Consider the following 54,918-nt stretch of genomic DNA (forward strand, 5'->3'; position numbering starts at 1 on the left):
TACGACCTCATCCCCAACATGCCACAGCCGCGCCTTGCGCCGCTGATGCAGGGCTTCGCCAAGGCCGTGGCAGATGCCAACCTCTTCGTGCGAGCCAACGCCGGTTCAAAATGAGGGGATGGGTGAGGCTCACTCCTCCTCGCCATAGAACATCCGTTCGACTTCCTCCTGACACAGGGTGTCGAAATCATCCGGGACGGTGAACTCGCCCTTCATGAAGCCGATGCGCTTCTTCGCCACTTCTTGGTGGCTCTCCAGCGGCACCAATTTCGCCACCGGCTTGCCGGCCTTGGCGATGACGATGGCCTCCCCCCGCGCGGCCTGATCGACCAGCCGGGAGAGATGCGTCTTGGCGTCGTGGATATTCACCTGGGCGGCCATAGCGGTTAGTCTGGCGGACTAAGTCCACCTGGTCCAGCTCTCGCGGCAATGCGAGACGCCGAACGTTCCGACTTCCGACAATCGCGCTAGGAGCATTTCCAATTCCGACGGAATCGCCGGACGCCTCGGAAAATGCGGCGGAACAAAAAGCTGGAGCGGGTTCGCCGCGCGCAGGCAAGGTAAAACCGCCCTACATCCGCTGATGCAGCGCGCAGACCAGGGTGAAAAGCCGCCGCGCCGTCTCGAAATCCAGCCCGATCCGGCCCTCCAGCCGGGCCATCAGCAGTTCCGCGCCTTCATTGTGCAGCCCGCGGCGCCCCATATCGATAGCCTGGATGCGCGCCTCCAGCCCGCCCTCGATCACCGCCCGCTCATGGCTCTCCACGATCATGTGGTAGTCCTTGATGAGCCGGCGGAAGGGCCCCAGCGCCAGCGCCACCGCCCGCACCGGCACGTCCCGGGTATCGCGGATATCGAAGACCAGGCGGCCATCCCGGATGCAGAGATGCAGCAGGAAGGGCCCGCCGGCGACGCCTTCGGGGTCGAAGCGGTTCTCCCGCAGCAGGTCGGCCACGGCCTGGCGGCGATCCGCCTCGGCATAGGCGGAAGGCAGCGGGGTGGCGTCGGGCAGGATGAGCTCCGCCAGCCGCCGCGCCTCCGGCGCCAGCGTGGCGGAGGCGGCGTGTCCCTTAGACATCGGGGCGAGGCGCAGCCGTCACGGTCTCCGGCTCGGCCTCGACGAAGCCCAGCGCGCTCATCCAACCCACCACCGCCCCCTTCACCGGCCGCAGCAGCGCCACGCAAAGCAGGGTGAAGAGCGGCAGCCAGACGGCCATGTGCACCCACATCGGCGGCTGCCAGTTGCGCTCCACCCAGAACACTCCGGGCACCAGCAGATGGCCGACCAGGAAGATGGTGAAATAGGGCGGCGCGTCATCCGCCCGCAGCCGGCCGAGCGGCGCACCGCAATTGGCGCAGGCCGGCACCACCTTCAGATAGCCGGCGAAGACCCGCCCCTTGCCGCAGAAGGGGCAATGATTGCCCAGGCCGCGGCCAACCGCCGTCGAGAACGGCGGCGGGGGGTAGGCGGGCGGCGTGGCAAGGCGGCTGGCATCCCAGCGCATCCGGCAATCCTCCAATGGCGCCGGTCCGGCGCGGTCCGTTTCGGCTTGGCGGCGGGGGAAAGCCGCAATGATGCAACGCAATATCGCCCCCCGCACAGGCATATCAAGCGTTGCGCTGCGCCCGATGTTCCCGCCGCGTCCCGGCTTGCGCCGGAAGGCCCGCCCGGGCGAGGCTGGCGCATGGCCCAGCGCATCCTCGTCATCAACCCCAATTCCTCGCTCTCCTGCACCGCCGGCATCGCCGCCGCCCTGGCGCCGCTCGCCACGCCCGGCGGCCCGCGCCTCGAAGTGGTGCGGCTGGAGCAGGGGCCGCCCGCCATCGCCACCTGGCGCGACTGGTTCCAGGTGGCGGAGCCGCTCTGCCGGATGGTGGAGCGGGAGGCGGCGGACGCCTATGTCATCGCCTGCGTCTCCGACCCCGGGCTGGAGGCGGTGCGGCTGGCCACGCCCCGGCCGGTGCTCGGCATGCTGCGCTGCGCGGTGGCGGCGGCGCTGACCCGGGCGGAGCGCTTCGGCATCATCGGCTTCATGGAAACCAGCCGGCCGCGGCAGCGCCGGGTGCTGCAGGCCATGGGGGTGGAGGCGCGGCTCGCGGCGTTCGAGCCGCTGAACCTGCCGATGGAGGTGCTGACCGACCCGCTCGCCCCCCGCGCCCGGGTGGAGGAGGCGGCACGCCGCCTGGCGGCGGAGGGGGCGGAGGCGATCGTGCTGGGCTGCACCGGCCTGGCCGGCCATGTCGCGGCGGCGGAGGATGCTGCCGGCCTGCCGGTGATCGAGCCCTGCCTCGCCGCCGGCAGCATGGCGCTGCTGGCGCTGCGGGGTGGGGCGGTGGCGGCCCGCGCCGCCGCCTGACGCCCCCGGCGCCAGGAAGAGGAGCCGGTTGGGCCGCCCGCACGGAGCTCACGGCGGGATGCGGGAGAGGAAGCTATCGCCGGCGGGCTGGTGGCCCTGCCGCCAACGGGCAACGCCCCGGGGGATCTGGAGGCGAGGCCCCATGCTCCCTTGGCGTCCGGCGCCCAGATGGCGGCAACACCGGGTTACCCTTCCTCACCCGGCGGCCATGGCGCGTGATGCTGGCGTCGCATGCCGCCGGCAGGCTCGGCCTCCGCCCTGGAGGGAGAGCAAGGATGGCCCAGCCCCTGTTCCGCGCCGGCCTGTTCAGCCTGGTCGTATCGCTCGGCCTGCTGCCCTATTTCGGCGCCGCGGCGCGGCTGGCCAGCCCCGGCCCCGCCCGCAGCCAGGCCCTGGCCACGCCGCGCCAGCCGGCCGCGCTGCCTACCCCCGCCGAAACGCCGCGGCGCGCCCCCGGCCAGCCCCGCCTGCCGGGCTGAGAGCCTGTTTCGGAAGGGGTCAGCGGCGTATCGGCCCCCCTGCAGGTCGCTGCACAACGGCATGGGAACCCGTGCCTGGCGGGTCCTTTCCGCCCCGGCGTCCTGCGTCAGCAGGCTTCTCGCATGAATTCCGTGGGTTCGCCGATGCCGCCGACATCGGCCGGCGGCGTCGCGGCCGTGCCGCGACCCTGGCCGGGACGCGGAATCCCTCGCCGATCCATGGCCCGGCTCCTGCCGAGCCGGGCTCCGGGACCGGATTGACCCCGGCTCGCCGCACCATGAAGCTGCGGCAAGGAGTTCCGGGACCAGAACATGAAGCCTTTCACCCGCCGCGGCCTCGCCGCGACGCTTGCCGCTGCCCTGCCCGCCGCCGCTCTGCCTGAAGCCGCCCAGGCCCAGCCCTGGCCGGCCCGCCCCATCCGCTTCGTCGTCCCCTGGCCGCCCGGCGGGCTGAACGACCTGATCGCCCGGCATTTCAACGACCGCGTCTCGGCCCGGCTCGGCCAGGTGATGGTGAACGACTTCCGGGCCGGCGCCGGCGGCCGGATCGGCGTGGCGGAAGTGGCGCGGGCGGCGCCGGACGGGCTGACCATCGGCATGGGCAATCTCGGTCCGCTGACCATCTTCCCCAACCTCTACCGCGACATCCCTTACGACGTCCGGCGCGACCTGATCCCGGTGATGATGTTCGCCGCCTCGCCCTTGGTGCTGGTGGTGAACAAGGACCTGCCGGCGCAGGACGTGGCCGGGCTGATCGCCCTGGCCAAGGCGCGGCCGGCGCAGCTCAACTACGCCTCCATCGGCATCGGCACGGCGCAGCACCTGATCTTCGAGATGTTCCGGGCGAAGGACGGCATCCGCATGGAGCACGTCCCCTATCGCGGCGCCGGCGACAGCCTGCTGGCCATCCTCGGCAACGATGTGCAGGCGGAATTCGAGACGCTGCCCTCCATCCTGCCCGCCATCCGCGACGGCCGCGTCCGCGCGCTGGCGGTGACGACGCCGGAGCGGGTGCCGCATCTGCCGAGCGTGCCGACGCTGCGGGAGGTGGGCTACGACATCGAGGTCGCCACCTGGTATGCGGTGATCGTCCCCGCCCGCACGCCGGAGCCGATCGTCGAGCGACTCTACGCGGAGTACACCGCCATCTCCCGCTCGCCCGAGACCCAGGCCTTCCTGGCCGAGCAGGGGCTGATCTACCTGCCCAACACGCGCGCCGAATTCGCCGCGCGGATCGAGGCGGAGACGGCCCGCTGGGGCCGCATCATCGCGGAGCGCGGCATCAAGGTGGAATGAGGCGGCGGCGGGGCTGGCGAGGCGGCTGCCAGGACAAAGCCCCGTCACCGGCCTCGATCATGGTCTGCCATGGCATGATCGGGGCCGTCGATGGAAGGCGCCCGACGCGCCGGGCGACATGAAGAGTTCCCGGATCGCAAGGCTTCGTGATCGCCGGCCTGGGAGCAAATTGCATTCAATATACCTCTCGCATCTGTCGGCGAGGGGAGAACACCATGTCACGCAAGCTGGTGGCCGAATGCATCGGCACCTTCTGGCTGGTGCTGGGCGGTTGCGGCAGCGCCGTGCTGGCCGCCGGATTTCCCGATCTCGGGATCGGCTTCGTCGGCGTCGCCCTGGCCTTCGGGCTGACCGTGCTGACCATGGCCTATGCCATCGGCCATGTCTCGGGCTGCCACCTCAACCCGGCCGTCACCTGCGGCCTGGTGGCGGCCGGCCGCTTCCGCGCGGCGGAGGCGGTGCCCTACATCCTGGCGCAGGTGATCGGCGCCACCATCGGCGCCCTGCTGATCTGGGCCATCGCCTCCGGCCAGCCGGGCTTCGACCTGGCGGCGAAGGGGCTGGCGACGAATGGCTATGGCGCCGCCTCGCCGGGGCAATTCAACCTGACCGCCGGCTTCCTGACGGAGGCGGTGCTGACCGCGCTCTTCCTGCTGGTGATCCTCGGCTCCACCGCCGTGGCGGCGCCGCCGGGCTTCGCGCCCATCGCCATCGGGCTCTGCCTGACGCTGATCCACCTCATCAGCATCCCGGTGACGAATACCAGCGTGAACCCGGCGCGCAGCACCGGGCCGGCCATCGTGATGGGCGGGATCGCGCTGCAGCAGCTTTGGCTGTTCTGGGTGGCGCCGATCATCGGGGCGGTCTGCGCCGGGCTGCTGCATCGCTGGCTCTCGGCCGAGGCCGAGGAGGATGATTTCGACCTGGTCAATGCGGTGGAGGCGGCGAAGCTCGCCTCGCCCGAGCCGCTGGCGCCGATGACGGCGCGGGAGCCAAGGTAGCTGCCCGGGGGCTTCACCCCCCGGCAGGAGGCCCGTCGCGGGCAGTGGCCGTGACCCTGCACCTCCGCCGGCGCCAGGACCTTGCCCCGGACCCGGTCTGAGTTTTGGATCCGACGGTTCAACCAGCAGACTCAGGGCGGGGTCCGGGGGGAGGCCTTCCCCCCGGCGGGGTCCAGGGGCGGAGCCCCTGGCGGGGGTTGGGGGCGGAGCCCCCTGGGCAGAGGTTGGGGGCGGAGCCCCCTGGCGCCGCCTGCCGGCCCGGGGCAGCCTGCGCCATCGCTGCGCGGAGGCCCCTGCATGTATGACGTGATCGTGGTCGGCGCCGGTTCCGCCGGCGCGCCCCTCGCTGCCCGCCTGTCGGAAGACCCCGGCCGCCGCGTGCTGCTGCTGGAAGCCGGCCGCGACTGGCGCGCCGCCGAGGCCCCGGCCGCGCTGCGCAGCCCCAATATCGTCCCCTTCATGCACCACCCCGCGCATCAGGCCGAATGGCAGTGGCCCGGGCTGCTGACCCGCCGCACCGTCGCCCAGGCGCCGAAATTCTACTGGCGCGGCAAGGCCATGGGCGGCTCCTCTGCGGTGAATGCGCAGATCGCCATCCGCGGCGTCCCCGCCGCCTTCGATGCCTGGGCGGAGCTCGGCTGCGAGGGCTGGTCGGCGCGCGATGTCCTCCCGCTTTACGACCTTATCGAGGACGACGCCGATTTCGCCGCCCCCGGCAGGCGCCAGGGCGGGCCCTTGCCGGTCTGGCGCGCGCCGCTCGCCGCCTGGGGTGCGGTGGATCTGGCGCTGCGGGAGGCGGCGCTGACGGATGGCCATGTGTGGAAGCCCGACCTCAACGCGCCCGAAGGCGAGGGCATTTCCTGCAACCCGATCAACCTCCGCGACGGTCTTCGCGTCACCACCAATGACGGCTATCTGGAGCCGGCGCGCGGCCGGCCCAACCTCGAGATCCGCGGCGCGGCGCTGGTCGATCGCGTGCTGTTCTCAGGCCACGAGGCGCGCGGCGTCCGCGTGTGCTGCGGCGACGGCCCGTGGGAGGAGGTGGCGGGGCGGGAGGTGGTGCTCTGCGCCGGCGCCATCCACAGCCCGGCCATCCTGCTGCGCTCCGGCATCGGCCCGGCGGCTTCGCTGGCGGCGCTCGGCATTCCGGTGGTGCGGGACGTGCCGGCGGTGGGGCAGGGCTTCATGGACCACCCGATCCTCCGCGCCACCATGGCGCTGAAGCCGCCATACCGGGCGCAGGGCAAGGATGCCCGCCACACCAATTGCTGCGTCACCTACAGCAGCGGCCTCGCCGGGGGCGGGGAGCGGGACATGATCCTGGTCGCCTACAACCATCGCGGCCTGACCGAGGACGGGATGCCCGCCGGCCAGGGCGGCATCGGCGTGGCGCTCTACGAGGCCTTCTCCCGCGGCGAGGTCCGCCTCGTCTCCGCCGATCCCGAGGCGAACCCGGTGGTGGAAGAAAACATGCTGGCCGATCCGCGCGACCGGGAGCGCATGCGCGACGGGGTGCGCCGCCTGGCGCGGCTGGCGGCACTGCCGCCCATTGCCGCCATTGCCGAGAGCATCACCTTCGGCGACAGCGGCCTGGATTTCGCCCGCGCCGCCGCCCTGCCCGCCCCCGAGCTGGACGCGCTGATGCTGCAGGAGGCGGCGGATACCCAGCACGCCGCCGGCACCTGCCGGATGTCGGCGCATGAGGATCCGCGCGGCGCGGTGGACCCCGATCTGCGGGTGCGCGGCGTTGTCGGGCTGCGGGTCGCGGATGCCTCCATCATGCCGGCCGATTGCCGCGCCAATCTGCACTTCACCTGCGTGATGATCGGCGAGATGGCGGCAAGGCGCATGCGCGCCGGCGGCTAGTGTCCTGCCCGCGAAGTTCGCTGGCTTTCCAGCGAACGCAGCGGACAAGCAGGCCACTGAAAACACAAGCTAGTGGCCGAAGAACGAAGTCCGCAGGATTTCGTAATCAGGCCGCTAGATTATTTTCAGGTCCGGCGGAATCGCCGGACGACTCGGAAAATGCGACAGGACAAAAAGCTAGAGCGGGTTCACCGAGCCCAGGCGAGGTGAAACCGCAGGACGAAACCTCCAGGGCCTAGGTGACCGGCCGCGATGACCGCGAACGCAACTGGGCCGGGCCCGGCAGCGGCCCCTCGCAACCGGACCGCCCGTTGCCCTGCCGCGGCTTCGCCGCGGCAGGCTGTGCGAGGCGCCCTCCGTCAGGCGCCTTCCGGACCCCCCCATGGCGTCGCGCAGCGGCGTCATGGGGAGCTGGCGTCACGGGAGCTAGCGCCAGGCCGGCCGGCCGAGATTGACGTCACGCCCGCTGGTCAGCGCGCCACCCGCCGCGCCGGCCGCACCGCCGATCAGCGCGCCGGTGCCGACATTGCCGCCGGTCAGGGCACTGACGCCCGCGCCCGCGCCGGCGCCCAGCAAGCCGCCGGACACCGCCCGGTCACCGGTGGAATAGCCGCAAGCGCCAAGGCCCAGCGCGGCGAGGCCGAGCAGGGCAAGACAGGTCTTGCGCATGATGTCTTCTCCTTATTCCCGGTTCCGGATAGGCAACGCCGCCCATCCCCCCGGGTTGCGGCGAGGCCGGCCCCCCCGGGGGCGCCGCTGGCGCGGGGCTTGAGCCGGGGCCAAGGGGCGGGTAAGCCAGCGCCTCGCCGGCCGCCCGCGGCTTTGTGAACGCCCCCCGGACGCTCCCCCTGGAAGCTCCTCCGGCGGCCTTCCGCACGCCTGCCCGGGCGGCAGAGTCCGAGCTGGAAGGTTGCCACCGCATGTTTTCTCGCCTGTTCGGCTTTCTCTCGGCCGACATGGCCATCGACCTCGGGACCGCGAACACGCTGGTCTATGTCAAGGGTCGGGGCATCGTGCTGAACGAGCCGAGCGTGGTGGCGATCGCCGACCACCGGGGGCGCAAGCAGGTTCTGGCGGTGGGGGAGGAGGCCAAGATGATGCTGGGCCGCACCCCCGGCAACATCGCCGCCATCCGGCCGCTGCGCGACGGCGTCATCGCCGATTTCGAGGTGGCGGAGGAAATGATTAAGCATTTCATCCGCAAGGTGCACAACCGCCGCAGCTTCGCCTCGCCGATGATCATCGTCTGCGTCCCCTCCGGCTCCACCGCGGTGGAGCGCCGCGCCATCCAGGAAAGCGCCGAGAGCGCCGGCGCCCGCCGCGTGCTGCTGATCGAGGAGCCGATGGCCGCCGCCATCGGGGCGGGCCTGCCGGTGACGGAACCCTCGGGCTCCATGGTCGTCGATATCGGCGGCGGCACCACGGAGGTGGCGGTGATCTCGCTCGGCGGCATCGTCTATGCCCGCAGCGTGCGCGTGGGCGGCGACAAGATGGATGAGGCGATCATTTCCTACATCCGCCGGCAGTTCAACCTGCTGATCGGCGAGAGCAGCGCCGAGCGGATCAAGATGGAGATCGGCGCCGCCACCATCCCGGATGAGGGCGATGAAGGCATGCTCACCGAGGTGAAGGGGCGCGACCTGATGAATGGCGTGCCGCGGGAGGTGGTGGTCAGCCAGCGACAGATCGCCGAGAGCCTCGCCGAGCCGGTCACCGCCATCGTCGAGGCGGTGAAGGTGGCGCTGGAGAACACCCCGCCCGAACTCGCCGCCGATATCGTGGACAAGGGCATCGTGCTGACCGGCGGCGGCGCCCTGCTGCACCGGCTGGATGAGGTGCTGCGCAACGCCACCGGCCTGCCGGTGGTGGTGGCGGAGGAGGCGCTCTCCTGCGTCGCCCTCGGCACCGGAAGGGCGCTGGAGGAAATGAAGCGGCTTCGCCAGGTCCTCACCTCGATGTATTAGGAGAAGGCATGGATCGTCCCATGGCGGTGGGCGCATGACGGTTCTGGCACATGGCGGTTCTGGGCGCATGACGGTTTTGGGCGCATGACGGTTCTGGGCGCATGACCGGGGCCGGCCGGGACCCTGAACGGAAGCGGGTGCCGATGGCCTCCGCCGGGCGGGGTGCGGCCGGATGATCCGCCTCAGCATCCCGCTGCGCCAGGCCCTGGCGCGGCTCAGCCTGCCGATGATGATCGCCGCCGCCTTCGGCGTGATGCTGCTGGGCAAGGCGGATGCGCTGCTGGCGGAGCGCGCCCGCATGGCGCTGGCCGATCTGCTGACCCCCATCTGGGCGGCGCTGCAGCAGCCCGTCTCCGCGGTGCAGGAGGTGGTGCGGGAGGGCCAGGCGCTGGTCCATCTGCGCCGGGAGAATGTCAGGCTGCTGGAGGAGAACGAGCGGCTGCGCCGCTGGCAGGCCGCCGCCCTGGCGCTGGAGGCGGAGAACAGCCTGCTGCGGCGGCAGCTCAACTACCTGCCGGAAGCGGCGCCGGCCTACACCACCGCCCGCGTGGTGGCGGATGGCGGCGGCACCTATGCCCGCGCCGTGCTGCTGGCCGCGGGACCGCTGCACAGCATCCGCAAGGGCCAGGTGGCGCTGGATGAGCGCGGCCTGGTCGGGCGGGTGACGGAGGTCGGCAGCCGCTCCGCCCGGGTGCTGCTGGCCACCGACATGAACAGCCGCATCCCGGTGACGCTGGAAGGCAGCCGGGCGCGGGCCATGATGGTCGGCACCAACGGCGCCCGGCCGCGGCTGCAGCACTGGCCGGAAGGCGCCATCCCGCAGGAGGGCGACCGGGTCGTCACCAGCGCCGAGGCCGGGGCCTTCCCCGCCGGCCTGCCGGTCGGCGTGGTGCGCTGGAGCGCGACGGGGGCGCCGGAGGTGGAATTGTTCGCCCGGCTGGACCGGCTGGATATGGTCCGGCTGTTCGATTACGGGCTCAGCGGCATCCTGCCGCCGGAAGCCGTCGCCCGGCCCGAGCCGCGGGCGCGGCGCTGATGCCCCGTCCCCGCAACCCGGCGGCGCCGGGGCCGCTGGTCTCGGCGTCCGGCAGCCGCCCGGCCCCAGCGCAGCGCCGGCCGGCGGCGGGGCGGTAGCGTCATGGCCTCCAAGGGGCGGCCCGCCCCCTCCCCCGGCCTGCTGCGGCAAGTGGATGCGCTGGCGCGGGCGGCCTTTCCCTCCGGCTTCACCGCCCTGGCGATGATGCTGGCGGCGCCGCCGGTGGGGCTGCCCGGGGTGGTGGCCGCCGCCGGCCTGCCCTGCATCTTCTTCTGGTGCGTCTTCCGCCCCGCCGCCCTGCCGCCGCCGGCCATCTTCGGCCTCGGCCTGCTGCTGGATTTGCTGAGCGCCGCGCCGCTCGGCAGCAACATCCTGATCCTGCTGGTGGTCTACGGCGTCGCCACGCGCTGGCGGCGGTTCCTCGCGCGGCAATCCTTCCTCGCCGTCTGGCTGGTTTTCTGCGGCTTCGCCGCCGCCGCCGCCCTGCTGGGCTGGGGGCTGCAGGCGCTGCTGGGCTGGGAGCTGCCGCCGGCCATGCCGGGGGTGGTGCAGGTGATGCTCTCCGCCGGGCTCTACCCGGTGCTGGCCGGGCTGCTCAGCCTGGCGCAGCGCGCCATGATCCGCGCCGAGAGCGCCGCATGAAAGGTATCAGGCGCGAGGAGGAGAAGCGGCGGAGCACCTTCACCCGCCGCGCTCTGGCCCTGGGGCTGGGCCAGATGGCGCTGTTCGGCGTGCTGGGCACGCGGCTCTACCGCCTGCAGGCGGAGGAAGGCGACCGCTACCGCACCCTGGCGGAGGAGAACCGGCTTTCCGCCCGGCTGATCCCGCCGCCGCGTGGCCGCATCCTCGACCGCAACGGCCAGGTCGTGGCGGGGAACAAGCTGAATTGGCGGGTGCTGCTGGTCGCCGAGCAGACGCAGGATGTCGGCGCCACGCTGGAGACCTTCTCCCGCATCGTCCCGCTGGCGGAGCATGAGCGGGCGCGGATCGAGCGCGAGCTGCGCCGGCGGCGCCGCTTCGTCCCGGTCATGGTGCGCGAATTCCTCTCCTGGGAGGAGATGGCGCGGATCGAGGTGAATGCGCCAGATTTGCCAGGCATCCTGATCGATGTCGGCACCACGCGGCTGTACCCGGAGGCCGAGCACCTGGCGCATCTGGTCGGCTATGTGGCGCCGCCGGCGGAGCGCGACATGGATGGCGACCCGCTGCTGGAACTGCCCGGCATCCGGGTTGGCCGGGCCGGGCTGGAACGCTTCCACGACCAGGTCCTGCGCGGCCGCGCCGGGGCCGTCCAGCTTGAGGTCAACGCCGTCGGCCGGGTGATCCGGGAGGTGGAGCGGCGGGAGGGGGTGCCGGGCCAGGATGTGCAGGTCTCGGTCGATGCCGAGCTGCAGAAGGCCATCCGCGGCAAGATCGAGGAAGGCACCAGCGTCGTCGTGCTGGACGCGAAGAACGGGGAGGTGCTGGCCATGGCCTCCCAGCCATCCTTCGATCCGAACCTGTTCAATGCCGGCGTCTCCGCCGCGCAATGGCGGCAATGGACGGCGAACCGCTCGACGCCGCTCATCAACAAGGCGACCAACGGGCTCTACGCCCCGGGCAGCACCTTCAAGATGGTGGTGGCGCTGGCGGCGCTGGAGGCGAAGGTGATCGCGCCCGGCGAAAGGGTGTCCTGCCCCGGCTATTTCGACCTCGGCGATACCCGCTTCCATTGCTGGAGCCGCTATGGCCATGGCGGCGTCGATATGCGGGCCGGGCTGAAATATTCCTGCGACTGCTATTTCTACGAGGCCGCCCGGCGCACCGGCATCGACCGCATCGCCGCCATGGCGAACCGCTTCGGCCTTGGCGTGGATCTGGACATCGAGCTGCCGGGGACGCGCAAGGGGCTGGTGCCGACGCGGGCCTGGCGCCAGGCCCAGGGCAAGCCCTGGAATCTCGGCGATACCATCGTGCATGGCATCGGCCAGGGCTTCTACCAGCTCACGCCGCTGTCGCTCGCCACCATGGCGGCGCGGCTGGCCACGGGCCGGGCGGTGCAGCCGCATCTGACGCGGAGCATCGGCGGCCGCCCGGCGCGCGGCGGTCGGCCGGAGGAGTGGCCTGCCCTCGGCATTCCGGAGCGCGATCTGCGCCTGGTGCGGGAGGGCATGTGGGCGGTGGTGAATGAGGCGGGCGGCACCGCCCGGGTCGCCCGGCTGCCGGAGCAGCTCGGGGTGTTGGCGGGCAAGACTGGCTCCGTCCAGGTGCGGCGGGTGAGCCGGGAGCAGCGCGAGCGCGGCTTCAAGGTGGAAAACCAGCCGCGGGAATGGCGGCCGCATGCCCTGTTCGTTGCCTATGCACCCTATGATAACCCGCTCTATGCCGTCTCCGTGGTGGTGGAGCATGGGATGAGCGGCGCCGGCGCCGCCGCGCCCCTGGCGAAGGAGGTGATGGTGGAGGTGTTCAACCGCTTCCGCGCCACGCCCGGCCAGCGCGTGGCGGAGGCGGGGCGATGAGCGGGGGACGCAACCTTGCCCTGCGGCCCGCAGGGCCGGGCGCCCGGGGGGACGCCACGGCCAGGGCCGCGCAGCCAGGGGCCGCGGCGGCGGCCCGCCCGGCACCCGAGGGACGCGAAGGCATGGCCTTCGCGCGCAGGGCATGAGCGGTACCTTCGAGCGCCGGCTGCTGACGCGGGACCGCGGCAATGGCTGGCTGCAGAAGCTGTGGCTGATCCCCTGGAGCTTCGTGCTGCTGCTCTGCGCCGTCGCCGCCGTGGGCTATGTCGCGCTCTATTCCGCCGGCGGCGGGCCGGAGGCCTATGCGGCGAAGCACGCCATCCGCTTCGGCTTCGGCCTGGTGCTGATGCTCGGCATCGCGCTGGTGGATATCCGCTTCATCGCCCGCTTCGCTTGGCTGGGCTATCTGGGCGGCCTGGCGCTGCTGGTGCTGGTGCTGCTGCACGGCAATGTCGGCAAGGGGGCGCAGCGCTGGATCGATATCGGGCCGCTGCAGCTCCAGCCCTCGGAGCTCATGAAGATCATGCTGGTGCTGGCGCTGGCCGCCTGGTTCCAGCGGGCGAGCTGGGAGCGGATCGGCAACCCTTTGTTCCTCGTCCCGCCGGCCATCATGGTGCTGGTGCCGGTGGGGCTGATCCTGAAGCAGCCCAATCTCGGCACCGGGCTGATCACCGCCATCATCGGCGGGGCGGTGTTCTTCGCCGCCGGGGTGCGGCTGTGGAAATTCGCCCTGATCCTGGCGGGCGCCGGCGTCGCGGCGCCGATCGCCTATGAGCACCTGCACGACTACCAGCGGGCGCGGATCACCACCTTCCTCGACCCTGAGAGCGACCCGCTGGGGGCCGGGTACAACATCATCCAGTCGAAGATCGCGCTGGGCTCCGGCGGGTTGTGGGGCAAGGGGTTCCTGCAGGGGACGCAGGGCCACCTGAACTTCCTGCCGGAGAAGCAGACCGATTTCATCTTCACCATGCTGGCGGAGGAATTCGGCCTGGTGGGGGCGCTGACCACGCTGGGGCTGCTGGCGCTGGTGGTGCTGTTCTGCTTCGCCGTGGCGTTGCGCTGCCGGCATCAATTCGGCCGGCTGCTGGCGGTGGGCCTGGGGACGAATGTCTTCTGCTACGTCTTCGTCAATGTGGCGATGGTGACGGGCTCCATCCCGGTGGGCGGGGTACCGCTGCCGCTGATCTCCCATGGCGGCTCGGCCATGCTGACCACCATGCTGGGCTTCGGGCTGCTGCTCTCGGTCTATGTCCATCGCGACGCCGAATTCGGCCCGGCGCGCGATTAGGGGTAGACAAAGCGGCGCCGGACGCTATGAAGCGCGCCCGGTCGGGCGCATAGCTCAGTTGGTAGAGCAGCTGACTCTTAATCAGCGGGTCCAAGGTTCGAATCCTTGTGCGCCCACCAATCCCAATCACTTGCGGGATGGTGGTTCCGACGTTCCGGCGCTTGTCCGCCGCCCGTTCGGCCACCCCCGTTAGTCGCGCCGCTTTCCCCGCCGCTCAGCCCCTTCGCGTACACAGCCGGCCATGCCAACCGCCGCTCTCCCTCGGCCGCGGGCAGCCCGGCCCCTGCAGGAGCCCGGTCATGGCTTCGTCGAGGCCATGTCCTGCGCCAGGCCTTCCGCCCCGGCACACAGCCGTGCCTTCTCCGAACGATCCCAGGCGGCGGCGAATTCCTCGCCGGCCTCCACCTCATCCGGCACCGCCTCGCCGCGCCGGAACCCCTCGAACAGCGCGATCTGGCGGGCGAGCTCCCGCGCCAGCGCCGGATCCGTCGGGCGGCGGCCGTGCCGCGGCTGCATCTCGAACAGCCCGTTGGGGCAGTAGCGGTCATCGTCCCAGCCGGGATGAGAGACGATGGGGTAGAGGCACAGCCCGCCGATCGGCACACCGGCGCGCATCGCCGCCCGCACCTCGTTGCAGGTATAGCGCAGCCAGGGCGCCCGCGGGCTGCCCTCGATGCTCGTCTCGGTGATGATCATCGGCCGCCGGAACCGGGCGTAGGCGTCCTGCAGCAATTCGCGGAACGGGCGGTGGCGGGGATCGCCCAGGCGCACCGTCCTGCCGGCATCGCCCTCCCGCTCCCACTGATTGTTCCAGTAGTAATTCACCCCCATCACGTCGAAGCCATCCGGCCCGCCGCCGAGCTCCGGCCAGGCCTCGCCCAGCAACCCGTTCCAGGCATCCCACTGGGTCCGGCCATAGGCGGCGGCGGTCTCCGCATCCTCCGGCCGGTGCGGCAGGACATGGATCAGGGGGTCCACCGCGAGCAGCCGGGTGCCGGGCACCGCGGCGCGCGCGGCGCGGCCGGCCGCCAGGGAAGCGGCGACGAGCCGCGCCTTCAGCTCCCCTCCCCGATCCTGCGCGCCGGGATTCATCACGCCGACCTCGCCGCCGGCCCAGGACCAGAAGGAGATCTCGTTGACCGGGCAGAGGATGGGCGGTGCACCCTCCTCCTCCAGGCAGAGACGCGCGAAGGCAGCGGCGTAGCGGGCCAGGGCGGCGGCGAAGCCCTCCTCCAGCGGGTTCAGGTGGTCGGGGTAGCCGTAATGGCAGAGATCCCAGGCCACCCGCACCCCGGCCTGCCGCGCCGCCCGTAGCAGCGGCAGCACGGAGGACCAGTCGTAATGGCCCGGCACGCGCTCGATCAGGTGCCAGCGCGCCCCGTCCCGCGCGCCGCGCAGGCCATGGGCGGCGAGCGCCGCGTAATCCTCCGCCGCCAGCAGGTCGTGGCGGGTGGCGGCGATCAGGTCCAGCCGCCTGCCATCCTGGCGGCGATGGGTGGAACATTCGAAGCCGCCGAGGAAGAAGCTCGGGAAGGGGCTGAATGCCGCCGCATCCGGCACCGCTCACTCCCCTGCGGCGACGAGGAACCGGCCGTCATTCGCCGCGCGCGGCGGCACCTCGGCCTCGATCCGGCGGAAGGTCGCCAGCGCCTGCGCCACCACCTGGTCCATGTTGTAGTAGCGGTAGGTGGCCAGGCGGCCGACGAACCAGACATCCGGCGTCGCATCCGCCAGCGCCTCGTAGCGCTTGTAGAGGGCGGCATTCTCCGGGCGCGGCACCGGGTAGTAGGGGTCGCCCTCCGCCGCCGGGTATTCCGTGGTGATGGTGGTGGAGGGGTGCACCTGCCCGGTCAGGTGCTTGTATTCGGAGATGCGGGTGAAGGGCACCTCCTCCCCCGGATAATTCACCGTGCCGGCCGGCTGGAACCATTCGCGGTCCAGCGTCTCATGCCGGAAGCGGAGGGAGCGGTAGGGCAGCTTGCCGTGGCGGTAGCCGAAGAATTCATCCACCGGCCCGGTCCAGACCAGGCGGCGATGCGGCAGGCTGTCCCGCACCGCGCGGTAATCGGTGCCGGTGAGCACCGTGATGTTCGGGTGGTCCAGCATCCGCCGGAACAGCGCCGTATAGCCCTCCAGCGGCATGAATTGATGGCTGTCGGTGAAGTAGCGGTCGTCGTTGCAGTTGCGCGTCGGCACCCGGGCGGTGACGGACCTGTCCAGCTCGGAAGGGTCGAGGCCCCATTGCTTCCGCGTATAGCCGCGGAAGAAGGTCTCGTAGAGCTGGCGGCCGATGCGGGAGACGACGACATCCTCGGAGGAGCGGATCTCCGGCACATGCTCGGCGCGGGCGGCGAGGAAGGCCTCCACCTCCCCCTCCGTCGTCAGCGAGAGGTCGTGCAGCCGGTTCACCGTCGTGCGGTTGATCGGCATGGGCACCAGCCGGCCATCGGCCAGCCGCGCCAGCACGCGGTGTTCATAGGCGCGCCATTTGGTGAAGCGCGAGAGATGCGCGAAGACCTGCTCCGAGTTGGTGTGGAAGATGTGCGGGCCGTAGCGGTGCATCAGCAGGCCCGCCGCATCGGTCTCGTCGAAGGCATTGCCGCCGACATGGTCGCGCCGGTCGATGACGGCCACGCGCTCGCCGCGGACCGAGGCAAGGCGCTCGGCCAGGGTCGCGCCGGCGAAGCCGGCGCCCACGATGAGCCAGTCAAACATGGGTCTGGCCCGCGGCCGCGATGGCGGGCTTGCGGCTGCCGGCCTTCGCCGCCGCGGCGGCGCGGATGCGCTCCTGCATCGCCGCCCAGATGGAGTCCCAGGAGCAATTCGCCAGGTGGCGATCGGCCTCCGGCCACCAGGATTGACGCGGCCGCGCCATCGCCGCCTCGGCCGCCGCGATCACCCCGTCGGCATCGGCGGCGATGGCGACGAGGCCCTTCGCGCCCCAGTCCCGCGCCACATCCATCACCGGCGTGGAGACCACCGGCACGCCGGCCGCGAGGTATTCCGGCGTCTTGGTCGGGGAGATGTAGCGCGTCGACTCGTTCATCGCGAAGGGCATCAGCCCGCATTCCCAGCCGGCGAGGTAGGCGGGCAGCTCCGCCATCGGCTTGCCGCCGAGCCAATGGATGTTCGGCCGGCGCGGCAGGCTCGCCGGGTCGATCTTCACCACCGGGCCGATCATCACCAGCGACCAGTCCGGGCGGCGCGCCGCCACCGCCTCCACCAGGCCGAGATCCATCCGCTCATCGACGACGCCGAACCAGCCGAGGCGCGGGCGGGGGATGGCGGCCTGGTCGGCCGGCCCGGGCACCGCGGCCATCCAGGGGGCCCGCGCCTTGCCGAAATGCGCGACATCCACGCCGGAGGCGAATTGATGCACCGAAGGGTGCAGCCCACGCTTCGCCTCGTGCAGCGAGCGGCCGCCGGTGAAGACGACATCGACCCGCTGCAGCAGCCGGCGCCCCAGCAGAACGAGGCGCGGCGAGGCGCCGAGGAAGGCGGAAAGCTCGTCCATGCAGTCATAGACCGCGACCTCGGGGTGCAGATGCGCGGTGAAGGCCAGCGCCATCGGCGTGTAGTACCAGGCGATCGCCGGCTGCTCGCCGCCCAGCAGCCCGTCCAGCAGGGCGCGCTGCGCCGCGTCGGCGGCGGCCTCGTCCAGCGTGTCCGGCAGCACGGGGGTGGCGACCTCCACGCCCTCCGGCATGCGCCGCAGCTCCAGCCGCGGCAGGTCCGGCGCCGGCGCCTGGCGCACCGGCTCCTCGAAGAACAGGACGCGGTGCGTTCGGGCCGCGCGGGTCAGGAGATGTTGCGGGCGCTGAAAGACGAAATCCCAGCGGAGATGCGAGAGACAGAGCAGGAGCGGCTTACGGGCGACGGGCGCGGGGGGAGGAATGGCGGTTCTCCTGGCATATATGTTGGACGGCGATCGGGCGGCAGGCGCCCGTCCGATCCGCCTGAGCTGCTGACGACCATGGCGGGGAGGCGGCGGCGAGAGCGCGGTGGCCCCGCCCGTGGCGCAGACAACGCGGCAGACCGGATTCTGTTGGCCGCCGCCGCAGGGCCTCTCGAATTCTTTGGCCCGGCCCGGCCCGTCCCCGTCCGCCGTTGTGCCGCCGCGGCATGGCGGCGCGGACCGGAACGGTTATCGCCCCGGCCGGGCTTCCGCCGCGGAAAAGCCACGGAACCCGGCGCCCGGGGGAACGGCAGGCCGGGACACGCTTTCTGGCGTGGTCCCAGCGAGTGCGCGCCCTATGCCGCCCAGCCCGACCGGCACCCGCCGCAGCCTGCTCTCCGCCACGGCACTCATCGCGCTCGCGCACGGGCCCGCCGTGGGCCGCACCGTGCGCGGCGCCCTGCCCTGGTCGCCGAACGAGGCCTATCCGCCGCCCCGCGCCGTCCCCGGCGGCTGGCTGTTCCTCACCGCTGAGGAAGCCGCGGCCATCGAGGCCATGGCCAACCGCCTGATCCCCGCCGATGAACTCGGCCCGGGCGGCGGCGAGGCCGGCTGCGCCGTCTTCCTCGACCGCCAGCTCGCCGGCCCCTATGGCAGCTCCGAATGGCTCTACATGCGTGGCCCTTTCGCCCGCGGCACGCCGCAGCAGGGGCTGCAGGAGGAGCGGCCGCCGGCCGTGCTCTATCGCCAGTCCCTCGCCGCCATCGCCGCGCATTGCCGCGCGCGCTTCGGCGGCCGCGCCTTCGCCGGCCTCACCGCGGCGGAGCAGGATGCGCTGCTGCAGGCGATCGACGCGGGCCGCTCCGGCATTGCGGGGCTGGAGGACAAGCCCTTCTTCGAGATGCTGCTGCAGAACGTGATGGAGGGATTCTTCGCCGATCCGATCTATGGCGGCAACCAGGACATGGCCGGCTGGAAGCTGCTGGGCTTCCCCGGCACCCGCTACGATTACCGGGAGATGCTGGACCGGCCGCACCAGCCCTATCGCGACCCGCCCGTGCCGCTCTCCGGCCTGCGCGCCGCAAGCTGGCAGGTGGCGCGGTGAGCCGCCGGCTGCCGCCGACCGATGTGGTCGTGGTCGGGCTGGGCTGGACCGGCTCCATCCTGGCCTATGAGCTCTGCCGCGCCGGGCTGCGGGTGACCGCGATCGAGCGCGGCCCCTGGCGCGACACGCCGACCGATTTCCCGACGACGACGGCGCCGGACGAGCTGCGCTATTCCATCCGCCACGACCTTTTCGTCCGGCCGGCGCAGGAGACGCTGACTTTCCGCAACAACCGCGACCAGACGGCGCTGCCGATCCGCCGCTGGGGCAGCTTCCTGCCCGGCAATGGCGTGGGCGGCGCCGGCGTGCACTGGAACGGCCAGACCTGGCGCTGGCACCCGTGGGACTTCACCTTCCACAGTTCGAGCGTCGAGCGCTACGGCGCGGCATTCCTGCCCCACGACCACATGATGCAGGATTGGGGCGTCACCTATGAGGAGTTGGAGGAGAGCTTCGACCGCTTCGAATATCTCTGCGGCATCTCCGGCAAGGCGGGCAATCTGAAGGGGGAGATCCAGGCGGGCGGCAACCCCTTCGAGGGGCCGCGGCAGCGGGAATTCCCGACCCGCCCGATGCAGATGACGGCGGCGCCCGACCTCTTCGCCAGGGCGGCGCGGGAGCTGGGCTGGAAGCCCTTTCCGCAGCCCTCCGCCAACCTCTCCGAGGCCTATACCAACCCCTATGGCTGCAAGCTGGCGCCCTGCACCTATTGCGGCTTCTGCGAGCGCTTCGGCTGCGGCAATTTCTCCAAATCCAGCCCGCAGACCTGCGTGCTGCCGGTGCTGGTCCGCCATCCGGGCTTCGAGGCGCGGACCGAGTGCCAGGTGACGAAGGTCAACCTCTCGGCCGATGGCAGGCGGGCGACCGGCGTCACCTATGTGGACACGGCGGGGCAGGCATGGGAGCAGCCGGCGGCGCTGGTGCTGCTCTGCGCCTATCAGCTCTTCAATGTCCGGCTGCTGCTGCTCTCCGGCATCGGCAAGCCTTATGACCCGGCGACGGGAGAGGGCGTGGTGGGGCGCAACTACGCCTATCAGGTGACGGGCGGCGCCACCGGCTTCTTCGGCGAGGACAGGCTCTTCAACCCCTTCATCGGCGCCGGCTCGGTCGGGATGGTGGCGGATGAGTTCAACGCCGATAATTTCGACCACGGGCCGGCGGGTTTCGTCGGCGGCGCCAGCCTCGCCTGCATCCTCAGCAACGGCAGGCCCATCACCACGCGGCCGGTGCCGCCGGGCACGCCACGCTGGGGTGGCGCATGGAAGCGGGCGACGCGCGAGAACTACAATCGCTGGGCGGCGGTGGGGCTGCAGGGCAGCGTCATGCCCTATCGCGGCAACTACCTCGACCTCGACCCCACCTACAAGGATGCCTACGGGCTGCCGCTGCTGCGGATGACCTTCGACTTCCCGGAGAATGAGCGGAAGCTCAGCCGCTTCGCCGTGGACCGCTGCGTCGAGGCGGTGCAGGCGATGGGGGCGCACACGGTGCGGCGCAACGAGATCAGCGGCCCCTACGACATCGTGCCCTACCAGAGCACCCACAACACCGGCGGCGCCATCATGGGCAGCGCCCCGAAGACCAGCGTGACGAACAAATACTGCCAGGTCTGGGACGTGCCGAACGTATTCCTCGCCGGCGCCTGCCTCTTCCCGATGAATGCCGGCTTCAACCCGACAGGGCCGGTGGGGGCGCTGGCCTACTGGGCAGCGGATGCCATCCGCGACCGCTATCTGCCGAACCCTGGCCCGCTGGTGCCGGCATGAGGGCGCTGCTTCTGCTCTGCGTCCTGCTGCTCGGCGCCGATGGGGCGCAGGCCGACAGCCAGGACTGGACGCAGGTGGAGCGCGGCCGCTACCTCGCCACGGCCGGCGATTGCGTCGCCTGCCACAAGGCGCCGGAGGGCGTCGCCGCCAGCGACTATGCGGGCGGGCGGCCGATCGAGACGCCCTTCGGCCTGATCAAGGCCGCGAACATCACCCCGGATGTCGAGACCGGCATCGGCCGCTGGAGCGCCGAGGATTTCGCCCGCGCCATGCGCGAGGGCGTGCGGCCGGATGGCGCGCATCTGTATCCCGCCTTCCCCTATCCCTGGTACACGCGGATGAGTCGGGCGGATATGGATGCGGTCTACGCCTTCCTCCGCACCATCCCGCCGGCGCGCCACGGCGTGGACCGCTCGACGCTGCCCTTTCCCTTCAATATCCGCCTGGCGATGCTCGGCTGGAATTGGCTGTTCTTCGAACCGGGCGAGCTGCGCCCCGACCCGACGAAATCGGCCGAGTGGAATCGCGGCGCCTATCTGGTGGAGGGGCCGGGGCATTGCGGCGCCTGCCATACGCCGATGAACGCCCTCGGCGGCAGCCGCGCCAGCCAGGCCTTTGCCGGCCAGGCGCTGCAGGGTTGGATCGCGCCCAATATCGGCGGCAGCGAGGCGCTCGGCATCGGCGCCTGGGGGGTGGAGGATGTGGTGCAGTATCTCCGCACCGGCGCCACCGCCTGGACGCGGGCGAGCGGGCCGATGGCGGAGGTGGTGGAGTTCAGCACCAGCCGCATGACGGCGGCCGACCTCCGCGCCATCGCCATCTACCTGAAGGACCAGCCGCCGCGCGGCCCGGCCCCGCCGCAGCCGCTGGCCGCCGAGGCGCCGGGGACGCAGGCGGGGGAGGCGCTCTACATCGACAATTGCGCCGCCTGCCACCGGCGGGACGGGGCCGGGGTGGCGGGCATGATCCCCTCCCTGAAGGAGAACCAGATCACCGTGCAGCCGGGCGCGGAGACGCTGGTGCGGGTGGTGCTGACCGGGGTACGGAGCGCCGCGACCGATGCGGAGCCGACCGCGCCCGGCATGCCTGCCTTCGGCTGGCGGCTGGACGACCGGCAAGTGGCGGCGCTGCTGACCTATGTGCGCAACGCCTGGGGGAATGCGGCGCCGGAAGTGACGGCGGAGCTGGCGCAGCGCCAGCGGGCGAGGCTGACCGACCCGGTGCCTTGAGAGCCGGTCCGCCCGGCATTGGGGTCACCCGGTCGCCTTGATCCGACCGGATATTCGGCGTGGCGGCGGCTGACAGGCGCCGGGTCCCGGCTTGTCCCCGACTTTCCACGGGTCAGGCGGGCTGCGGGAGCCCCGCCCGCCCTGCTCGGTCGCTGACGGGAGGGCGAGTCCGTCGTTTCGGCGCCTGCCCCATCCTGCGTCCCCGCCACGGCAGGATCCGGCGCCGCCATGCCCGCCGCACCCGGCCGCCGCACAAGCTTGTGACCGCAAAGAAAGGCCGGCCGTTGCGTAGAAGGCCCGGGCGGTCGAAGCCACACCGCCGGTGAGCGTAGCGGAAAGCATCACGGTGTCGGCACATCATGCAAGCCGCCCTCGCCGGCTCGCCCGGCCGGCCTCCATGGCGATCCTGGCGCTGGCGCTGCTCGGCGCCTGCAAGCGGGAGGTGCGGGAGCTGCGGCCGGATCCGCCCGTCGCCGCGGCGCTGGGCGGCGTGGCGGCCTTGCCGGTCGGCATCGGCGGGCGGCCGCCGGAAGTCTATTTCGCCCTCGGGAAGCCCTACCGCACCAACGCCTACCAGCTTTCGGAGGGCAAGCGCCTCTACGCCTGGTTCGGCTGCGCGGAATGCCACGGCCAGGGAGAGGGCACGGCGCGCGGCCCGGCGCTGCTGGATGGCTGGTGGAATTACGGCCCGGCGATGGAGACCATCTATCTCTCGCTCCGCGACGGCAGGCCGGGCGGCATGCCGGCCTTCCACACCCGACTGACCGAGGACCAGCTCTGGCAGCTCGCCGGCTATGTCCAGCAGCTTGGCGCCTATAGCGGGGGGGCTGCCGCGCCCGGGCGCAGCGACGAACCGCCGGTAAGGCCGGCGGAGAACCGCGCCCCCGCCCGCTTCGCCCCGCTCGAGCCATGAATGGGGCGGCGCAATCGGCCCTGGCGCCGGGTGGGGCGGAGGCGGCGGCGATCCTCTCCCTCTTCTGGCCGGTGACGGCGCTGCTCGGGGCGATCTGGCTGGCGGTGCTGCTGGTGCTGGCCCTGGGGCTGTGGCGCCGGCCCGGCGCCGCCCCGCGCCGTGCCGGCCTCGCCGTGGGGGCGGCCACGGCCGGGACGGTGCTGGTCGTCATCGGCCTGACCCTCGCCAGCTACCTCGTCACCCGCCCGCTTTCCGCGGCGGCGGAGGCGCCGCTGGTGGTGCAGGTCCAGGGGCGGCAATGGTGGTGGCAGGTGACCTACCCGGCGGAGGGCGACGCCCCCGGCTTCACCACCGCCAATGAGCTGCGCCTGCCGCTCGGCCGCCCGGTGCGGCTGGAGCTGGCGGCGGCGGATGTGATCCACAGCTTCTGGGTGCCCAACCTGGCCGGCAAGCAGGACATGATCCCCGGCCGCGACAACGCCCTGCTGCTGACCCCCCGCCAGGCGGGCATCTTCCGCGCCCAATGCGCCGAATTCTGCGGCATGCAGCATGCCCGCATGGCGCTGCCGGTGGTGGTGCAGCCGGCGGCGGAATTCGCCCGCTGGCGGGCCGGCCAGGCTGCGCCCGCTGCCGCGGAGGCCCTGGCCGTGGCCGGCCGCCAGGTCTTCGAATCGCGGCAATGCAGCGCCTGCCACACGGTGCGTGGCAGCGAAGCCGCCGGCAGCACCGGCCCGGACCTGACGCATCTCGCCTCGCGCGAGACGCTCGGCGCCGGGCTGCTGCCGATGACCCGCGGCGCGCTGGCCGCCTGGACTGCCGACCCGCAGACCCTGAAGCCCGGCAACAACATGCCCCTGGTGCCGCTTACGGCCGATGAGCTGCAGGCGCTGACCGAGTTCCTGGCGCTGCTGCGGTGAGGGCGCAGCCGCGCGACACCGGGCGGGAGGAGGCGGCGCTGGAGGCATCGCTCGCCGCCGTCTGGTCCTCCCGTCCCGGCCTCCTCGGCTGGCTCACCACGGTGGACCACAAGGCGATCGGCCGGCGCTACATCGTCACTGCCTTTCTCTTCCTGGCCCTTGGCGGGGTGCTGGCACTGCTGATGCGCTGGCAGCTCGCCCAGCCGGAGGGGCGGCTGCTGGGGCCGGACCGCTACAACCAGGTCTTCACCATGCACGGCACGACGATGATGTTCCTCTTCGCCGTGCCGGTGATGGAGGCGATGGGCGTCTATCTGGTGCCGCTGATGGTCGGCACCCGCAACATCGCCTTCCCTCGGCTCAACGCCTTCTCCTACTGGGTCTACCTGTTCGGCGGCGCGCTGCTCTGGATCGCCTTCCTGCTGGACATGGCGCCGGATGTCGGCTGGTTCGCCTATGTCCCGCTCGCCGGCCCGCAATACGGCCCCGGCAAGCGGGCCGATATCTGGGCGCAGATGATCACCTTCACCGAGGTCTCGGCGCTGGCCGTCGCGGTCGGGCTGGTCGTCACCGTCTTCAAGCAGCGGGCGCCGGGGATGTCGCTGGACCGCATCCCGCTCTTCGTCTGGGCGATGCTCGTCACCTCCTTCGTCGTCATCCTCGCCATGCCATCCATCGTCCTGGCGAGCACGGCGCTGATCCTCGACCGGCTGGTGGGCACGCAATTCTTCAACCCGGCGGCGGGCGGCGACGTGCTGCTGTGGCAGCACCTCTTCTGGTTCTTCGGCCACCCGGAGGTCTACATCATCTTCATCCCGGCGGTCGGCATGGTCTCCACCATCCTCGCCACCTTCTGCCGCCGCCCGGTCTTCGGCTACCTGGCGATGGTGCTGGCCCTGGTCGGCACCGGGCTACTGGCCTTCGGCCTCTGGGTCCACCACATGTTCACCACCGGCCTGCCGCGGCTGGGGGAGAGCTTCTTCACCGCCTCCTCCATGGCCATCGCGGTGCCGAGCGGGCTGCAGATCTTCTGCTGGCTGGCGACGCTCTGGGGGGCGCGGCCGCGCCTGACGGTGCCGATGCTCTACGTCCTCGCCTTCCTCTTCACCTTTGTGCTGGGCGGCATGACCGGGGTGATGGTCGCCTCCGTGCCGCTCGACACGCAATTGCACGACAGCTTCTTCGTCGTCGCGCATTTCCACTACGTGCTGGTCGGCGGCGCGGTCTTCCCGCTGCTCGGCGCCATCCACTACTGGTACCCGAAGCTGACCGGGCGGCTGATGGAGGAGAGGCTGGGGCGCTGGGCCTGGGGCCTCGTCTTCGGCGGCTTCAACCTGGCCTTCTTCCCGATGCATCTCCTCGGCCTCTGGGGCATGCCGCGGCGGGTCTATACCTACCCGCCGGAGCTGCCCTGGGGCGGGCTGAACCTCTTTTCCTCCCTCAGCGCCGCGCTGCTGGCGGCAGGCTTCCTGCTGTTCTTCTGGAATGCCTGGCGCAGCGCCCGCCATGGCGAGGCGGCAGGGCCCGATCCCTGGGGCGCGGGGACGCTGGAATGGGCCACCTCCTCCCCGCCGCCGCCCTGGAATTTCACCCGCATCCCGGTGGTGGAGGGCGCCGATCCGCTTCGGGACTCGCCCGACGCATTGAAGGTTGCCGCCGGGCTGCGGCTGGACCGGCGGGAGTTGCTGCTGACCAGCGTGATGGCGGCGGAGCCGGAGGCGCGGGAGTCCTCGCCGCGGGATTCGGTCTGGCCGCTGCTGGCCGCCATCGCCACCACCGCCATGCTGATCTGGTCCATCTTCACCCCCTGGGCGGTGGTCTGGGGCGCCATCCCCGTCGCCGCCACGCTGATCTTCTGGTTCTGGCCGCGCGGCACGCCGGAGGACGAGTCATGAAGGCGCGCATCGTCGCCGACCTGTCGGAGCTGCCGACCAGCGGGCCGCGCGGCTCGGGCCCGACCTGGTGGGGCAACCTCGCCTTCATGCTGATCGAGGGCATGGGCTTCGCGCTCGGCATCGGCGTCTATCTCTACCTCGCCACGGTGGCGCCGGACTGGCCGCCGGCGCCGCCGCCGGAGCTCGCGGCGGGCACCGGGGTGGCGCTGGTGCTGCTGCTGAGCCTCATCCCCAACGCCCTGCTGGCGCGCTGGGCCAAGGCGCAGGATCTGCGGCGCATCCGGCTCGGCCTGCTGGTGATGCTCGGGATCAGCGTGCTGCCGCTGGCGCTGCGGGTGCTGGAATTCCAGGCCTTCCATGTGCGGTGGGATGAGAGCGCCTATGGCTCCATCGTCTGGGTGCTGCTTGGGCTGCACACCACGCATCTGCTGGCCGACCTGGTGGAGACCGCCGTGCTGGCGGCGCTGATGTTCACCCGCCATGCCGACAATCCGCGCCGCTACGGCGATGTGGAGGATGAGGTGGCCTACTGGGTCTTCATCGTCGCGACCTGGCTGCCGGTCTATGCCTGCCTCTACTGGGCGCCGCGGCTGTGAGCGGGCGGGCAGCCTGGCTGGCGCCGGCGGGCTGGGTGCTGGGCCCGCTCGCCCTGGCGGCCAGCACCCAGATCGGCGAGATGGCGCCCTGGCTGTTCTGCCGGGAGGGGACGCGGCCGGGCGTGCCGCTGGTGGCGCTGTGCCTGGCCATGGCGCTGGGCGGGGCGGCGCTCTCCTGGCGCGGCGCCGCCGGGCGCGGCCCGTGGCGCTTCGCCGCCCTGCTCGGCGCCTGGCTGGCGCTGCTGCTGGCCCTGCCGCTGGGGCTGCATCTGCTGGCGACGCTGGTGCTGCACGGATGCGAGGCCTGACCGCCCTTCTCCTGCTCTGGCCCGGCGCCGCCCTGGCGCATGGCGGAGACGCGCCCGGCTGGCAGTTCGACCCGCTGGTGGCGGGGCCGCTGCTCGGCTTTCTCACCCTTTATCTCGGCGGGCTGGCGCGGCTGGGACGGCGGGCGGCGCGGCTGGCGGCGCCGGCTGCCGCCTGGCTCACGGGCTGGCTGGTGCTGGCAGGCGCGCTGCTCTCGCCGCTGCACGGGCTGGGCGAGCTGATGTTCACCGCGCATATGGTGGAGCATGAGCTGGTGATGGCCGTCGCCGCGCCGCTGCTGGTGCTGGGCCGGCCGATGGCGGTGGCGCTCTGGGCCTTTCCGCCGGCGGCGCGGCGGCGGATCGGCCGCGGCGCGCGGGCGCTACGCCTGCCCTGGCGCTGGCTGACGCATCCGGCCGCCGCCACCTTCCTGCATGGCGCGGCGATCTGGCTGTGGCACGTGCCGGCGCTGTTCGATGCGGTGATCGGCCATGCCGGGCTGCACCGGGCGCAGCACCTTTCCTTCCTGCTCAGTGCGCTGCTGTTCTGGTGGGCGATGCTGCGGCGGGCGAAGCCGCTGGTGGCGGTGGCGGACCTCTTCGTCACCATGCTGCATACCGGGCTGCTGGGCACGCTGCTGGTGCTGGCGCCGCGCGTGCTCTACGGCGTGCAGACGGCAGAGGCGGCACGCTTCGGGCTGACGCCGCTGGAGGACCAGCAACTGGCCGGGCTGGTGATGTGGGTGCCGGGCGGCGTCGTCTATGCCGCGGCGGCGCTGCTGCTGCTGGGACGAGCCTTGCAGCGGGGAGGACGCCGCCATGCGCCGGCTTAGCCTCCTGGGGCTTGGCCTCCTGGGGTTTAGCCTCCTGGGGCTGGGCCTGGCGGCCGCGCTGGGCGCGGCTGCCTGGTGGTGGTGGCGGCCACCCGGCGAGGCCGAGCTCGTGGCCCGCGCCATCACCGGCGGCGACCCGTCCCGCGCCCCGCCGCTGCTGCGCCGCTATGGCTGCGCCGGCTGCCATAGCATCCCCGGCGTGCCCGGCGCCGATGGTCAGGTGGGGCCGCCGCTGGGCGGGCTGCGCAGCCGCGTCTACCTGGCCGGGGTGCTGCCCAACAGTGCGGAGAACCTGGTCGCCTGGCTGCGCGACCCGCGCGCCGTCTCCCCCCGCACCGCCATGCCGGCGGCCGGCCTGGGCGAGGCCGAGGCCCGGGACATCGCTGCTTACCTGTACCTGCGCTGAGGCGGGGCGAGCGGCGATTCCGCAGCGCGGCAGCACCACCTGCCCTTGGCGGCCTGCGCCGGGCGCCAGCTACCCTTGGCCGGGCAGCGCCCCCGATTCGCGGCGCTCCAGCAGGGCGAGCCCGCCCAGCAGCAGCAGCCCGGCGCCGCAGGCGCCCCAGAAGGCGAGCATGGGCGGCACCCGTCCGGGGGCCATGGCGTCGCTCAGCAGCAGGGCGACGAGGGCGGTGATGAGGCAGAGGGCCCCGAAGATGAGGCCGCAGGCGATGCGCTGGCGCATGGCGGCGAATTCCCTGAGATGCTGGCGGCCAAGCCGGCCGGTACGCTGGAAATAACTCCACCCCCCTGGCGATATCGGGCCGGCGAGGCGGCGATTTCATGGCAGCGCACAGCGGCAGCCGGGGCGCTGCGCGACGGCCATTGCCGGCTCCGGCCTTCCCCTCCCTGCCGATCGGCGCAACCATGCGCGGACCGCAGGAGATACGCGCATGATCGAGCACCTCACCCAGCACTGGCAGCTCCGCAAGCCGGAAGCGCGCGGCGCCGGCGGCATCGTCGTCTCCCAGGTGAAGGCGGCGGCCGAGGCGGGGGCGGAGATGCTGCGCGCCGGCGGCACCGCGGCGGATGCGGCGGTGGCCACGGCCTTCGCCCTGGCCAGCCTGGAGCCGTGGAATTGCGGCCTCGGCGGCATCGGTTTCGCGCTGGCGATGAAGCCCGGCATGCAGGCTGCCGAGACCTTCGATTTCGGCCCGGTCGCGCCCGCCGGCCTGGACGCCTCCGCCTTTCCGCTGACCGGGCGGCTGAAGCAGGACCTGTTCTCCTGGCCGGAGGTGGAGGGGGACCGCAACATTCACGGGCCGCTCTCCTTCGTCATCCCCTCCGCCGTCGCCGGCTGCGCGCTGCTGCACGAGAAGCACGGGCGGCTGCCGATCCGGGAGGTGCTGGCGCCGGCGGTGGCGCTGGCGAAGCGCGGCCTGCCGCAGGATTGGTACACCACGCTGAAGATCGCCGCCTCCGCCGCCGTGCTGCGGCTGTATGGCGAGAGCGCGCGGATCTACCTGCCGAACGGGTTGCCGCCGACCACGCCCTATCAGGGCAAGCCGGGCTATCTGGTGCAGGGCAAGCTGCCGGCGACGCTGGAACGGCTGCAGCAGGCGGGGCTGCGCGATTTCTACGAGGGCGAGATCGCGGCGCAGCTCGTCGCCGATATGAAGGCGGTGGGCGGCGTCATCACCGCGGCGGACCTCAAGGGCTGCGCCGCCCGCGTGCTGCCGGCCATCGAGGCGCCCTGGCGCGGCCGCACCCTGATGCTCGCCAATGGGCTGACCGCGGCGCCGACCTTGCGGCGCGTGCTGGAAGGCATGGCGGATGCGCCCTATGGCGAGGCGCCCTCCGCCGCCTGGTACGGCAAGCTGGCGCAGGTGCTGCAGACCTCCTATGCGGAACGGCTGGCGGGGCTTGGCGATGCGGAGCCCCAAGGGGAGCCGCCTGGGGCGGATAGCTGCACCACCCACCTGACCGTCTGCGACAAGGACGGGATGATGGTGGCGATGACCACCACGCTGCTCTCCTCCATGGGCTCGCGCGTGGTGCTGCCGGGCACCGGCGTGCTGATGAACAACGGCGTCATGTGGTTCGATCCGCAGCCGGGCACGCCCAACGCCATCGCACCCGGCAAGCGGCCGCTGACCAATATGTGCCCGGTGATCGCCGCCAGCGGCGGCGCGCCGGAGATCGCCGGCGGCGCCTCGGGCGGGCGGCGGATCATGGCGGCGGTGTTCCAGCTTCTTACCTATGTGGCGGATTTCGGTATGGGGCTGGAGGAGGCAGCGCATTATCCGCGCATCGATGTCTCCGGGCCCAGCGGCATCACCGCCGACCAGCGCCTGGCACCGGAGGTGATCGCGGCGCTGGAGGCGGCGGGGCCGACCCAGAGGGTGGAACACGCGGTGCTGCCGCTGAACTTCGCCTGCCCGAACCTGATCCGGCGAGTGCCGGGCGGGGCGGTGGGGATCAGCGATGCGATGACGCCATGGAGCGGGGCGGTCGCAGCCTAGAGCGTGATCGGTTGAGGTCGAATCGACCGAAACCGTGAACCACGCGACCGCACAATGAGCTAGAGCGGGGCGGGTGAGCGCAGCTCAACCGATCCCGCTATAGGTGTCGAGGGAGGGCGCTGCCCTCCCCCGAGCCCCCACCCGCCAAGGGCCGAAAGGCCCTTGGAACCCTTGAGCTTTGCGGTTCGATCGACGGATCCGAGACTCATGGTTTCCAAAGGCCCTTCAGCCTTTGGTAGGGGGAGCTTGAGGGGGACAAAGTCCCCCTCAATGCTAGACGCCGTAATACTCCCGATACCACGCCACGAAGGCCGCGATGCCTTCCTCGATCCCCGTGCTCGGCCGGTAGCCGGTCAGCGCCGCCAGCAGGCTGCTGTCGGCCCAGGTCTTCAGCACCTCGCCCTGCTGCATCGGCATCAGGTTGCGGATCGCCTCGCGCCCCGCCGCCCGCTCGATGGCCGCGATGAAGTCCAATAGCTGCACCGGCTGCGCGTTGCCGATGTTCACCACGCGGAAGGGCGCCACGGGGCTGAGGCTGTCGATCTCCGCGACCGGCTTCCCCTGCTCCGGCACGCAGTCGATCAGCTTCTCGATCGCCTGCACCAGATCCGCCACATAGGTGAAATCGCGTTCCATCTGGCCGTGATTGTAGATGTCGATCGGCCGGCCGTTCAGGATGGCGTCGGTGAATTTGAAGAAGGCCATGTCCGGCCTGCCCCACGGCCCATAGACCGTGAAGAAGCGGAACATCGTCACCGGCTGCCGCCAGAGATGCGCATAGCAATGGCCGACATGCTCGGTGGCCAGCTTCGTCGCGGCGTAGATGTTCAGCGGCGTCGCCACCGCATCCGTCTCGCGGAAGGGCATTTTTTCATTCGCGCCATAGGCGGAGCTAGTGGAGGCCATCAGCAGGTGCCGCACCTTCTGGTGCCGCAGCGCCTCCACCAGCGTCGAGGTCGCCACCAGGTTGTTGTGGACATAGCTCTCCGGGTGTTCCAGCGCGTAGCGCACCCCCGCCTGGGCGGCGAGGTGCACCACCACCTCCGGCGCCTCCGCCCGCAGCAGCGCGCGCAGCCGCCCATCCTCGCAGAGGTCGAATTCATGGCGGGCGAAGCCGGGCTCGGCCGCCAACAGCGCGTGCCGGGCCTCCTTCAGCCGCACATCGTAATAGGGCACCATGGCATCCACCCCGGCCACCCGATGCCCGGCGGCGAGCAGCCGGCGGCAGAGGTGGAAGCCGATGAAGCCGGCGCTGCCGGTGACCAGGACCTTCATCCCACGCGCTCCCTTGCCCGCCTCTCCTAGAGCAATCCGCGCTCGGGCGAAATCACCCCCGCGGCTGGCCTGTTCTGGAAAATACAATGGACAGAGCGGTTTATCCGCCGATCGGTACGACACCGCACGCCGAAATTCGCCCATCCGGCCAGGAGGAAAGCCGCCGCACCCTTCGCCGACGCGCCTCGCCCGCGCCTTCGACCTGCCAGAGCGTGGCCGCTTGAGGTGGAATCACCGAGAAGCGTGAGTCGCGCGATCGAACAAGGACCTGGAACGGGGTGCGTGAGCGAAAACCCATGACGCTCCGACACCGCCCGGGCACCCCGTTCGGCCGGGCCTGCCATCCGGTGTGGCCGCCGCGGTGGGGGACTTCCCGGCGGCCCCCGCCCCCTTCCCCGGGCGAGAGGCGGCGCTGGAATCAGCCATCCCGCGTAGGTTGTTTCGCTAATACCATTTCTGGTTGACTTCCTAGGAACGATAGCGGAATGCTCATCGCATGCCGGATACGATACTCCCGCAGATTGACTCGGCTCCGCCCGGTACCCGCGCTGCAGCTTTTTGGGACGGGCTGGCGGAACGCTTCGAGGCGCGGGATGCGCGGATTGCCGTCATGGGGCTCGGCTATGTCGGCCTGCCCCTGGCCCTGGCCCTGGCAGAGGCCGGCTTCGCCACCACCGGCTTTGATACGGATGCGCAGAAGCTCAGCCGCCTCGCCACCGGGGAAAGCACGCTGCGCCAGGTGAAGCGGGAGAAGGTGCAGCAGGCAGTGCGGTCCGGCCGGCTGGCCGTCACCGGCCACTGGTCCGGCCTGGCGGAAGCCGACGCCATCCTGATCTGCGTACCGACGCCGCTCGGCCGCCACCGGGAACCGGACCTTTCGGCGGTGGAAGCCGCGGCACGGCGCATTGCTGCCCATCTCCGCCCCGGCCAGCTCATCGTGCTGGAATCCACCACCTGGCCCGGCACGACGCAGGAAGTGGTGCGGCCGATCCTGGAAAGCTCCGGCCTCGCCTGCGGCCGCGACTTCGCCCTGGCCTATTCGCCGGAACGCGAGGACCCCGGCAACTGCCATTATGACACGGCCAGCATCCCCCGCGTGGTCGGCGGCGTCGACGCGCACTCCCAGCGCCTGGCCCTTGCCCTCTACGGCGCGGTGATGCAGCGCGTCGTCCCCGTCTCCTCCCCCCGGACCGCTGAGGCGGTGAAGCTGACGGAGAACATCTTCCGCGCCGTCAACATCGCTTTGGTGAACGAGCTGAAGCAGGTCTACGCCAGCATGGGCATCGATGTGTGGGAGGTGATCGAGGCCGCCAGCAGCAAGCCCTTCGGCTACATGCCCTTCTGGCCCGGCCCGGGCCTCGGCGGCCACTGCATCCCGGTCGATCCCTTCTACCTCGCCTGGAAGGCCAAGGCGCAGGGCGTGCCCACCCGCTTCGTGGAGCTGGCGGGCGAGATCAACACCGCCATGCCGCATTACGTGCTGGAAGGGCTGGTGCGCGGGCTGGATGACAGCCAGGGGCGCGGGTTGCGCAACAGCCGCATCCTGGTGCTCGGCGTCGGCTACAAGCCGAATCTGGAAGACGTGCGGGAAAGCCCGGCGTTGCGGCTGATGGAGCTGGTCGAGCAGCGCGGCGGCGTCGCCGCCTATCACGACCCGCTGGTGCCCGCTTTGCCCGCCGAGTTGCCGGAGCATCCGAGCCTTGCCGGAAGGCGCTCCATGCAGTTGAGCGATGCGGCGCTGGAAGCCTGCCATGGCGTGCTGATCGCCACCGACCATGATGCGGTGGATTATGCCCGCATCGCCCGGCTGGCACCGCTCGTGGTGGATACCCGCAATGCCTGCGCCCGGCGCGGCGTCACCGGGCAGTACATCGTCAAGGCATAATCCCCGCAACGTCGCTTCGCGCCGTTGCGGGGGCCCCGGGTTTCGCCCCAGACGGGCGCTGCGCGCCGTCGTGGGGCCCATCCGGGCCCTGCGGCCCGGCGCCTCGCACAGCCTGTCGCGGCAAAGCCGCGCCAGGGCGACGGGTGGTCCGGGGTTGTCGCGTGGCGCGGAGCGCCCGGCGGACTCAGCGACGCTGGGCGGCCTGGGCGAGGAAATTGTCGAAGCTCAGCTCCGCCACGCGGAACCAGGCGCGCATGTCGTCGCGCGCCTTGGCCCAGCCTTCGTGGATCTTCCTGAACTCAGGGCTGCTGGTGGCCAGCTCCTGCTCCACCGCCATCGCCTCGCGGTAGCAGGCCTCCATCACCTCGCGCGGGAAGGGGCGGAGCTGGGTGCCGGAAGCGAGGATCCGGCGCAGCGCATCCGGGCTGCGCATGTCGTAGCGGCCGACCATCCAGTGCGTCGCCTCGGCGGCGGCGGTGCGGATGGCCGCCTGGTAGCTCTTCGGCAGCGCCGCCCATTGCTGCTGGTTGACGAAGAGATAGGTGTTCGCCGCCCCCTCCCACCAGGCCGGGTAGTAGTAGTACTGCGCCACCTTGTGGAAGCCGAGCCGCTCATCGTCATAGGGGCCGAGCCATTCCACCGCGTCGATCGTGCCGCGCTCCAGCGCCGGGTAGAGATCGCCGCCGGCGAGCTGCTGCGGCACGCCGCCGAGGCGGGAGAGCACGGTGCCGCCAAGGCCGGCGATGCGCATCTTCAGCCCCTTCAGATCCTCGACCGAGCGGATCTCCTTGCGATACCAGCCGCCCATCTGGGCGCCGGTGGTCCCCAGCGGCAGGCCCTTCACATTGTACTGGCGGAACAGCTCGTCCATCGCCTCGATCCCGCCGCCCTCATACATCCAGGCATTCTGCTGGCGGGTGTTGAGGCCGAAGGGCAGGCCGGTGGCGAAGGCGAAGGCCGGGTTCTTGCCGGTGTAGAAGCTCGCCGTGGTGTGGCAGGCCTCCACCGTGCCGGCCTGCACCGCATCCAGCGCCTGCAGCGGCGGCACGATCTCGCCCGGGTTGAAGACGCGGATCTGGAAGCGGTCGTCCGTCAGCTCGGCGACGGTGCGGGCGAAGAGCGGGCCGGCGCCATGGATGGCATCGAGGCTGCTGGGATAGCTGCTGGTCAGCCGCCAGCGCAGCGCCGGGGCCTGGGCATACACCACGGCAGGGGCGGCCAGCGGCGCGGCTGCCGCAAGGCCGAGCAGGGAACGGCGGGACATGGGCGCTTCCTCCGGCGAATCGATCGGGCGCGGGAGGAACCACGGAATGGCGCCGGGGAAAAGGCGAGAAGGGCTGACCTACCTGTTGTACCAGGCGCGCTCGGAAGGGGTGGAGCGGCGGTTCTGGATGCGGTCCGCCGCCCAGCCATCGCCGTTCCGCCAAGCCTGGCAGGCAGCGTATTCGGTATAGGGGCAACGCGGGCCGGAACGGGCCGGGGCGCTCGGCGTATTCGCCCAATTGCGCAGCGCCGGGCCGAAGATGCCGCCGAAGCCGAGGCCCTGCGTCATGAGCTGACGGCGGAAGGCGGCCTCGCGCTGCCGGCCTTCCTCGGACTGAACCTGCACCTGCCGGATGTCCGGCGCGGTGCCGGCGGCGGGGGGCGAAAGGGCAAGGCCGGCAAGGAGCAGGAGCATATCCGCGGGCATGGCACGGATCCTTCGGGCCGCCGGATGCGGCCGGCGCAGCATGCGGAAAGAGGCCGCAACGAAACAAGCACCGTCCCGGCTGGAAGCGCACTCTTTCTGTCACAAGCCTGCGATGGCGGCTCCGCCATGAGATGGAGACTTTGCCCCCGATGTCCCCGGCGAAGGGCGCTGTTCTCGGACTCCCGCGGGGCCGTGGAAGGCTGTGCCTTCGAACCTCCCCGCCCCCCGCCGGGACTCGGCAGGCGAATCATCGGGTCTGAAACTCGGACCAGGGTCCGGGGGGTGGTCCACCCCCCGGCGGGGGTGCAGGGGCAGCGCCCCTGCCGGGATCCGTGGCGAAGCCCCCGCCTATTCCGGCGCGATCCGGAACCGCCCCAGCCGGATCAGCGCATCCGCCGCCGGCGCCGGCAGCAGCGCCAGGCCCCGCAGCAGCGCGCCCAGCGCCCAGGGCGTCACCACCCGCCCCTGCCCGGCCCGCAGCGCGCGCAGCAGGCGCGCCGCCATCGCCTCCACCCCCACCTCCAGCGGGTGGGCGCCGAGGTAGCGCGCGCTCATCCCGCTTGCGAAGAAGCCCGGCGCCGCCACCAGCACGCGCAGCCCGGCCGGGCCATGCGCCGCCCGCAGCGCCTCGCCATAGGCCCAGAGCCCGGCCTTGCTGGCGGAATAGGCCGGGCTGTCCGGCAGGCCGAGGAACCCTGCCACCGAGCCGACCAGCAGGATGCGCCCCTCGCCCCGCGTCAGCAGGCGGGGCAGCATGGGCTGCACCAGATGGATGGCGCCCAGCAGGTTCACCGCCACCACCTGCGCCGCCGCCTCCGGGCTTTCCGGCGCGCCGTCCGGCGTGGTGCCGGCGCTGATGCCGGCATTGGCGATGAGCGTGTCGATCGCCCGCTCCGCCTCCCAGGCGGCCAGCAGCGCTGCCATGCCCGCGGCGTCGGCCACGTCCTGCGGGCGGGTCGCGACCTCGGCGCCGCGCGCCTGACAGGCGGCGGCCGTCGCCTGCAGCCCGGCCTCGCTGCGGGCGATCAGCGAAAGCCGCCGCCCCGGCGCTGCCATCTGCCGCGCCAGCGCGGCGCCCAGGCCGCGGGAAGCGCCGGTGATCACCGCATGGCGAATCGGGCCCTGGCGGCTCACCGCCCCGCCCACCAGCCGGCGAGGAAGCGCGAGACCCGCGCGGTGAGGGCCCGCAACGCCACGGGCACGGTCGGGCGCAGCGCCGGCCGCGGCGGCGCGGTGGCCAGCCGCTGCACCAGCAGTTCCGGCGGGCAGGGCAGGCCGGTCACCGGGTCGAAGCAGCGGATATAGAGGATCAGCGCGGCGGCGGTCAGCGCATCCAGGCAGAGGCGGCGGCCGCGGCGCGGCGGCGGGTCGCGATCCTCGGTCAGCCCCCAGCCGGCATAGAAGGGCTGGCCGTAGGTGGTCACCTTCAGGCCGCGCAGCAGCGCCTCGAAGCCCGCCAGGGAGGAGATGGTATGCACCTCCTGCACCATCCCGTAGAGGGCGCCGATCGGCACCTGCGGCAGCACATGGTCGGCCAGTGCCGCAGCCGCCGCCGGCGGCACCGCGCCGCGCCGCATGCCGCTGACCACATCCGGGTGCGGCTTGAAGAGCAGCACCGCGTCCGGATTCGCCGCCCGCACCGCCCGCAGCAAGGCCAGGTTGCCGCGGATGCGGCCGCCGCCGCGCCGCATCGCCGCGTCATCCTCCACCTGCCCCGCCACCAGGATGGCGCGCCTGCCGGGCGGCAGGGCGAGGGAAGGCGCATCCCCCGCCAGATTGTATTTGGTGATGTTGGCCGCCAGCAGCGCCTGGCGCAGCCGCGCCGCGCGGGCCAGCAGCGCGGCGTCGAATTCGGCGGTCGCCAGCAGATGCTCCAGCGCGCTTTCCCGCTGCGGGTCGAAATGAATGCCGCGATCATCCACGGCGAGGGAGGCGGCCGGCGTCAGCAGCACCCCGAGCCCGGCGGAGCGGATGAAGCCGTCCTCGAGCTGCAGCAGCGGCACGCCCTCCGCCGCCGCCCGCAGCCGCAGCCTCTCCGGCATCACCGAGGCCCAGACGGCGACCGCCCCGTCCTCCCGCCGCGCATCGCGGATGGCCACGCTGCCGCGCATGCGCATGCGCGGCGGGCCGGCGCTGCTGGCGAGCGCATCGCGGATATGGCGGTGCTTGAACCACTCGATGCCGGTGCAGGCGCGGATGCGGCGATGCGCCGCCTCCGCCTCCCGCCAGGCGGCGAGCTGGGCGAGGCCCTGCCCGGCGGTCCAGGCGCCGCCGCGGAACGGGTCCACCCAGCGCGTGGCGGCGAAGAGGGCGGCGAGCACCGCCTCGGCGGGCGGCCCGGCCCAGGGGGAAGCGGCATGGTCGCGCAGCCGCACCCCGGCGGCCAGGGCGAGCAGGCCCAGCTCATCGCCCAGCACATGCAGCTCCGCCGCCAGGTCGAGCAGCGTCCAAGGCGCCAGGCGCTCCGGCCTGGTGCCGGGTAGTACGGGGCGCGCGCCGGCCGGGGCGTCGGGGCGGCGCAGCAGCAGCAGGGGGCGGCCGGCAGCCGCTTCGCCGGCACGCGCCAGCATGGCCCGGGCCGCGCCGGCCTGCGCCGCATCGCACGGGTCCAGCACCAGCACCGCGCCGCGCGGCACCAGGCCGAGCGTCGCCGGGCCCGGATCCGGCAGGCCCGGCTCCCCGCCCACCCGGCCGGCACGCCAGGCGGCCAGCAACTCGGGCAGCGCCGGCACCATGGCCTGCGCCGCGAGTCCGGCATGGATGGCGGCAGGCAGGTCCGGCGCGGCCAGCCAGGAAAGCGCCACCTGCCGGCGCCCGAATGCCGGCGCGCGGAACAGGCCGGGCGAGCGGCCGCTCCCGGCGTCCTCGGCCGCGGCTTTCGCCGCCGCCGCGCCTGCCGGCGCCTCGGCGCTCTCCAGCGTGCGAAACAAATGATTCATCCCCGCCGCCCTATAGGGGAGCCGAGCTTCGCCCAAAATGCGAAACGTGCTTACCGCCGCCTCGCTTTTTGCTAGAGGGGGAAATGGGGGCCATCAGCGAATGAATACCACTTTGCGCATTGTCCAAAACGGCGCGTGCAACCAGGACGGGAACCACCAGCGGCCGCCGCACTGGCTTCGGGGGGGCCAGAGGGCGAGGGTGCTGGGGCTGCTCCTGGGCGGGATGGCGCTGGCGGGGTGCATCTCGCCCATGGAAGGGGGCGGGGCAGATGGGGCCGCGACCGTGCTTCCGGCCAGCTATGCGATGCCGGCGGACCCGCTGCTGGCCTTCGCCGCCAACGCCGCCCCGGGCAGCGAAAGCGCCGTGACGCTGGCCAGCGGCCAGACCGCGCGGGTGCGGCTGCTGCGCCGCTACACCGCCGCCAGCGGGCGGGAATGCCGGGAATTGCTGATCGGCCGCGGCTATGACGAGCGCAGCCGGCTGGTCTGCCAGGGCGAGACCGGCTGGGTGGAAGCCCGGCCGCTGCTGCGCGCCGGCAAGGGCCGGCCGTGAGCGGCAGCGCCGCCTCCCGCGGCAGCGCCCTCACCGGGCTGCGGGTGCAGCTTCGGGTGCTGGGCGCGCTGACCCTGCGGGAGCTCGGCACGCGCTTCGGGCGCGACAATCTGGGCTATCTCTGGCTCTTCGTCGAACCTGCGCTGCTCGGCGGCGCGATCGGCGCGGTGCACCATCTCAGCGGCCACGGCCTGCCGGGCGGGCTGCACGTCGCGACCTTCTGGGTGATGGGCTACATCCCCTACTACCTGCTGCGCGGCATCATCAACCGGGCGCCGGTCGCCATCGTCTCCAACCAATCGCTGCTCTACCACCGCAACATCTCGATCTTCGACATCATCCTGGCGCGCGACCTGCTGGAAGGCGCCGCGGTGGGCGGGGCGATGCTTGCCTTCGCGCTGTTCTTCGGCATGACTGCCGGCGAATGGCCCCGCGAGCCGGAGAAGGTGGTGATCGGCATGCTGATGATGCTCGGCTTCAGCCACGGCGTCGCCATGCTGATCGCCGCCGGCAGCGTCTATACCGAGCTGTTCGACCGGGTGGTGCACCTCTTCACCTATATCTCCCTGCCGGCGACCGGCGCCTTCTTCATGGTGTTCTGGCTGCCGACGGAGCTGCAGCAGGCCGCGCTCTGGATTCCGACCGTTCACATGTTTGAAATTGTCCGCAACGGGCAGTTCGGCAACCAGGTGCCGACGCATTACGACGTCGGCTACGTGCTCGGCTGGGTGGCGGGGCTCAACCTGCTGGGCATGGCGGCCATCCGGCGGGCGCGGCAGGATCTGGTGATCTGAGGCGCCATGATCCGCATCACCGATCTCTGCAAGGTCTACAAGACCCATCTCGGGCCGAAGACGGTGCTGAACGGGCTGTCCGCCGAATTCCGCCATGGCGAGAAGGTGGGCATCCTCGGCCGCAACGGCGCCGGCAAGACCACGCTGCTCCGCCTGATCTCCGGGGTGGAGGGCTACACCTCCGGCCGGATCGAGCGGCGGATGAGCGTCTCCTGGCCGCTCGGCTTCGCCGGCGCCATGCATTACAGCATCTCCGGCGCCGACAATGCCCGCTTCATCGCCCGGATCTACGGCAAGCCGCTGGACTGGACGGTCGGCTTCGTCGAGGATTTCGCCGAGCTCGGCGAGTATTACCGGCTGCCGGTGCGGACCTACTCCTCCGGCATGATGATGCGGCTCGGCTTCGCCCTCTCCCTCGCGGTCGATTTCGACTGCTACCTGGTGGATGAGGTGATCGCGGTCGGCGACAGCCGCTTCGGCGAGCGCTGCCGCGTCGCCCTGGCCGAACGCCATGCCAACAGCACCCTGCTGCTCGTCTCTCACCAGGTCGCCACGGTGCGGGCCTTCTGCTCCTCCGCCGCGGTCCTGCAGGATGGTAGGTTGACCCGCTATGACGATCTGGACGAAGCAATCGCCGCCTACCACGCTGCCTGACGTCGGGGCGAGCGATGCCGGCTGGTCCGGCCCGGTCGCCCCGCCTGGCCTGCTGAGCCGGCTGCGCCGCCTGGCGCGGCGCAACGCCTTCAAGCTGACGGTCCTGCTGCCGACGCTGCTGGCCGGGCTCTACTTCATCCACTTCGCCGCCCCGCAATATGATTCGGAAGCCCGCTTCCTGATCCGCGGCCGCCAGCAGGTGCCCACCGGCGGCCTGGGCGAGATGCTGCATGCCTCCGGCTTCCGCCCCGCCTCCGAGGATGCGATGGGGGTGCGGGACTATCTGCAGTCGCATGATGCTGTGGCGGCGCTGCGCGCGCGGCTGCCGCTGGTGGAGATGTTCCGCCGGCCGGAAGCCGACGAGGTCGCCCGGCTGTGGTGGGAGAACCCGACGGCTGAGCGGCTGCATGATTATTTCCGCCGCATGGTGACAGTGGAATACGACACCACCAGCGGCATCACCGCGCTGCGTGTCCGCAGCTTCCGGCCTGAGGACAGCAGGACGATCGCCGAGGCGCTGCTCGGCCTTTCCGAGGCCATGGTCAACAGCCTGAACCAGCGGCTGCAGGAGGACGGGCTGCGGGTGGCGCGGGAGGAGGTGGGCCGCGCCGAACGGCGGCTGGCCACCGTGCAGCTGGAGATGACCCAGTTCCGTGAGCGGGAGCGGGCGGTGGACCCGACCCGCTCCGCCGCCCTCGCCCTCGAGAATCTCGGCAAGCTGGAAGGCGCGCTGGCCCAGGCCCGGGCCGAGCTGGCCGAGGCCCAGCGTTTCACCCGCGCGGACAATCCGCGCGTCGTGCAGCTCCGCAACCGCATCGAGGCGCTGAACGCCCAGGTGGCCGAGGAGCGGGTGCGGATCAGCAGCACCGATGCCGGCCTTTCCCAGCAGATCGGCGAGTATGAGCGGCTGGGCACGGAGCGGGAGCTGGCGCGCACCCAGCTCGCCTCCGCCACCGCCTCGCTCGAGCGCGCGCGGGTGGATGCGCAGCGCCAGCAGATCTTCCTGCTGCGCGTGGTGGAACCCAACCTCGCCGAATACGCCCGCTACCCAAAGGGCGTGCAGACCACCCTCTACATCTTCATCTGCCTGTCCGTGGCTTACGGGCTGGCTTGGCTCCTCGTGGCGGGAATGCGTGAACATGCTTCTTGAAGGCCTCACCAGGCGCGCCAGGATGGCGCTGCTGGTGGCCATGGCGCCGGGCGTCGCCCTGGCGCAGACGCCGATGCAGCTCCTCCAGCAGAACCAGATGCTGCAGCAGCAGAACCAGCAGCTCTCCCGGCCCAGCCCCGGCCCCAGCGGCGCCGCGGTGACGGAGAGCCTGCCGAGCCTGGTCGGCCCGGACCGGGTGCTGAGCCGGACCGGCACGGAGACGCAATCCGAAGGCGGGCCCACCGCGACCGGGCCGCTCGGCGATGCCAGCCGCATCGGCGGGCGGCCGGCGGTGTTCGGCGCCAGCCTCTTCACCCGGGACGCGACCTCGGTTTCCGACGCGCCCAACCCGAATTACCAGATCATCCCGGGCGACCGCGTTTCCATCCGGGTCTGGGGCGCGGTGGAGGCGGAGACGGTGGCCGTGGTGGACCCCACGGGCAATCTCTTCCTGCCCAATATCGGCCCCATCCGCATCGCCGGCACCCGCGCGGGCGATTTGCAGCAGGTGGTGGAGGCGGAGGTGCAGCGCACCTACACCAGCCAGGTGCAGGTCTATGCGGTGCTGCTCTCCACCCAGCGCATCGGCGTCTTCGTCGCCGGCTTCGTCCGCACCCCGGGCCGCTTCGGCGGCAATGCGGCGGACAGCGTGCTGGACTTCCTGGTGCGAGCCGGCGGCGTCGATCCCGGCCGCGGCTCCTACCGCGACATCCAGGTGCAGCGCGGCGGCCGCAGCGTGGCGACGGTCGATCTCTACCGCTTCCTGCTGGAAGGCAGGCTGCCGGCGGTCCGGCTGCAGGAGGGCGACACCATCGTCGTGGCGCGCCAGCGTGCCGTGGTGGGCGCCGATGGCGCGGTGCGCAACAACTACCTGTTCGAGGTGCCGGGCCGCGTGATGGCCGGGCGGGAACTGGTGGAGTACGCCCGCCCGCTGCCGGCCGCGACCAACGCCATCATCCGCGGCAGCCGCGGCGGCCAGCCCTTCTCCCGCTACGTCTCGCTGAGCGAGCTTTCCGGCGTGACGCTGGGGGACCAGGACACGGTCACCTTCATCACGGACAGCCCGGCGCCCAGCGTGCGCGTGACGGTGGAGGGCAGCCGCATCGGGCCTTCCGTGCTGGTGGCGGACCGCGAGGCGACGCTGTGCGACGTGCTGGACCATATCGCGGTGGACCCGGCGCTGGCCGATACGCGCTCCGTCTTCCTGCTGCGGCCTTCCGTGGCGCAGCAGCAGCGCCGCGCCATCGATGAGGCGCTGGACAGGCTGGAGCGGCAGCTTTTCATGGCGGTTTCCGCCACCACCGGCGTCGCCGCCATCCGGGCGACGGAGGCGAATCTCGTCTCCTCCTATATCCAGCGGGCACGGCGGACTCAGCCGGAAGGGCGCGTGGTCGTCTCCGACCGCGATGGGCGCTGCGCGCCGGTGCGGCTGGAAGAGGGCGATGTGATCGTCATCCCGGAGAAATCCCAGACCGTGTTGGTGGCGGGCGAGGTGACCGCGCCGCGCGCCGTGGTGTGGCGGCAGGGGATGCGGATCACGGATTACGTGCGCGCTGCCGGCGGCTATACGCCGCGGGGCAGCGATGGCGCGATGATGATCAGGCGCGCGAGCGGGGAGCTGGTGCTGGACCCGGAGGAGGGTCCGCGGCCGGGAGATGAGCTGATCGCGCTGCCGCGGCTGGATCCGAAGGTGTTCCAGGTGGGCAGCGAGCTGCTGGGGCTGATCTATCAGATCGCGGTGGCGACACGAATCTTCCTGTGATTGAGGGGGAGCTCTGCTCCCCCTCGCAAAGGGCCGAAGGGCCCTTGTGTCTTGTGAGTATGGTTAGGATGGGGCTGCCGGCCCGGGGCTCGCCCCGGGCCGGCGGCGCGATCTCGAGGCCGCATGGCCCCCGGTGCAAAGACCGTTTCAAAGCCTGGCCCGGATCCGCCTCCTGTTGAACCCGAACAGTTGCCTGGGGTGCAACCCCGAACTGGCAAGGATGGGGCAGAGGATGCGGAACCACAGCGGCAGCACCGTGATCGGCGTCGATGTCAGCGCCGCCTGGCTGGATGTGGCGTGGCCCGGGCAGCAGCCCAGCCGCTTCGCCAATGACCAGGCCGGCCATGCCAGCCTGCTCGGCTGCCTGCACGCCACCGGCGCGCTTGCCCCGCGCCCGGTCTTCGCCTGCGAGGCCTCCGGCGGCTTTGAACCCTTGAGTTTCGCGTCTCGACCGTCGCGCCCAGGACCCAAGGTTTCCAAAGGCCCTGCGGCCTTTGGTGGGGTGGGTTCGGGAGGGGCAAAGCCCCTCCCGGTTCAGCCCCGTGCTTCCTGAATGGCCCGCCACACCCGCTCTGGCGTCGCCGGCATGTCGATGTGGCTGATGCCATACTCCGAAAGCGCATCCACGATCGCGTTCATCACCGCGGGCAGCGACCCCGCGCACCCCGCTTCGCCGCAGCCCTTGGCGCCGATCGGGTTGGTCTTGCACGGATCCGGCCGGCTGAGGAAGCCGAAGCTCGGCACATCCGAAGCGCGCGGCAGCGCGTAATCCTGATAGCTGCCGGAGAGGAGCTGGCCTTCCTCCGAATAGGCCACATGCTCGTAGATCGCCTGGCCGATGCCCTGGACGATGCCGCCATGCGCCTGGCCTTCGACCAGCAGCGGGTTCACGATGACGCCGAAGTCGTTCACCGAGGTGTAGCGCACCACATGGGTCAGGCCGGTCTCCGGCTCGATCTCCACTTCGCAGATGTGGCAGCCATTCGGATAGGCCATCGGCGCCTGGTCGAAGACATGCCTCACGTCCAGGCTTTCCGGCAGCTCCGGCGGCGGGTTGTTCGCGGTGCGGATGCGCGCCGCCACCTCCATGATGCTCATGGAGCGGTCGGTGCCGGCGATGGTGAAGCGGCCGGTGCCATCGGCGTCGCGGGTGAACTCGATATCCGCCGGCGCCGCTTCCAGCATATGCGCCGCGGCGAGCTTGCCCTTCTCGATGACGAGCTGCGCTGCCTCGATGATCGCGGCGCCGGAGGCCATCAGCGATTTGGAACCGCCGGTGCCGCCGCCGGCGATCAGCAGATCGGAATCGCCCTGCACCAGACGGATGCTCTCGAAGGGTACGCCCAGGGTCTGGTGCAGCACCTGGGCGAAGGGCGTCCAATGCCCCTGGCCGTAATCGAGCGTGCCGGTAATGATGGTGACCGTGCCATCCTCGTTGAAGCGGATCTCTCCTTGTTCCTTCATCGGCGGCGCGGTGCATTCGAGGAAATTGCCGATGCCCCGGCCGCGCAGCTTGCCGGCGGCCTTGCTCTCGGCCTTGCGGGCCTCGAAGCCGTCCCAGTCGGCGGCGTCCAGCGCCGCCTCCAGCACCCCGGTGAAATCGCCGCTGTCATAGACGCTGCCGGAAGGGGCGCTGAAGGGAAAGGCCTCCGGCTTGATGTGGTTGATGCGGCGCAGCTCGATGGCGCTGCGCCCGGTCTCCTTCGCCGCCTGCTCCAGCAGCCGCTCGAAAAAGTAATTCCCCTCAGGCCGCCCGGCGCCGCGATAGGCGGAGACCGGCGTGGTGTTGGTGACGAGGCATTTGGTGCTGACCTCGATCAGCGGCGTCGCGTAATTGGACTGGATGTTCTTGCTGAAATTGCCGGTGCCCATCAGCGGCCCGACCGTCGCCAGATAGCCGCCCATATTGGCGTAGGAGGTGAGGCGCACGGCGAGCGCCTTGCCCTCCGCATCCAGCGCCAGCTCCGCCTCCACCTCATGGTCGCGGCCATGCTGGTCGGAGAGGAAGGAGCCGGTGCGCTCATCCGTCCATTTCACCGGCCGGCCCAGCACCTTAGCGGCATGCAGCAGGCAGGTGTATTCCGGATAGGCGCTGGCCTTCATGCCGAAGCTGCCGCCGACATTGCCGGTCAGGATGCGGACCTTGTCCGTCGGCACCTTCAGGATGTCGTTCGCCATCTGGCCGCGCAGGCCGAACACGCCCTGGCTGCCGACATGCAGGGTGTAGCGGCCGCTCTCCGGATCGTATTCGCCGATCGCGCTGCGCGGCTCCATGGCGCAGACGACGATGCGGTTGTTGCGGATGGAAAGCTTCGTGACATGGGCGGCGGCGGCGAAGGCGGCGGCCACCTTCTCCGCATCGCCGAAATGGAAATCCAGCACCTGGTTGCCGGGGATGTGGTCGTAGAGCTGTGGCGCATCCGGGGCAGCGGCGGCGGAGGCGTCCGTCACCGCCGGCAGGATGTCGATGTCGAGATAGACCGCCTCGGCGCCATCCTTCGCTGCTTCCTTGCTCTCCGCCACCACGCAGGCGACGGGGTCGCCGACGAAGCGTACCTTGTCGGTGACGAGGGAGGGCCGCAGGATGTTGATCAGCGGCGAGCCGTCCCGGTTCTTCAGCGGCAGCACGCAACGCAGCGGGCCGTATTCGGCGAGGTCGGCGCCGGTGAAGACGGCGACGACGCCTGGCACCTCCTTCGCCGCCGCCGTGTCGATACCCTTGATGATGCCATGCGCATAAGGGCTGCGCACGATGACGCACCAGAGCTGGCCGGGAAGGGCCAGGTCATCCGTATAGCGGCCCTGGCCCTGCAGCAGGGTCGGGTCCTCATTGCGCGGAACCGGCTGGCCGACGCCGAATTTCAGGCGCGTGACATCCGGCAGGGTAATGTCGGGCATGGGCTCTCTCGCCGCTGTTGGGGATTGCGGCAGAGATTGCACCCGCCCGGGGATTTGCAACAGGCCCCCCAAGGGCGTGTGGCGGGGGCCTGCGATGCCTCAGCCAATGGGCGGCAAATGCAGCGCCACCGCTTCGCCGTCATGCCCGGCCACGCTGGGAAAGCGCCGGCGCACGTCCGGGTCATGGCCGGGGATGACGCGGCTCTCATCGCCTTCCGCCAGCCGCTTCACGGCGCGCCAGCCCTGGGTCATGGCGCCGAGGTCGAAGATGATCGGGAAGGGGTTGCCGGTGCCGGGATTGGCATAGAAGTGCAACGCATCGGAGGCGATCACCACCGGCCCCCGCGCCGTCTGCACCCGCACGACCTGCAGCCCGTCCGAATGCCCGCCGACCCGATGGACGGTGACGCCGGGCGCCACCTCCCCGTCGCCGTCATGGAATTGCACCTTGTCCGCGTACAGGGCACGGACCATGGAGATGACGTGATCCGCCTCGAAGGGCACGCGGATGCAGGCGGCACACATATGCCGGCCAGTGGCGAAGGCCATCTCCCGGTCCTGGATATGGATCCGGGCGCCGGTGAACAGATCGATGCTGCCGGCATGGTCGTAATGCAGATGCGTCACCACCACGTCCTGCACCTTGGCCGGGTCACAGCCCATGGACCGCAGGCCCTCGGCGACGCTGCGGCTCAGCGTGCGGCCGCGCTTCTCGGCCAGGGCAGCGTCGAAGCCGGTATCGACGACGATCTCATGGCCCTCGGCATTGCGCAGCAGCCAGACATAGTAGTCGAGCGGCATCGCCTCATGCGGGTCGGCGACCGGCAGCAGGAAATTGGCCTGGGCCGGACGTTCATGCCGGCCATAGCGGATGGCGTAGGCTTCCCACAATTTTGCTGCCGTCATGGCGCTTGTCCCTCCCGATCCTAGTGTCCCGATTCCGAAGTCCTGCGGGCTTCGTTCTCGGGCCACTAGTATCGCGGTGCGGAGGACGTCTCCGGGTCACGCAGGTAGTAGGAATCGCGCGCGTGCCGTCGGTAGTATCGCTCCTCCTCGGCCGGCATCCCGATATCCTTGTACCAGGGAAGATGCCTGCAGACGTAACGTCCGGCAACCCGCACGCCACGCAGCGGGTCGCTCGGATCGAAATACCGCTTGTTGTACAGCGCGAAGGTGGTGTCCACCGGTGCCCGGTAGACCGGATCGCCTTCCGGCAGTGGCGTCAGCGGCTCCTGCCAGAATTGATCCTCCCACTCCCAGATCTTCCAATGGCGATCACCGACGGGGAATGCCTCGTCCCGCATCCTTGCGACATCTGAGATGTCGAGGGCCAAGCCTGCCTTGCCGATCGCGAGTGTCTCGGTGAGGGCGGCAAGGCGAGCGAGGAAATCCGCCGGCATCTCCGGGTTGAGCACGAGATCCGGATCGGTGACGCAGAAGAATTGCGGCAGCAGCGCGTAGCTGACGGGGTCGAGGAAGATGGCGCGCGGTCCGCGATTCTCCGGCAGGAGGATGACCGTCACGCCGGGGCCGGGCGCGGCCAGATAGTCCCGCATGGGCGGATAGTCCGAGGCGTTGTCCAGCAGATACAGCCGACGCAGGCCTCGCGCGCGCAACTGCTCGACCATCCCGCGGGTGTAGGTGACCGCGTTGAAGCAGGGAATGAAAACCGGAATGTCCGCTTGCATGGCGGCACCTACCGAGACATACGGGGCGGGCAGTGAGGCGGTGGGTAGGATGTCGCGGCGGCCCTGTGGCGCGGTCGTGTCGAGAAGCAGCGCCGCGAAGCGGCGCCGCAGCCTCAGCCGATCCACGAGCCAGACCCTGGCCCGGTTGGTCACCTCCGCACGCCAGTCCATGCGTTTCCGCTGCCATTCCTGCGCGATATCGGGTGCAGGACCGTATGCGGAAGCGCAGCCAGGGCGGCATCGCGATCCTGCGACACGCCGACATGGCGGCCGGCGCGCCGGTGGGGAGCTATTTGTTGCCGCCGAGAATCTCGCCGGCGAGCTTCTCCGAAAGCTGGCTCATCGCCGTGTGGTTATGGCCAGGGCCGAGGGCCGCCAGCGCCCCGGCCCACATCTCCTTGCACAGCGCGGAGAAGGGCGTCGGCGTGTTGGTATCCCGCCCCACTTCTAGTGCGATGCCGAGATCCTTCACCATCAGCTCCATGGCGAAGCCGTCGTCGAAGCGGCGGTTCAGCACATATTGCTTGAACTTCCGCTGGCTGCTGTTGGACATGCCGGAGGAAGCGTTCAGCACATCCACCATCGTCCCGGCATCCAGGCCGAAGCGCTGGCCGATCAGCAGCACCTCGATGCCCATCAGGAAGGTGCCGGCGGAGGAGAGGTTGTTCAGCGCCTTCATCGCCTGGCCGGCGCCGATGCCGCCGCAGCGATAGAGGCTGCTGCCCATCGCCTTCAGCACCGGCTCCGCGCGGTCCAGCTCCGCCGTCTCGCCGCCCAGCATGATGGCGAGGTCGCCGGTCTTGGCCCGCGGCACGCCGCCGGAGACGGGCGCGTCGATCATCGCGATGCCCTTCTCCGCCAGCTTCGCCGCGATCTCCCGCGTCTTCGCCGGCTGGCCGCTGGTCATGTCGATCACCAGCGCGCCGGCGGCGAGCACGGGGGCGAGCAGCGCCGCCACCTCCGCCACCTGCTTGCTGGTGGGGAGGATGGCGATGACGGCATCCGCGCCCTTGGCCGCGGCGGCGGCATCGGCGGCGGCATTGCCGCCCACCTCTTCCGTGAACTTCGCGCTGCGGCCGGGGACGGCGTCGCAGACCGTGACCTCGAAGCCGGCCTTCACCAGATTGGCCGCCATCGGCCAGCCCATATTGCCGATGCCGACGAAGGCGAGCTTCTTGAGCGGGGTGGCCATCACTTCTTCCCCGGCAGCGCACCTTCCGCGACCAGCACCTCATGCGCCGCCTTGAAGGCGTCGAGGCCGGCCGGGATGCCGCAATAGGCGGTGGCGTGCAGCAGCGCCGCCTTGATCTCCTCGACGGTCACGCCGTTGTTCAGCGCGCCCTTCACATGCAGCTTGATCTCCGGCGCGCGGTTCAGCGCGGTCAGCATCGCCAGGTTGATCAGGCTGCGGGTCTTGCGGTCCAGCGTCGGGTCGCCCCAGGCCCAACCCCAGGCCCAGCTCGTCGTCGCACGCTGGAAGGACATCATGAAGTCGTCGGCCTTGGCCATGGAGGCATCGACATAGGCCGGGCCCAGCACTTCACGGCGAATCGGCAGGCCCTTGTCGAACAGGGCGGAATCCTCGGACATCGCATCCTCCTGAGGGGGGAAAGGGGCCGCAGGCTCGCGCGCCCGGGCGCCGAGGTCAACGGGTGGCGCCGGGTTTTCAGGGGGCTAGGATGGGGGGGCGAAGGAGACCCGTCCATGTTCTTCGAGGGATTCACGCTCGAGACCCGGGAAGCCAACGGCCAGCGCATCCGCCTGCGGCATGGCGGCAGCGGCCCGCCCTTGCTGCTGCTGCACGGCAATCCGCAGACCCATGCCATGTGGCACAGGCTGGCCCCGGTGCTGGCGCAGAAATACACGGTCATCGCCCCGGATATCCGCGGCTATGGCTTCACCGAGGCGCCGCCAGTGACGCCCGACAGCCGCCACTACGCCAAGCGGGAGATGGCGGCCGATCTGGTCGCGCTGATGCGGGGCTTCGGCCATGCGCGCTTCCGGGTGGTGAGCCATGACCGCGGCGCGCGGGTGGCGCACCGGCTGGCGCTGGACCATCCGCAGGCCGTCGAGAAGCTCTGCACCATGGACATCATTCCGACCATCGAGCATTTCGAGCGGGCGGATATGCATTTCGCGCTCGGCTACTACCACTGGTTCTTCCTGGCCCAGCCGCATGACAAGCCGGAGCGGATGATCCTGCGCGACACGGAGGATTGGTTCGACCTGCACACCTCGCGCGAGCCGAAGGACAAGAGCTTCTTCCACCCGGAGGCACGGGCGGACTACCTGGCGGCGCTGCAGGAACCGGGGACGGTGACGGCGATCTGCGAGGATTACCGCGCGGCGATCGGGATCGACCTGGAGCATGACCGGGCGAGCCGGGCGGCGGGGGTGAAGGTGCAATGCCCGATGCTGGCGCTGTGGGGCGCCAAGGGGTCGCTGCCCAAATGGTACGCGCCGCTGGAGGTGTGGCGCGGCTATGCCGCGGGGTCGCTGGAAGGCGGCCCGGTGAACAGCGGGCACTATCTGGCGGAGGAAGCGCCGGAGGAGTGCCTGGGGTATTTGGAGAAGTTCCTGTGAGGAATTGAGGGCGGGCTCTGCCCTCCCTCTCACGTTGAACGCAGCGCGTCCAACCCCGCAAAGGGCCGAAGGGCCCTTGGAACCCCATGAGTCTTGGACCCGACGGTCGAGACGCCGAACTCAAGGTTTCCAAAGGCCTTTCGGCCTTTGGCGGGGTGGGTCCGGGAGGGGCGGAGCCCCTCCCGGTCAGCCCAGCGCCTTGTAGAAGAACACCACATCCTCCCGGTCCGGCCCGTAGCCCGGGATACGTCCGGCTTCCTGCCAGCCCAGCCCACGGATCAGCGCCTCCGCCGCGCTGCCGGCCGGGCATTCCAGCGTCAGCAGCCGCCGCCCGCAGCGTTCCACCGCCTGCAGCAGCGCGCGGCCGACGCCCCGGCGCCGCTCCGCCGGATCCACCAGCAGCAGGCTGATCCTGCCACGATGCGGCGGCGCGGCGGTTTCGACCTGCACCGTGCCGACCAGCCGCCCCTCCAGCCAGGCCACCAGCAGCAGCCGCTGCCCCGTGGCGACCTCGCCCGTCACCCGGCGCCAAAAGGCCGGCGCCGCCTCGGCACCGCAGCGCGCCTGGATCGCCGCCAGGCGCCGCTCCGCGCTCCCCGCCGCCGCGGCGTCCAGCATCTCCACCACCAGCCCGGTGGCCGGCTTGGCGTAGCGGAATTCCAGGGATTTCGAGAGGTCGTCCAGGATGCGGATGGCGCCCTGGCGGACATAGCAGCGCTTCTCATAGAAGCAATGCGCCGCGTCGAAGCGCGTATCGGACCAGAGCACCAGGCGCCGCGCGCCCGCCGCCCGCGCATGCGCCTCCGCCAGATCCAGCAGAAGGTGCGCCAACCCGGTGCCGCGATGCCTGGCCGCCACATACATACGGCAGATCTCCCAGGCTGCGTCATCGCCGAGCGGGCGAGTGCCGACCATGCCGATCACCTCCCCCGCCTCTTCCGCCGCCCAGAGCGCGCCGCCGGCCTCGGCGAAATAGCTGGCGAGGGCGCGCAACTCCGGCACCTCCCCATCCACGTCCAGCACGCAGCCCGGATATTCCGCCCAGCAGGCGCCGATCAGGGCGATGAAGCCCTCGGCATCCGCGTCCCGGCCGGGCCGCAGAATCACGACAGCTCCCGGCAGAACTCCTGGATGCGGCCGCAGGCTTCCACCAGGCTGGCAGGATCCGTGGCGTAGGAGATGCGCATATGCGGGGACATGCCATAGGCCGCGCCCTGCACCGCCGCGACGCGCTTCTCCTCCAGCAGCGCCATGACGAAGTCCGTGTCGGTCTCGATCTTCCGGCCGCCCTTGCTGGTCTTGCCAAGGCAGCCGGCGAGGTTCGGGAAGACGTAGAAGGCGCCTTCCGGCTTGTGGCAGGAGATGCCGGGGGCGGCGTTCAGCATCTCCACCACCATGTCGCGGCGCTGGCGATACAGCTCCGCCCGCTCCTTCACGAAATCCTGTGGCCCGTCCAGAGCGGCGGCGGCGGCGGCCTGGCCGATGGTGGAGACGCCCGCCGTCGCCTGGCCCTGCATGTTGAACATGCCTTTGATCAGCGCGGCCGGGCCGCCGCCGAAGCCGACGCGCCAGCCGGTCATCGCATAGGTCTTGGAGACGCCGTTGACCGTCAGCGTGCGGTCCTTCAGCGCCGGCTCCACCGCCGCGATGGTGTGGAATTCATGGCCGTCATAGAGCAGATGCTCATACATGTCGTCGGTCATGATCCAGACATGCGGATGGCGCAGCAGCACATCGGCGATGGCGCGCATCTCGGCGTAATCCGGCACCGCGCCGGTGGGGTTGCTGGGGAAGTTCAGCAGCACCCACTTCGTCTTCGCGGTGATGGCGGCGTCGAGATCCTCGGGCCGCGGCTTGAAGCCGTTATTCTGCGGGCAGGGCACGCTGATCGCGGTGCCGCCGGCCATCTTCGCCATGTCGGCATAGCTGATCCAGAAGGGCGAGGGGATCACCACCTCGTCGCCCGGATCGACCGTCGCCATGAAGGCGTTGAAGATCACCTGCTTGCCGCCATTGCCGACGATGATCTCATCCGCCGCGTAGTCGAGGTTGTTGTCCCGCTTGAACTTGCGGGCGATGGCGGCCTTCAGCACCGGCGTGCCGCCCTGGGGCGGATACTTCGTGTCGCCGCGCAGCGCCGCCTGGTGGGCGGCCTCGATGGCGTGCGGCGGGGAGGGGAAATCCGGCTCCCCGTTCGAGAGGCTGATGACCTGGATGCCCTGGCTACGCAGCTCCCGCGCGCGCTGCGTCATGGCGGCGGAGGCGGAGACCTTGATCTGGCTCAGGCGGTTGGCGAGGGCGGGCATGGCGGGTCAGCTCAGGCTCTCGCAGAAGGCCCGGATGCGCCTGCACGCCTCCACCAGCACCGCATCCGCCGTCGCATAGCTGATGCGGAAATGGCCTGGATACATGAAGGCCGCGCCATGCACGCAGGCGACGCCGGCCTCCTCCAGCAGCGCCGTGCAGAAGGTCTCGTCATCGGCAATCTTCACGCCCTTCGGCGTCACCTTGCCGAGGCAGCCCTGCATGGAGGGGAAGACGTAGAAGGCGCCTTCCGGCTTGTGGCAGTACAGGCCAGGGGCCTTGTTCAGCTCCTCCACCATCATGTCGCGCCGCTTCTTGTAGGCGGCGCGCATCACCTCGATGCTCTCCTGCTGGCCGGTCAGGGCCTCCACCGCCGCAGCCTGGCTGACGCTGCTGGTGTTGCTGGTGGACTGGCTCTGCAGCTTGTCCATTTCCTTGATCAGCGCCACCGGCGCCGCGGCGTAGCCGATGCGCCAGCCGGTCATCGCATAGGCCTTGGAGCAGCCATTCATCGTCACGGTGCGGTCGCGCAGCCGCGGCTCCACCTCCAGGATCGTCGCCGGGCGGAAGCCATCATAGGCCAGCTTCTCATAGATGTCGTCGGTGAAGATCCAGACATCCGGGTGGCGCATCAGCACGTCAGTGAGCTGCTTCAGCTCCGCGGCATTGTAGGCGGCGCCGGTCGGGTTGCAGGGGTTGTTCAGGATGAACCATTTTGTCCGTGGCGTGATCGCCGCCTCGAGCTGCTCGGGGCGGAGCTTGAAGCCGCTGTTCTGATCACACGGGACGATGACGGGCGTCCCCTCGGCCAGCTCGACGATGTCCGGGTAGCTGACCCAGCAGGGGGCGGGGATGATCGCCTCCTCGCCCGGGTTGATGGTGGCCAGCAGCGCGTCGAAGATCACCTGCTTGCCGCCGGTGGCGATCAGGATCTCCTCCGGCCTGAACTCCAGCCCGTGGTCTTCCTTGAAGCGGTGGCAGACCGCCTTGCGCAAGGCGGGGGTGCCGGAGACGTCGGTGTACTTGGTCTCGCCGCGCTCGATGGCGGCGATCGCCGCGTCCTTCACGTTGCGCGGGGTGTCGAAATCCGGCTCGCCGGAGGACAGGCCGACGATGTCTTTCCCCGCCGCCTTCAGGGCCCGCGCCTTGGTGGTCATCGCAATGGTCAGCGATGGGGAGATGCGGTCGAGGCGGTCGGCGGTGAGCTTCATTGGGGCCCTGCTTGTGCTGCGAGGGCCGGGACCCTACCCCCCGCAACCGGGGGGTTCAACCCGCCGCTGCCGCATTCCGGGGCGATTCGGCGCGGTTTCAGTCAGGATCGCCCCCCCCGCCCGCGCAGCGCCCAGCCCGCCACCCCCAGCGCCGCCAGCACCAGCGCCAGGATCACCACCCCCAGCGCATTCACCTCCGGCGTCAGCCCCATGCGCAGGGAGGAGAAGATCAGCACCGGCAGCGTCGTGCCGGCAGGGCCGGAGACGAAGCTGGCCAGCACCACATCGTCGAGCGAGAGGGTAAAGGAAAGCAGCCAGCCCGCCACCAGGCTCGGCACCATCTGCGGCAGGGTGATGGTGCGGAAGACGGTGAAGGGGGTGGCGCCGAGATCCTGCGCCGCCGCCTCCAGCAGCGGGTCCAGCCGGGCGAGCCGCGCCTGCACCAGCACCGCGACATAGGCGAGGCCGAGCGTCGCATGGGCGAGCACGATGGTCCCCGCCCCCCGCTCCAGCCGCCAGCCCAGCAGCTTCTCCGCCGCGCCCTGGCCGAGGACGAAGAGCAGCAGCAGGGAAAGGCCCGTCACCACCTCCGGCAGCACCAGCGGGGCGCCGGCCAGCAGGCCGAAGAGCGGCCGGCCCCGGAATCGCCCGCCCCGCGCCAGCGCCCAGCCGACCAGCCCGCCCACCAGGCAGGCCAGCGTCGCCGCCCCCGCGGCGACGGAGAGGGAGAGCAGCGCCGCCTCCTGCACCCGGGCATTCTCCGCCAGGGCGGCGAACCAGCGCAGGGAGAAGCCGCCCCATTGGAAGGGGATGCGGTCCGCGCTGAAGGCGTAGCCCGCCAGCAGCAGGATCGGCGCCCAGAGGAAGAGCAGGCCGAGGGCCAGGACCAGCCGCGCCATCACCCTCGACCCAGGCGCTGATAGGCGCGGATCGGCAGGGCCAGCACCGCCAGCAGCACCAGCGCCAGGGCGGCGGCCAGGGGCCAGTCCCGGCTCTGGAAGAATTCCGCCCAGATCACCCGCCCCAGCAGCGGATCGCCCGGCGGGCCGAGCAGCTCCGGGATCACGAACTCCCCCGCCGCCGGGATGAAGACCAGCAGGAAGGCCGCCGCCACCGCGGGCAGGGAGAGCGGCAGGGTGACGGACAGGAAGACTCGCCCCGGCGCCGCGCCCAGATCGGCGGCCGCCGCCTCCAGCCCCCGGTCCCGCCGCGCCAGGGCGATGGCCAGTGGCAGCACGGCATAGGGCAGGTAGCTGTGCAGCATGCCGGCGAACAGCGCGACATCGCTGAACAGCAGTGTCAGCGGGGCCTCGATCAGCCCCGCCCGCAGCAGCACGCCGTTGATCCAGCCCTCATCCCGCAGCAGCCCGATCCAGGCGCCGAGCCGCGGCATCAGCCCGGTCCAGACCGGCGCCAGCACCAGCGCCAGCAAGGGCAGGCGCCAGCGCGGCCGCGCCTCGGCGACGGCATAGGCCATGGGGTAGCCCAGCAGCAGCGCCAGCCCCGCCGTCCCCGCCGCCACCAGCAGGGAGCGCAGCAGGGCGCCGGCATAATGCGGGTCCTCCAGCAGCAGGGCGAAGCTTTCCAGACTGCCCTGCCAGACCGGCGCCCCCGCCTGCCAGGCGAGCGGCGGCGCCACCGGCGGTACCCCCTCCGCCGCGCTGCCGAAGGCGATCCAGCCCAGCAGCAGCGACGGCGCCGCCACCAGCGCCAGCAGCCAGAGGAAGGGCGCCGAGATTAGCGCCGCCCGCATCAGCGCCCCGCCTTGAAGCGGCTCCACAGCCGCGAGCGCGCCCGGTCCTCGGCCGGGCTCAGCGTGCCCGGGACG

53 protein-coding genes and 1 tRNA gene (1 of these 54 only partly in view) are annotated in these 54,918 nt (G+C 71.1%); 30 read left to right on the top strand and 24 right to left on the bottom strand.

The genetic code is table 11. The features are described from left to right. Positions 1–129: 129 nt before the first annotated feature. The 3 genes from E5N76_RS16950 to E5N76_RS16960 all read right to left on the bottom strand — a co-directional run bounded on the left by E5N76_RS16950 (position 130) and on the right by E5N76_RS16960 (position 1,505). Positions 130–381 (bottom strand): type II toxin-antitoxin system Phd/YefM family antitoxin, encoded by a 252-nt coding sequence (locus tag E5N76_RS16950; RefSeq protein ID WP_149538514.1) that lies wholly within the window; start codon positions 379–381, stop codon positions 130–132. Between the two features lie 190 nt (positions 382–571). Beyond that, positions 572–1,078 (bottom strand): UPF0262 family protein, encoded by a 507-nt coding sequence (locus E5N76_RS16955; RefSeq protein ID WP_149538515.1) that lies wholly within the window; start codon positions 1,076–1,078, stop codon positions 572–574. Then, the gene (locus E5N76_RS16960) at positions 1,071–1,505 is read right to left on the bottom strand and encodes a DUF983 domain-containing protein (RefSeq protein WP_149538516.1); all 435 of its coding nucleotides are present in this window, start codon (positions 1,503–1,505) and stop codon (positions 1,071–1,073) included. The genes E5N76_RS16955 and E5N76_RS16960 overlap by 8 nt, the downstream gene beginning before the upstream one ends. Before the next feature lie 180 nt (positions 1,506–1,685). Between E5N76_RS16960 and E5N76_RS16965 the strand changes: the two genes are divergently transcribed. From E5N76_RS16965 to E5N76_RS16985, 5 genes are all read left to right on the top strand, one after another. Continuing rightward, positions 1,686–2,357 (top strand): aspartate/glutamate racemase family protein, encoded by a 672-nt coding sequence (locus E5N76_RS16965; RefSeq protein ID WP_149538517.1) that lies wholly within the window; start codon positions 1,686–1,688, stop codon positions 2,355–2,357. 275 nt (positions 2,358–2,632) lie between these two features. After that, positions 2,633–2,836 carry a hypothetical protein gene (locus tag E5N76_RS16970; RefSeq protein WP_149538518.1) on the top strand — a complete coding sequence of 68 codons (204 nt, stop codon included), beginning with the start codon at positions 2,633–2,635 and terminating at the stop codon, positions 2,834–2,836. Positions 2,837–3,148: 312 nt separating this feature from the next. Continuing rightward, positions 3,149–4,132 carry a Bug family tripartite tricarboxylate transporter substrate binding protein gene (locus E5N76_RS16975; RefSeq protein WP_149538519.1) on the top strand — a complete coding sequence of 328 codons (984 nt, stop codon included), beginning with the start codon at positions 3,149–3,151 and terminating at the stop codon, positions 4,130–4,132. 215 nt (positions 4,133–4,347) lie between these two features. Continuing rightward, positions 4,348–5,133 carry an aquaporin Z gene (gene aqpZ / locus E5N76_RS16980; RefSeq protein WP_149538520.1) on the top strand — a complete coding sequence of 262 codons (786 nt, stop codon included), beginning with the start codon at positions 4,348–4,350 and terminating at the stop codon, positions 5,131–5,133. 297 nt (positions 5,134–5,430) lie between these two features. Further along, positions 5,431–6,999 carry a GMC family oxidoreductase gene (locus E5N76_RS16985; RefSeq protein WP_149538521.1) on the top strand — a complete coding sequence of 523 codons (1,569 nt, stop codon included), beginning with the start codon at positions 5,431–5,433 and terminating at the stop codon, positions 6,997–6,999. A 426-nt stretch (positions 7,000–7,425) separates the two neighbouring features. On the opposite strand, the gene E5N76_RS16990 is transcribed toward E5N76_RS16985, so the two are convergent. Then, entirely contained in the window at positions 7,426–7,668 is a 243-nt protein-coding gene (locus E5N76_RS16990) for a hypothetical protein (protein WP_149538522.1), read from the bottom strand. A 251-nt stretch (positions 7,669–7,919) separates the two neighbouring features. On the opposite strand from E5N76_RS16990, the gene E5N76_RS17000 reads away from it, so the two are divergent. The 6 genes from E5N76_RS17000 to E5N76_RS17025 all read left to right on the top strand — a co-directional run bounded on the left by E5N76_RS17000 (position 7,920) and on the right by E5N76_RS17025 (position 13,907). Further along, a complete protein-coding gene (locus E5N76_RS17000; protein WP_149538524.1) occupies positions 7,920–8,963 on the top strand; it encodes a rod shape-determining protein in 1,044 nt (347 codons plus the stop codon). Positions 8,964–9,135: 172 nt separating this feature from the next. Next, positions 9,136–9,999 carry a rod shape-determining protein MreC gene (gene mreC / locus E5N76_RS17005; RefSeq protein ID WP_149538525.1) on the top strand — a complete coding sequence of 288 codons (864 nt, stop codon included), beginning with the start codon at positions 9,136–9,138 and terminating at the stop codon, positions 9,997–9,999. Between the two features lie 102 nt (positions 10,000–10,101). Further along, on the top strand, positions 10,102–10,641 hold the full coding sequence (locus tag E5N76_RS17010) for a rod shape-determining protein MreD (protein ID WP_149538526.1): 540 nt from the start codon (positions 10,102–10,104) through the stop codon (positions 10,639–10,641). Next, positions 10,638–12,497, top strand: coding sequence for a penicillin-binding protein 2 (gene mrdA / locus E5N76_RS17015; RefSeq protein WP_149538527.1), 1,860 nt, complete (start codon positions 10,638–10,640; stop codon positions 12,495–12,497). The genes E5N76_RS17010 and mrdA overlap by 4 nt, the downstream gene beginning before the upstream one ends. A gap of 142 nt (positions 12,498–12,639) precedes the next feature. Then, on the top strand, positions 12,640–13,788 hold the full coding sequence (rodA, locus tag E5N76_RS17020) for a rod shape-determining protein RodA (protein ID WP_149538528.1): 1,149 nt from the start codon (positions 12,640–12,642) through the stop codon (positions 13,786–13,788). 43 nt (positions 13,789–13,831) lie between these two features. Beyond that, positions 13,832–13,907, top strand: a tRNA-Lys gene (locus E5N76_RS17025). 178 nt (positions 13,908–14,085) lie between these two features. Here E5N76_RS17025 and E5N76_RS17030 read toward each other — a convergent pair. The 3 genes from E5N76_RS17030 to E5N76_RS17040 are packed head-to-tail and all read right to left on the bottom strand — an operon-like array spanning position 14,086 to position 17,542. Further along, entirely contained in the window at positions 14,086–15,348 is a 1,263-nt protein-coding gene (locus E5N76_RS17030) for a beta-glucosidase (RefSeq protein ID WP_187830219.1), read from the bottom strand. 3 nt (positions 15,349–15,351) lie between these two features. After that, a complete protein-coding gene (glf, locus tag E5N76_RS17035) occupies positions 15,352–16,503 on the bottom strand; it encodes a UDP-galactopyranose mutase (RefSeq protein ID WP_149538529.1) in 1,152 nt (383 codons plus the stop codon). Beyond that, positions 16,496–17,542: a glycosyltransferase gene (locus E5N76_RS17040; RefSeq protein ID WP_207792006.1), complete on the bottom strand. Its 1,047-nt coding sequence runs from the start codon at positions 17,540–17,542 to the stop codon at positions 16,496–16,498. Before E5N76_RS17040 ends, glf begins: the two co-directional genes overlap by 8 nt. A gap of 499 nt (positions 17,543–18,041) precedes the next feature. Here E5N76_RS17040 and E5N76_RS17045 point away from each other — a divergent pair, with 499 nt between their 5' ends. From E5N76_RS17045 to E5N76_RS17090, 10 genes are all read left to right on the top strand, one after another. Further along, the gene (locus tag E5N76_RS17045) at positions 18,042–18,788 is read left to right on the top strand and encodes a gluconate 2-dehydrogenase subunit 3 family protein (RefSeq protein ID WP_149538531.1); all 747 of its coding nucleotides are present in this window, start codon (positions 18,042–18,044) and stop codon (positions 18,786–18,788) included. Next, positions 18,785–20,554, top strand: coding sequence for a GMC family oxidoreductase (locus tag E5N76_RS17050; RefSeq protein ID WP_149538532.1), 1,770 nt, complete (start codon positions 18,785–18,787; stop codon positions 20,552–20,554). Before E5N76_RS17045 ends, E5N76_RS17050 begins: the two co-directional genes overlap by 4 nt. Further along, positions 20,551–21,783, top strand: coding sequence for a c-type cytochrome (locus E5N76_RS17055; RefSeq protein ID WP_149538533.1), 1,233 nt, complete (start codon positions 20,551–20,553; stop codon positions 21,781–21,783). The genes E5N76_RS17050 and E5N76_RS17055 overlap by 4 nt, the downstream gene beginning before the upstream one ends. A 397-nt stretch (positions 21,784–22,180) precedes the next feature. Continuing rightward, positions 22,181–22,696 carry a c-type cytochrome gene (locus E5N76_RS17060; RefSeq protein ID WP_149538534.1) on the top strand — a complete coding sequence of 172 codons (516 nt, stop codon included), beginning with the start codon at positions 22,181–22,183 and terminating at the stop codon, positions 22,694–22,696. Beyond that, positions 22,693–23,613, top strand: a complete 921-nt coding sequence (locus tag E5N76_RS17065; protein ID WP_149538535.1) for a cytochrome c oxidase subunit II — start codon at positions 22,693–22,695, stop codon at positions 23,611–23,613. The genes E5N76_RS17060 and E5N76_RS17065 overlap by 4 nt, the downstream gene beginning before the upstream one ends. Beyond that, on the top strand, positions 23,610–25,508 hold the full coding sequence (ctaD, locus tag E5N76_RS17070) for a cytochrome c oxidase subunit I (protein ID WP_149538536.1): 1,899 nt from the start codon (positions 23,610–23,612) through the stop codon (positions 25,506–25,508). The genes E5N76_RS17065 and ctaD overlap by 4 nt, the downstream gene beginning before the upstream one ends. Further along, positions 25,505–26,104 (top strand): cytochrome c oxidase subunit 3, encoded by a 600-nt coding sequence (locus E5N76_RS17075; protein WP_149538537.1) that lies wholly within the window; start codon positions 25,505–25,507, stop codon positions 26,102–26,104. Before ctaD ends, E5N76_RS17075 begins: the two co-directional genes overlap by 4 nt. Beyond that, complete coding sequence (locus E5N76_RS29570) at positions 26,101–26,412, top strand: hypothetical protein (protein ID WP_187830220.1); 312 nt, start codon at positions 26,101–26,103, stop codon at positions 26,410–26,412. Before E5N76_RS17075 ends, E5N76_RS29570 begins: the two co-directional genes overlap by 4 nt. After that, positions 26,400–27,242 (top strand): cytochrome c oxidase assembly protein, encoded by an 843-nt coding sequence (locus tag E5N76_RS17085; RefSeq protein ID WP_149538539.1) that lies wholly within the window; start codon positions 26,400–26,402, stop codon positions 27,240–27,242. Before E5N76_RS29570 ends, E5N76_RS17085 begins: the two co-directional genes overlap by 13 nt. After that, complete coding sequence (locus E5N76_RS17090) at positions 27,229–27,648, top strand: c-type cytochrome (protein WP_149538540.1); 420 nt, start codon at positions 27,229–27,231, stop codon at positions 27,646–27,648. Before E5N76_RS17085 ends, E5N76_RS17090 begins: the two co-directional genes overlap by 14 nt. Positions 27,649–27,717: 69 nt before the next feature. On the opposite strand, the gene E5N76_RS17095 is transcribed toward E5N76_RS17090, so the two are convergent. Beyond that, positions 27,718–27,927: a hypothetical protein gene (locus tag E5N76_RS17095; RefSeq protein WP_149538541.1), complete on the bottom strand. Its 210-nt coding sequence runs from the start codon at positions 27,925–27,927 to the stop codon at positions 27,718–27,720. Between the two features lie 208 nt (positions 27,928–28,135). Between E5N76_RS17095 and E5N76_RS17100 the strand changes: the two genes are divergently transcribed. Then, positions 28,136–29,704 carry a gamma-glutamyltransferase gene (locus tag E5N76_RS17100; protein ID WP_149538542.1) on the top strand — a complete coding sequence of 523 codons (1,569 nt, stop codon included), beginning with the start codon at positions 28,136–28,138 and terminating at the stop codon, positions 29,702–29,704. A gap of 273 nt (positions 29,705–29,977) precedes the next feature. Here E5N76_RS17100 and E5N76_RS17105 read toward each other — a convergent pair whose 3' ends face one another. Beyond that, on the bottom strand, positions 29,978–30,979 hold the full coding sequence (locus tag E5N76_RS17105; RefSeq protein ID WP_149538543.1) for an NAD-dependent epimerase/dehydratase family protein: 1,002 nt from the start codon (positions 30,977–30,979) through the stop codon (positions 29,978–29,980). Between the two features lie 496 nt (positions 30,980–31,475). Here E5N76_RS17105 and E5N76_RS17110 point away from each other — a divergent pair, with 496 nt between their 5' ends. Further along, entirely contained in the window at positions 31,476–32,864 is a 1,389-nt protein-coding gene (locus E5N76_RS17110; protein ID WP_149538544.1) for a nucleotide sugar dehydrogenase, read from the top strand. 184 nt (positions 32,865–33,048) lie between these two features. Here the strand turns inward: E5N76_RS17110 and E5N76_RS17115 are convergent, their stop codons facing one another. From E5N76_RS17115 to E5N76_RS17130, 4 genes are all read right to left on the bottom strand, one after another. Continuing rightward, positions 33,049–34,128: a TRAP transporter substrate-binding protein gene (locus E5N76_RS17115; protein ID WP_149538545.1), complete on the bottom strand. Its 1,080-nt coding sequence runs from the start codon at positions 34,126–34,128 to the stop codon at positions 33,049–33,051. A 78-nt stretch (positions 34,129–34,206) separates the two neighbouring features. Then, the gene (locus E5N76_RS17120; RefSeq protein WP_149538546.1) at positions 34,207–34,554 is read right to left on the bottom strand and encodes a hypothetical protein; all 348 of its coding nucleotides are present in this window, start codon (positions 34,552–34,554) and stop codon (positions 34,207–34,209) included. A gap of 348 nt (positions 34,555–34,902) precedes the next feature. Next, positions 34,903–35,688: an SDR family NAD(P)-dependent oxidoreductase gene (locus E5N76_RS17125; protein ID WP_187830221.1), complete on the bottom strand. Its 786-nt coding sequence runs from the start codon at positions 35,686–35,688 to the stop codon at positions 34,903–34,905. Continuing rightward, positions 35,685–37,493 carry a capsular polysaccharide export protein, LipB/KpsS family gene (locus tag E5N76_RS17130; RefSeq protein WP_149538548.1) on the bottom strand — a complete coding sequence of 603 codons (1,809 nt, stop codon included), beginning with the start codon at positions 37,491–37,493 and terminating at the stop codon, positions 35,685–35,687. The genes E5N76_RS17125 and E5N76_RS17130 overlap by 4 nt, the downstream gene beginning before the upstream one ends. 199 nt (positions 37,494–37,692) lie before the next feature. Between E5N76_RS17130 and E5N76_RS17135 the strand changes: the two genes are divergently transcribed. From E5N76_RS17135 to E5N76_RS17160, 6 genes are all read left to right on the top strand, one after another. Then, complete coding sequence (locus E5N76_RS17135) at positions 37,693–38,046, top strand: DVU3141 family protein (protein ID WP_187830222.1); 354 nt, start codon at positions 37,693–37,695, stop codon at positions 38,044–38,046. After that, positions 38,043–38,840: an ABC transporter permease gene (locus E5N76_RS17140; RefSeq protein ID WP_187830223.1), complete on the top strand. Its 798-nt coding sequence runs from the start codon at positions 38,043–38,045 to the stop codon at positions 38,838–38,840. The genes E5N76_RS17135 and E5N76_RS17140 overlap by 4 nt, the downstream gene beginning before the upstream one ends. 6 nt (positions 38,841–38,846) lie before the next feature. Beyond that, complete coding sequence (locus tag E5N76_RS17145) at positions 38,847–39,494, top strand: ABC transporter ATP-binding protein (RefSeq protein ID WP_149538551.1); 648 nt, start codon at positions 38,847–38,849, stop codon at positions 39,492–39,494. Next, positions 39,451–40,644, top strand: coding sequence for a capsule biosynthesis protein (locus E5N76_RS17150; protein WP_149538552.1), 1,194 nt, complete (start codon positions 39,451–39,453; stop codon positions 40,642–40,644). Before E5N76_RS17145 ends, E5N76_RS17150 begins: the two co-directional genes overlap by 44 nt. Next, positions 40,634–42,406 (top strand): polysaccharide biosynthesis/export family protein, encoded by a 1,773-nt coding sequence (locus E5N76_RS17155; protein WP_235907745.1) that lies wholly within the window; start codon positions 40,634–40,636, stop codon positions 42,404–42,406. The genes E5N76_RS17150 and E5N76_RS17155 overlap by 11 nt, the downstream gene beginning before the upstream one ends. Before the next feature lie 232 nt (positions 42,407–42,638). Next, the gene (locus tag E5N76_RS17160) at positions 42,639–42,959 is read left to right on the top strand and encodes a hypothetical protein (protein ID WP_149538553.1); all 321 of its coding nucleotides are present in this window, start codon (positions 42,639–42,641) and stop codon (positions 42,957–42,959) included. Here the strand turns inward: E5N76_RS17160 and E5N76_RS17165 are convergent. The 5 genes from E5N76_RS17165 to E5N76_RS17185 form a co-directional block, all read right to left on the bottom strand. After that, positions 42,941–45,304, bottom strand: coding sequence for a xanthine dehydrogenase family protein molybdopterin-binding subunit (locus E5N76_RS17165; protein ID WP_149538554.1), 2,364 nt, complete (start codon positions 45,302–45,304; stop codon positions 42,941–42,943). The genes E5N76_RS17160 and E5N76_RS17165 overlap by 19 nt on opposite strands. Positions 45,305–45,403: 99 nt before the next feature. Further along, on the bottom strand, positions 45,404–46,210 hold the full coding sequence (locus E5N76_RS17170) for an N-acyl homoserine lactonase family protein (protein ID WP_149538555.1): 807 nt from the start codon (positions 46,208–46,210) through the stop codon (positions 45,404–45,406). A gap of 65 nt (positions 46,211–46,275) precedes the next feature. After that, a complete protein-coding gene (locus tag E5N76_RS17175) occupies positions 46,276–47,163 on the bottom strand; it encodes a glycosyltransferase (protein WP_149538556.1) in 888 nt (295 codons plus the stop codon). A 118-nt stretch (positions 47,164–47,281) separates the two neighbouring features. Further along, positions 47,282–48,184: an NAD(P)-dependent oxidoreductase gene (locus tag E5N76_RS17180; protein WP_149538557.1), complete on the bottom strand. Its 903-nt coding sequence runs from the start codon at positions 48,182–48,184 to the stop codon at positions 47,282–47,284. Then, positions 48,184–48,582, bottom strand: a complete 399-nt coding sequence (locus E5N76_RS17185) for a carboxymuconolactone decarboxylase family protein (RefSeq protein ID WP_149538558.1) — start codon at positions 48,580–48,582, stop codon at positions 48,184–48,186. The genes E5N76_RS17180 and E5N76_RS17185 overlap by 1 nt, the downstream gene beginning before the upstream one ends. A 114-nt stretch (positions 48,583–48,696) precedes the next feature. Here E5N76_RS17185 and E5N76_RS17190 point away from each other — a divergent pair, with 114 nt between their 5' ends. After that, positions 48,697–49,575, top strand: a complete 879-nt coding sequence (locus E5N76_RS17190; RefSeq protein WP_149538559.1) for an alpha/beta fold hydrolase — start codon at positions 48,697–48,699, stop codon at positions 49,573–49,575. Between the two features lie 186 nt (positions 49,576–49,761). On the opposite strand, the gene E5N76_RS17195 is transcribed toward E5N76_RS17190, so the two are convergent. From E5N76_RS17195 to E5N76_RS17220, 6 genes are all read right to left on the bottom strand, one after another. Next, complete coding sequence (locus tag E5N76_RS17195; protein ID WP_235907746.1) at positions 49,762–50,682, bottom strand: GNAT family N-acetyltransferase; 921 nt, start codon at positions 50,680–50,682, stop codon at positions 49,762–49,764. Beyond that, positions 50,679–51,881 (bottom strand): pyridoxal phosphate-dependent aminotransferase, encoded by a 1,203-nt coding sequence (locus E5N76_RS17200; protein WP_149538561.1) that lies wholly within the window; start codon positions 51,879–51,881, stop codon positions 50,679–50,681. The genes E5N76_RS17195 and E5N76_RS17200 overlap by 4 nt, the downstream gene beginning before the upstream one ends. Before the next feature lie 6 nt (positions 51,882–51,887). Continuing rightward, on the bottom strand, positions 51,888–53,090 hold the full coding sequence (locus tag E5N76_RS17205) for a pyridoxal phosphate-dependent aminotransferase (protein WP_149538562.1): 1,203 nt from the start codon (positions 53,088–53,090) through the stop codon (positions 51,888–51,890). Between the two features lie 101 nt (positions 53,091–53,191). Further along, a complete protein-coding gene (locus E5N76_RS17210) occupies positions 53,192–53,989 on the bottom strand; it encodes an ABC transporter permease (protein ID WP_149538563.1) in 798 nt (265 codons plus the stop codon). Then, positions 53,989–54,843, bottom strand: a complete 855-nt coding sequence (locus E5N76_RS17215; protein ID WP_149538564.1) for an ABC transporter permease — start codon at positions 54,841–54,843, stop codon at positions 53,989–53,991. The genes E5N76_RS17210 and E5N76_RS17215 overlap by 1 nt, the downstream gene beginning before the upstream one ends. Further along, a protein-coding gene (locus E5N76_RS17220) for an extracellular solute-binding protein (protein ID WP_149538565.1) crosses the window boundary here: on the bottom strand, positions 54,843–54,918 show its 3' portion. It continues 1,025 nt past the right edge of the window; 76 of the gene's 1,101 nt are visible here — the last part of the coding sequence; its start codon lies off the right edge, out of view; its stop codon occupies positions 54,843–54,845. The genes E5N76_RS17215 and E5N76_RS17220 overlap by 1 nt, the downstream gene beginning before the upstream one ends.

This window comes from Siccirubricoccus phaeus, from assembly GCF_008360935.1.
GTDB classification, from domain to species: Bacteria; Pseudomonadota; Alphaproteobacteria; order Acetobacterales; family Acetobacteraceae; genus Siccirubricoccus; species Siccirubricoccus phaeus.

Excerpts from the sequence above, each read along its gene's own strand:
- E5N76_RS16960 (WP_149538516.1), bottom strand. The coding sequence starts at position 1,505 with ATGCGCTGGGATGCCAGCCGCCTTGCCACGCCGCCCGCCTACCCCCCG.
- E5N76_RS17210 (WP_149538563.1), bottom strand. The coding sequence starts at position 53,989 with ATGGCGCGGCTGGTCCTGGCCCTCGGCCTGCTCTTCCTCTGGGCGCCG.
- E5N76_RS17060 (WP_149538534.1), top strand. The coding sequence starts at position 22,181 with ATGGCGATCCTGGCGCTGGCGCTGCTCGGCGCCTGCAAGCGGGAGGTG.
- aqpZ (WP_149538520.1), top strand. The coding sequence starts at position 4,348 with ATGTCACGCAAGCTGGTGGCCGAATGCATCGGCACCTTCTGGCTGGTG.
- E5N76_RS17110 (WP_149538544.1), top strand. The coding sequence starts at position 31,476 with ATGCCGGATACGATACTCCCGCAGATTGACTCGGCTCCGCCCGGTACC.
- E5N76_RS17075 (WP_149538537.1), top strand. The coding sequence starts at position 25,505 with ATGAAGGCGCGCATCGTCGCCGACCTGTCGGAGCTGCCGACCAGCGGG.
- E5N76_RS17175 (WP_149538556.1), bottom strand. The coding sequence starts at position 47,163 with ATGGACTGGCGTGCGGAGGTGACCAACCGGGCCAGGGTCTGGCTCGTG.
- E5N76_RS16990 (WP_149538522.1), bottom strand. The coding sequence starts at position 7,668 with ATGCGCAAGACCTGTCTTGCCCTGCTCGGCCTCGCCGCGCTGGGCCTT.
- E5N76_RS17095 (WP_149538541.1), bottom strand. The coding sequence starts at position 27,927 with ATGCGCCAGCGCATCGCCTGCGGCCTCATCTTCGGGGCCCTCTGCCTC.
- E5N76_RS17190 (WP_149538559.1), top strand. The coding sequence starts at position 48,697 with ATGTTCTTCGAGGGATTCACGCTCGAGACCCGGGAAGCCAACGGCCAG.
- E5N76_RS17090 (WP_149538540.1), top strand. The coding sequence starts at position 27,229 with ATGCGCCGGCTTAGCCTCCTGGGGCTTGGCCTCCTGGGGTTTAGCCTC.
- mreC (WP_149538525.1), top strand. The coding sequence starts at position 9,136 with ATGATCCGCCTCAGCATCCCGCTGCGCCAGGCCCTGGCGCGGCTCAGC.
- E5N76_RS17115 (WP_149538545.1), bottom strand. The coding sequence starts at position 34,128 with ATGTCCCGCCGTTCCCTGCTCGGCCTTGCGGCAGCCGCGCCGCTGGCC.
- E5N76_RS16950 (WP_149538514.1), bottom strand. The coding sequence starts at position 381 with ATGGCCGCCCAGGTGAATATCCACGACGCCAAGACGCATCTCTCCCGG.
- E5N76_RS16965 (WP_149538517.1), top strand. The coding sequence starts at position 1,686 with ATGGCCCAGCGCATCCTCGTCATCAACCCCAATTCCTCGCTCTCCTGC.
- E5N76_RS17065 (WP_149538535.1), top strand. The coding sequence starts at position 22,693 with ATGAATGGGGCGGCGCAATCGGCCCTGGCGCCGGGTGGGGCGGAGGCG.
- E5N76_RS16985 (WP_149538521.1), top strand. The coding sequence starts at position 5,431 with ATGTATGACGTGATCGTGGTCGGCGCCGGTTCCGCCGGCGCGCCCCTC.
- E5N76_RS17010 (WP_149538526.1), top strand. The coding sequence starts at position 10,102 with ATGGCCTCCAAGGGGCGGCCCGCCCCCTCCCCCGGCCTGCTGCGGCAA.
- E5N76_RS17055 (WP_149538533.1), top strand. The coding sequence starts at position 20,551 with ATGAGGGCGCTGCTTCTGCTCTGCGTCCTGCTGCTCGGCGCCGATGGG.
- E5N76_RS17165 (WP_149538554.1), bottom strand. The coding sequence starts at position 45,304 with ATGCCCGACATTACCCTGCCGGATGTCACGCGCCTGAAATTCGGCGTC.
- E5N76_RS17120 (WP_149538546.1), bottom strand. The coding sequence starts at position 34,554 with ATGCCCGCGGATATGCTCCTGCTCCTTGCCGGCCTTGCCCTTTCGCCC.
- E5N76_RS16955 (WP_149538515.1), bottom strand. The coding sequence starts at position 1,078 with ATGTCTAAGGGACACGCCGCCTCCGCCACGCTGGCGCCGGAGGCGCGG.
- E5N76_RS17085 (WP_149538539.1), top strand. The coding sequence starts at position 26,400 with ATGCGAGGCCTGACCGCCCTTCTCCTGCTCTGGCCCGGCGCCGCCCTG.
- E5N76_RS17100 (WP_149538542.1), top strand. The coding sequence starts at position 28,136 with ATGATCGAGCACCTCACCCAGCACTGGCAGCTCCGCAAGCCGGAAGCG.
- E5N76_RS17000 (WP_149538524.1), top strand. The coding sequence starts at position 7,920 with ATGTTTTCTCGCCTGTTCGGCTTTCTCTCGGCCGACATGGCCATCGAC.
- glf (WP_149538529.1), bottom strand. The coding sequence starts at position 16,503 with ATGTTTGACTGGCTCATCGTGGGCGCCGGCTTCGCCGGCGCGACCCTG.
- mrdA (WP_149538527.1), top strand. The coding sequence starts at position 10,638 with ATGAAAGGTATCAGGCGCGAGGAGGAGAAGCGGCGGAGCACCTTCACC.
- E5N76_RS17170 (WP_149538555.1), bottom strand. The coding sequence starts at position 46,210 with ATGACGGCAGCAAAATTGTGGGAAGCCTACGCCATCCGCTATGGCCGG.
- E5N76_RS17155 (WP_235907745.1), top strand. The coding sequence starts at position 40,634 with ATGCTTCTTGAAGGCCTCACCAGGCGCGCCAGGATGGCGCTGCTGGTG.
- E5N76_RS17215 (WP_149538564.1), bottom strand. The coding sequence starts at position 54,843 with ATGCGGGCGGCGCTAATCTCGGCGCCCTTCCTCTGGCTGCTGGCGCTG.
- E5N76_RS16975 (WP_149538519.1), top strand. The coding sequence starts at position 3,149 with ATGAAGCCTTTCACCCGCCGCGGCCTCGCCGCGACGCTTGCCGCTGCC.
- E5N76_RS17150 (WP_149538552.1), top strand. The coding sequence starts at position 39,451 with ATGACGATCTGGACGAAGCAATCGCCGCCTACCACGCTGCCTGACGTC.
- E5N76_RS17130 (WP_149538548.1), bottom strand. The coding sequence starts at position 37,493 with ATGAATCATTTGTTTCGCACGCTGGAGAGCGCCGAGGCGCCGGCAGGC.
- E5N76_RS16970 (WP_149538518.1), top strand. The coding sequence starts at position 2,633 with ATGGCCCAGCCCCTGTTCCGCGCCGGCCTGTTCAGCCTGGTCGTATCG.
- E5N76_RS17205 (WP_149538562.1), bottom strand. The coding sequence starts at position 53,090 with ATGAAGCTCACCGCCGACCGCCTCGACCGCATCTCCCCATCGCTGACC.
- E5N76_RS17185 (WP_149538558.1), bottom strand. The coding sequence starts at position 48,582 with ATGTCCGAGGATTCCGCCCTGTTCGACAAGGGCCTGCCGATTCGCCGT.
- E5N76_RS17160 (WP_149538553.1), top strand. The coding sequence starts at position 42,639 with ATGCGGAACCACAGCGGCAGCACCGTGATCGGCGTCGATGTCAGCGCC.
- E5N76_RS17180 (WP_149538557.1), bottom strand. The coding sequence starts at position 48,184 with ATGGCCACCCCGCTCAAGAAGCTCGCCTTCGTCGGCATCGGCAATATG.
- E5N76_RS17045 (WP_149538531.1), top strand. The coding sequence starts at position 18,042 with ATGCCGCCCAGCCCGACCGGCACCCGCCGCAGCCTGCTCTCCGCCACG.
- rodA (WP_149538528.1), top strand. The coding sequence starts at position 12,640 with ATGAGCGGTACCTTCGAGCGCCGGCTGCTGACGCGGGACCGCGGCAAT.
- E5N76_RS17145 (WP_149538551.1), top strand. The coding sequence starts at position 38,847 with ATGATCCGCATCACCGATCTCTGCAAGGTCTACAAGACCCATCTCGGG.
- E5N76_RS17105 (WP_149538543.1), bottom strand. The coding sequence starts at position 30,979 with ATGAAGGTCCTGGTCACCGGCAGCGCCGGCTTCATCGGCTTCCACCTC.
- E5N76_RS17200 (WP_149538561.1), bottom strand. The coding sequence starts at position 51,881 with ATGCCCGCCCTCGCCAACCGCCTGAGCCAGATCAAGGTCTCCGCCTCC.